Here is a 57,671-nt window from a genome sequence, read left to right as displayed (position 1 = left end):
TAATCCAAGGCAGAGAATGAATCATCAAAGATATAAATATCGGGCTGCTTGACAATAGCTCGGGCAATAGACAGACGTTGCTTCTGACCACCTGACAGGTTGCTACCACCCTCTGCTAAGTGGGTGTCAAACTGCTCTTCCTTGCTCTCGATAAAATCTTTGGCCTGGGCCACATCCGCCGCCTCATGCAACTCCGCCAAACTCGCGTCTAGCTTCCCGTATTTGAGGTTTTCAGCGATGGTTCCGGTAAATAGCAGAGCTTTCTGCGGAATAAAGCCAATCTTACTACGGAGTGCCTTTAGATTGTAACGTCTGACATCCACCCCGTCTACCAAGATTCGTCCTAGAGTTACATCATAGAAACGCGGAATCAAGTTGACCAAGGAAGACTTACCAGAACCTGTTGAACCAATAAAGGCAATCGTTTCACCAGGCTTAGCTTTGAAGGAAATATTGTGCAGCACAGGCGACTCTGTTTCACCAGGGTAGGCAAAGGTCACATTTTCAAATTCCAAATAGCCACGAGTGTCTGTTTCAGTTATGCCGTCTTCATTCTTAGAAATAGAGATAGGCATGTCCAAGACTTCCTGAATCCGTTGGCTCGATACCGACATCCGTGGATACATGTTAAACAAGTTGGCAAAGAGCAAGAATGAGAATAGGGCATGGAAACTGTATTCGATAAAGGCTACCAAATCCCCAATCTGCAAACTGCCATCTTTCAAAGGAGGCAGGGCAAACCAGACAATAGCCACAATCATGGCAATGATAATCTGGACAAAGAGTGGCTCTGTCAGACCAGTCAGGTTAAAGAGTTTTTTGGATGTTTCAGTATATTCTTCATTGACCTCTGCAAAACGAGTTTCTTGGAACTCTTCACGCGTAAAGGCACGAATGACCCGCAAGCCCATAAGATTTTCACGAACATATTGGTTGATAGTGTCCAATCGTTTCTGTTGCTTTTCAGAAAGAGGACGAGTTTTGGTTGCAACATAGAAAATAACAAAAACCAGAAAAGGCATGGCTACTGCTACTGTCCAGGCCAGACTTGGACTGGTTACCAAGGTCATGAAAACAGAAGCAACCATCATCAAAGGTGTGATAATTCCCAGTTTCAGTACCATCTCCGCAAACTGCATCAAAACAAAAGCATCATTGGTCATACGAGCAACTAGAGAAGAAACACCAATCTGCTCATATTCATGATGAGAATAGTCCTGAATTTTTTCGTACAGATCATTCCGAATATCCTTGACAATATTGGTTGTCAACTGTCCAGCCGCATAGGCTAAGGTTACTCGTCCAACAATACCAAGCAAGACAATCAAGCCCATCATTCCTGCCCAGTAGTAAAGCTGCCCAACATCGTTTTGTGTAATCCCTTGATCAATCATTCTTGCCAAAAATGTCGGCAGGCCTAGGTTTACCACTACAAATAAGAAGGCTCCCAACAAGTCCAAGGCAATCCACTTGGGATATTGTTTCAAATAGGTCCAAATCAATCGCATAAATCCACCTTTCTATTTGCCGCTTCACAGAGCGACAGAAAATATATCAACCCCTAACTCTAGATGTATAAATCTAGTAAGGCTGAGGGTTTTCCTACTCTCTCATACGTCGAAATAACAAGAGTAAGCTAAATGACGATAAAAAGGGGCCTGGCCCCTTTTTCTAAGTTAAAAGCCACCATACGGTGACTTTTATTATTCTTTCTCGTCGATCACTAAACGAACTTTTTTATCACTTGTTGGAACAGAGTAGACAATCGTTCTGATTGCAGAAATTGTGCGCCCTTTTTTCCCAATGATACGTCCAATATCAGATTTATCCAAATCCAAATGATATTCTAAAAATTCAGGTGTATCAACAATTTTAATTGTCAAGCTATCAGGCTGTGAAATCAAAGGTTTCACAATCGCAATAATGAGATTTTCAATCATGTCCATAAGTGTTCTCGCTTACTGTTCTTATTTAGAGAATTTTTGCTCGTGGAATTTCTTCAATACGCCAGCGTTTGAAAGAAGGCTACGAACTGTATCAGATGGTTGTGCACCTTTTGCCAACCACTCAAGTACACGCTCTTCTTTAAGAGTTACTGAGTTTTCAGCCAAAAGTGGGTTGTAAGTACCAACTGTTTCGATGAAACGACCATCGCGTGGAGCGCGTGAGTCTGCAACGTTAATACGGTAGAAAGGTTTCTTTTTAGAACCCATACGAGTCAAACGGATTTTTACTGCCATTTTAAAATGTTCTCTTTTCTTTAATTTTTTATTCGGTGAAATAGCAGAGCTATTTAGCACATGTTCTATTATAACACACTCTAAGCAGGTGTCAAGAAAAAAACTTGACAGATATTAAAAAAATCCATCCAACTTAAAATTGATTGGAAAATAGTATGATTTATTATGGTTAAATGGGATTATTTGCCCCTTTTCAAACAGAAAGAAAAACCGCCACTCCGAAGAATAGCGGTTTAATCATGTTTTTAAGCTACTTGAGTAGTTACTCGATTATTTAAGAGTAACAATTGCATTCTTTCATGTTTTCTTTGTATTATCAGTATTTCAGCTACCTATCTATTGATTGTGGTGGGGTGTGGTGGGGTGTGCAACAGTTTTATTTGATTGTGTTTTTGCAACTCCACTTTGTTCCAAAATTTCCTGAATTTGTCCACCAATTGTATTATCAACTTGATAATAATGTGAATAAGTATTTAAGGTGGTTGCTTTATCAATTCTTCCTGATCGGTGTGATAATGCTACAACATCTAAGTGTAAAACATTTATCATGAATGAATCATGTGAGTGCCTTAATCCTTTTCCTGTAATAATAGGAACGCCTGCTTTAAGTGCGTATCTTTTTAGCATTCTTGATAAGGTGCTTTTTACCATAGGTTCACCGAATCTAGAAAGGATAAAATTATCCTTTGAGTTCGAAACTTGAATTTTTCTCCATTCCATTAATATCCTTACCGTTTCGTCATCTAAAGATATATAACGTTTTCCTGCGTCAGTTTTTGTTTGTAATTTTCTAAAATACTGACCTTTCCCTATCGCTTCAAGTGTTGATTGGACATGAAGTGTTTTTTTCTTAGCATTGAAATCAGACCAAATCAATGAAAATCCTTCACTTACTCGAACTCCAGTCATATAGTATAACCAAACTGTTACGTATCTTAAGTGATCTTCATAATCAGTCAAGTCAAATTGCTGAATAACTTTTAAAAAATCTTCATAAGTCCAGAATTTAGTTTCCGGCCTTTTTCCTTTTGGATTATCTAACGCTTTACATGGAAAAGATTTTATATACTCTAAACGTTCTGCATATCCTAAAGATTGTTTAAATCTACACCATAGTTGTTTGGCATAGTTTGGTGAATAATTGGCAATGATTTTTACTCTAAATTGCTCACACATTCTTGGTGTGATATTTCTTAGTTTTGTATCACCAAATTCTTTAATAAACAATTCAAAATGTACCATGGCAGTACGATAAGTTAATCCTTGAACAGTTTGTCTGTAATATGGTAGGAAAACACTATTCATGAATGCCGAATATGAAATATCATAATCTGAGTATTCAAATTTATCATGAAACTCTGCACGCACTCTACATAATTCATTGTACGCTTCCTTTTCTGAATCAAAAGGTTTCCCCCATCTGTTTAAATAACTTTTATATCTTTGTCTTTTACCTGTTACGGGATTTGATTTAAATTCTGTCTGTATGTATATTCTGCCTTTCTTATCTTTATTTACACCTTTATAACGATTAGTCATGGTTAATCTCCTCGTATTCAACGAGGGAGAATCCTAATAATTCTTCAACAATAGATAGCGGCGCTAAGTCTAATCGCCTATTGTCGAATGGAGATTTACTTAATTTTACCGCATTTTTACTATTTTTGTCTGCTTCTTCGAATCTCTTTATTGCAATATTTTTGGCCTGCCGTATTATTTTTCTAGCTGTAGTTTTTGCAAAACCCAATCTCATTAATTCCTTGTGAGTTATTGTCTTCATAGAATACCTCTATCTATTAAAAATTTCCGAATGCATGTTACTCAGAACTAAGTTTCATGACATTGGTGGGTTGATTTGGAAATCAACATAGGAATCTCACCTGCTCCATTTTTCGACTAGAGCCTGAACGTACAGAAGTATCATTAACATTATTTGTGTCATGGCAAATTGGATTCCAACCCAATTGTAGAAACATATATTTTTCGCTCATATCATCGCGTATCTATTTCAACTGCTCGACAAATAAATAAAGTCCCACCTTGGTCTATTCAGTTTTCAATGAACAATAAAAGGATAAAATACCTCTTCAATAATAAGAGTTACATTTTATCCCTTTTGTTCCACTATTTCTCAATAAATTTTTTCAGATAACTTAAAACCTTATTTCGCAGTCTAAACACACTAGAGGCTGACAATTCTTGCTCTTTAGCAACTTGTCTTATCGAGTAATCCTCAAAATATATTGCTTTGATTATTGAAAACTCCAAATCTGACAAAGTCAATAATGCTTCATTCAACTTTTCTATTATCATTTTTGTAACGACTATTCTTTCGACGTCTACACGTTCATCTACTAGCAATTCATCGAAATTAAACTCAGCCTTATCAAATGATGAAAAGTTACGGACGCCATTTGCAATCATTTTTCGATTGACATAATTCTGATGGTTTACCACCTGCCAGTACGACTTGTAAATTTCCTCTGAGACAGGAATTTTTTCACCTTTAACGTATATATAATACTTCATATTATCCTCCTACTAGTTAGTTTTAGGCTTACTAGTTGGAGGGAGGAGATCTGATAAATGGCATAGCTGCTCTCGATATTTCTACTCACTTAGAGGGTCCTTCTAATACAAGAGTGAAAATATTTAAGGAGCGTTTCGGTCATAAATCAGGTAAATTTATGAAAAAAGAGAATAGTTGTTACACTACTCCCCGAATTTCATATATTTTTAAATATTATTTTTTGATCTTTTTTTACGACCAGTAAAAGATAGACCAACCAAACAGAATCCAAACAAAGAGTAAGATAAATTATTAACTGAATTTGTCTTAGGTAAAGATTTTGTTTGAGATACCGCAGAGGCAGTTTCAGGTAGTGAATGCTTTTTATCTTCTGAAACCTTAGTGACGATAGCTGAAGATTCTGCTTTCTTATTACTTTCTTTAGCCTCTGGAGCTTCAGTTACAACTACATTTGAACCAGTTTGGATTGGTTCTTTTGGTTTTTCTGACGGTAAATTATCAGGATTTTTCTCCCAAATTGCGTAAAGTTTTGTATCTAATTTAGGGAAGAACTCATCTAGTTTTATGCCTTCTGAATTTGTTGCCCAACCTTTTAAACTAAAGCCATCTCTAGCTAAAGTAGGGAAATCAACTTTTTCACCTAACTTGTATTCTCGTTCTTCAATTACTTTTCCATCATGGTCCTTAAAGGTAACTTTAACTGTTCTTCTAGAAAACTTATCAAAGTCATCCTTAGTATATAAGAAACCTGCACGCAAAGCATTTACATACGTGTAAAGTCTTTCACCTTCTTGCTTAGATCCCGAAGGAGGTGTTCCACCGCCAGCTGAATCAATTGTGATGTCATAACCTACTGCATCCGCATAAACTTTTAATACGGTTGTAGCTCGTGGTAAGTGTAAAATTGTACCAACAGCTAGGACATTTTTAGCTCCAAATTCTTTGAACGCTTTAACCATTCCTACTGCGTTACCTGGTGTATCCCGAGCAATATCATCTAAAATCAATCGATCCGCAGAAATTCCATTTTCGACTAGCCATTTTGCCATTACATCTGCTTCTGCATATTCGTAACGAACAGGACCCCCACTAAGCACAATTGGAATATCTGGATACCTTTCTGCCATTTCTTTTGTTTTTTCGAGACGAGTTATCAATGCCGGTGAAGGAGTACCATCAGGATTTGGGGATTGACCAAAAACTGCAATGACATCAGGAACCATATCTGTAAGTTGGTCTGAGCCATAATTTACTTTCTTAGCATTGTTTGAATCAGAAAATTTTAGTACATTATGAACAGCTTCTTCTGCTTCTGGTGAGATATATTTTAAAGCAGCTAGGCGGTTTTTTACTTGCTCCTTTTCACCTGTCACTTTAGCAGCAAGGATAGACAAAGATAAGGCATGAATATCGCTTGGATCTCTTCTTAAGATTCTATCTAGCTGTGAAAAAGCCTCCTTATAATTTTTATTTACTAAATAAACCTCTGCCTGTAAACGATAAGTGTTCAAATAGTCAGGATTTTCCTGAGCTTTCTGATCTAAAGATTTATACAGATCTTGCCATTCCCAACGTCTAAATCTAATAACATCTTCACTAAGAATTGAATCATTGGCATAAGAATCACCATAGTTGGAAATCAATTTTTCCAAAGGTTCACCTCTACCATCGGCTTTTGCACCTGGAGCAGGCAATTCTGAGTAGAAATCAAAACCAATTTCACTAGTATAGTCAACTCGTTCATTCGTAAGATTTTCATAAAAATCTTTTGAAATTGAAGCTTCCTCGGTATCTGATGCAGCTGAATATGCTCTAGTTTGCACTCCAGGTGCTGAATCATCAGTACTAATTAAAGTAGTTGTTTCGTTTTCAGCTACTCCTGTCTCTGTACTAATTTCTGAAGTAGTAATATCAATACTTTGTGAGCTATCAATAGTACTAGTAACAGAAACGCTAGTAGGCAAGTTTCCACTATTATTATCTAAAGCCTGTACATTTGGACCTGATGACAAAAGCCAGAATAAAGCCAGTGTAGAAATTGAAGTTAATTTCAATGCTTTAAACTTTCTTGCTCTGCAAGAATTATTATTTGTATTGAACATGAGTGTCCTCCAAAATTTTTATATCAATAAATCATGATAAGAAATATGACTATTAGAAAGCAAATCACTTCTTAAGACCATACTATTAAGGATATTTAACAGCATTTTTAAACGCTGAGGATTATTTTCAACGTTTATATGCACATCAATAATATATTCTTGAGATAGATTCCGATATACAATAATATTATTCTCCTCAGATGAAAGCTCCAGGTTAAATCTTATTTTTATACCATTATTTTCAATTTCAATGATTTCAAAATTATCCGTAGGCTCAATTTCAATAAAATTATTCCGAAATTCTATTGCTGGGAACTTCGTATCATACGAATACGAATCAAAAAATATCGTACTAAAAGAATCATCATAATCAAATTCTGACAAACCATCTTTTACATAGTAAATTGGATTTTGTGAAATATTTAAATTCTTACCAAAGTTGGAACAAAGGTAATAATCATAGTTTTTATCGTCACTGTAATTTAATTCATATAATGTTTTTGTTTCGATCCTTTCTATATAATTTGAAAAATAGTGTTGCAGATTGAATTTCAACTGCTGAGTTGACAATCGACCATCAATGGCTATAATGGCTAGTCTTAATTTTTTTCGATCAAGTACAATACGATTAAGTACACCTAAGAATGTCAGATATAGTATATCTAGCTCTCTTTTCGAAAACTCATAAGTATACTTCTCGTAAAATTTTGAAGATAATTTCTCTACGAAATACCTTAAAATTGGTTGCTCATCCTTCCTACTAAAATCCTTATAGCGTAAATCAATACTGTCTGATACTTTCAGCAGTATTTTTAAGCTAATCGGAAGCATTATTTTCAAAGTATCTTTAAAACAAGTGTAATCTTCAAAGAAATCAAATCTGAAGTAATCTGATAACTCTCTAAGGATAAAGTTTCTTGTTTCTTGAGCTAGTATAATAAGCTGACTATAATTTTCACTAGAACAATCTGAGAATCTATATAAATCCGTACTTATAACAGCAATGTAAGTTAAAAACTGAATTATTTCTTTTTCGAAAACAAATCCATACAGACGGCTATTTAATTTCTCAATAATTTCAACAACCAATTTATGTTCATCCGTAGATTCATAACAAAAATTTATTGGTTGTAGTTCTAGATCCTGATTTTTCTGATAATAATTATTTCGGAAATAAATTAAATAGATGATAAATCTTTCAATATTAAGGTCCGAAAAAACTATCCGAGATTTAGTAATTGAGCTTAAAATTGTTTTTCGGATAAGTTCCTTGTCAAAATCGGAACAAGCAAACAAATTTTCATAATCAGGTACCCCTGACTTATAAGTAGTGTATCTATCAAAATACCTATATATTCTGATTGTCAGCATCACTTTCTTAAATTGTGGGCCAACAATCTCGATACCATACTTCGGACGCATCTGGAGTGTTAGTCCATATTTCGAAACGAGATTTTTCACCTCCTGTAATTCTCTTGTCAAAGGACTAGTCGTGAGTAGTTCACTCTGAAAGTCTTCAATTTTGAGTGGTATTGTAGATGATACCAGCCTTCTAAGAATATATAAGACAAATGTATCTTTCTCATTTTCTAACTTGACAGAGGGAAATATCTGAAATAGCTCTTTGATTTGCTCTATATAACTAGGATTATTGATATGCAATTTGTAACCAAATGACCGTTTGGATTCAATACTTCCTAAATCCTGGATACATGATTTTAATTCATTGATATCTGACTTTATTGTTCGTGATGTCACATTTAGCGTTTCAGCTATATACGAACTCGTTACAAAATCTTCTGAACGAAAAAGGAAGATAAACAACGCCTTAAGTCTAGGTTTACTATCTAAGATTTTTAGTTTCTCCGATACTTCCTTACCCACGATATTATCCTCCTATACTTTACTCTAAATACATTTCCCTAAGTCTATCGATAATTTCCTTATCAAGATTTAACTCTGAGATAGCATATTGCTCAATTGAACCGTAATCATCAAAAATAGAATTGATAGATGCTTCAATAAAATCTGACTTCGTATCAATAAAAGAATAGAGATGATCTAACACTTTTTCATCGGTTGTTAGTTTTCTATACCCTTCCATTTTTACTCTATTTCGTTCCTCACGATTTTTTCCAGTAATTAGATAATCTTGAATTAAATCCTCCTTACTGACACCGAGAATTCCTAATAGTAACATAGCTCCGTAACCAGTACGATCTTTGCCTCCTCGACAATGCTGAACACTAGCTGGTGAATTTGGATTTGCAAGTACAGTTAGCATTTTAGAAAATGCTGCTTTAGATTCATTACCTTCTGCAAATGTTCTATATTGTGAATAGACAACTTCTGAGTGATCAACTAATTGACCTGATTTTTGTTGCTCAATTATTTTATTGATAAGGTTAATGTCCTCATCCTCTTTAGAAGACTGAAATTGAGCTGCGAGCTCTGCAACATGAGCAGATGGATCTAGTTGAAAGCTCGTGACACCTGTATGAATTATAGGATTGGGGTACTTTGACACCTCATTATCACTCCTATAATCAACAATTGTCTTTAAGTTCAACTGTCTTAGATATTCTAAACCATCTTCTGTTGCATTGTGAATATGATCAGAACGATATAACACCCCCCATTTTACTCTCTTACCGTTATTAGCTTTATAACCACCCATATCTCTAAAATTATTCATTCCAGACACTGGTAAAGTTCTTTCAGCAACTTTGTACTCGCCTGACTTGGATTTAATCAGGAAATACGGTCTTCTATCTAACTCTAGCAGAATTTCAAATTTGTTATCATCAGTTTTCTTTAGAAATTTAATTGGCTCACCGTCTGAGCTACTTAACAGAAATACTTCGACTTCTTCATTTTCAGAATCACTTTCTCTAATAAAAGTGTAGATATTCTTCTGAAACTGTTTCACTTCAAACTCTTTAGCCATAATCTAACCTAACACTTTCAAATATGTCAAGAGGATAGAAATAACCATAATTCCAAAGATTAATAGTGGTGCATGTTTGCCATTTGTTTTCTTCAAAATTTTATAGATAACAAAAGTTAACAGAATGCTAAACAACCCAGGCATAACTTTGTCAAACATTTCTTGGAAGAGGATAACGTTGTCACCAGCCTTAATTTCAGAGACAACATTTACTTTAACGACAGAAGCAATAAGTCCTCCGATAACCATAAGACCGACAACATTCGCAATATTTGATAGACGTTGCAGGATATTGCCACCTACTCCTTCAATCAATTCTACTCCTTTAGCGTAGCCTAAGTGGATACCATAATATTTAGACGCAATGTTTACAAAGTTATAGAGTAAGAACATTACAATCGGACCGAGGACACTACCATTTAATGCTAGGGCTGCACCAATACTTCCGCAAATTGGTAACCAAGTGAATTTCAATACACTATCACCAATGCCTGCGAGTGGTCCCATTAGGCCAGTTTTGATACCAGTTACAGTATCCTTCTGATCTTCAGTTGTCGTTTCTTCCACGGCAGCTGCAATTCCAAGAATCAAGGCATCTGAGTTAACATGACTGTTAAAGAATTCAAGATGGCGCTTCATAGCTTTCACACACAACTCTTTTGGCTTATCCTTGTACAAACGTTCAAGAACAGGTGTGAAACTTGACAAGAAACCAATAGCTTGCATAGATTGGAAGTTATTAGTTACGTTTAGTAATTGCATTCTCCAAAATACTTTGTTTAAATCTTGCTTTGTAATTTTGTTACTCATAGATCATAGTCCTCCTCATCATTATCAATTTGTCCGACAACTTCTTTAACTTGAGCTTTTTGAGTTGCCAAGTCGTAAATCAAAGCAATCGGTAAAGCGATTAGAGTGATTGGTAAAACTGAAAGCTGCAGATAAACTGCTAGAGCAAAACCAGCGATTAGGAATGTCCAAAGCTCAGCTTTTTTCAACATCATCAGCATCAAGAGACCAATACCCACAGCAGGAATAATCTTACCTGCTACTGAAAGACCTGACATAATTTCTTTTGGAAGTGCAGCAACAACTTGGTCTACTACACCAGCACCGAGATATACAGCAATGAAAGTTGGAACTGCACGAATAAGGAAGGCAATTACCATTGGAATATAGTTAATACGATAAACTTTACTAAAGTCACCAGTCTCTGCGACTTTTTCAGCGATTGGATTCAAATAAACAATACTTGAACGATATAGTACGAGTAATTGTTGAGCTAATAGAGAAGCTGGAACCGCAACTGCTACAGCAGTCGCAACACCACCTGATGCAAGACCTAATGCCGTCCCGATTGCAGTACCTGAAATGATGTCAGGTGCTGAATAAGCTCCAACGTTACCGATACCCATCCACATAACTTCTAGTGAAGCACCAATGAGTAATGATGTTTGTACATCTCCCATTATCAAGCCGATAACGGGAGCAATCAGCAAGGGACGTCTCAACATTTGAGTACCAATATCATCAATTGCACATAGACCAGCCCACGCTGCAATTAGTAATGCCTGAATCATAAAATGACCTCCTCTAATTTAATTTTTTCGTCGTTTGGAACCATCTGAATTGTTACTTCCACTGAGTTTTCCAATAATTTCTTGAATGCTTCCTTCTCGGAAGGTGTAACAGCAACCGACTTAGTTAGCTTCTCCCTACCTTCTTGGAACCTCATTCCACCCACATTAAGAGAAGGAATTGGAACACCAACTTCGTAAGCTCTTAATACATCTTCACTAGTCGTAAATAGTAGCATTGTTCGTCTAGTAATTTTGTTTGTTTTGATAATTTCACCAAATTTTTCAACAGGAAATGCTTTTACAGAAATTCCTTGTGGAGCTGCCATAGTCAAAATACTTTTTTGAGTTTTGTCGCCAGCAACTTTATCATTCAAAACAATAATTTGCTCAATCTTATGCATATTAACCCAGGTCGTAACTACTTGACCGTGAATTAAGCGATCATCTATCCTACTAAAGACTATAGTCATCTTCTTCTCCTTCTTCAATTAAATCTTGTTTAGTCCTGACACTAAATCCTTGGTCATAAGCTGTCTTTAATACAGCAGCTAATGATTCAATTTGCTGTCCACGATTCATCAGAACTTCTAAAAGCATGGGTAGATTCAATCCTGAGACAACTACTACTTTTTCCTGAGATAAAAGTTGTGATGCTAAATTTATTGGAGTTCCTCCGATAATATCCGTAAGAACAACCAGTCCTTTAGTTGTATCCAACGAGGAAATCTTTTGAAACATCTCTTCTTTTAGAACCTCGACATCGTCAACTGTATATACTCCTAATGTCTCAAAGTTGGTCTGCTTACCTACAATCAACTCTGCACTATCAATTGCAGCCTTCGCAAAATTACCATGAGACATTAGTAGTAGTGCAACACTGTCTGACATATTATCCTCCTGATTTATTTTAATTTAATAAAAACTTTGGTTTTATAAGTTAATTATAAAGGGAATTATATGCGGTTTCAATGAAAGGATTTTCACTTTATAAAGTGAAATTTTGTGAAAAAAAGAAGCAATTAGTCACAAGACTAACTGCCACTATTTCATTCAGAAAATCTTTCAATTAACTCTCGCCCTAATAAATTTTCAAAATCTAAATCAGTAACAAAATCATGCCAATTACTCCTACTTCCCTGACTGAAAGTCTCCTTAAAATTCTCAAACCATGGATACATTTGTCCGAGATTAGTGTCCTCAATAACTGTTTCTACAGGAAGTACACCTCCAAGGTAGGCTAATAGACGAGAAACATCTGGTGAATACAGCCATTTTAAAAAGTTCAAGCAGTGAGTAACCTCAACGGAGTATCGACTAATACCAATAGAGCCACCTCCGGTCATCGCTTGTTTACCTGGTACACTAGCAATATCAAATTGATAGGTAACATCATACTTCTCTGAACCAGAAAACAATGGTGATATATAGTTTGAAAAGACAATTTCCATTGCGGTATGACCTAGACGTAAATTTTTGACGTGGTCTTCCCACCATAAATCAAGTTTTCCATTCGTACATGTCACGCTCTTTTTATAATCATTAAATGCCTCATTTATAACGGACAAGTCCATGCTATTATTAAGTAACTTTTCTCTATATCTTGGCATAAAGTCACATGTTGCTACAATAGGGGTCTTGACTGCTAGTGTATGGCCAAAATCCGTCTCCGAATCTTTGTTAAAAGACTTACTAAAGAAAAACGACACGCGATCAAACTCTTCAAAAGTTTTTGGTACAGCCAATTTTTTTTTGAACTTCTCGTAATACTGACGCTGGAGTAGCGTATTATCAAAAAGGTCTTTTCGATAAACTAAGACTTGACTGGAGATATCAAATGGGAAAGTGTATTGCCTATCGGACTGATAGCTATACTCTAAGGCAATACCTGTCATCAACTTACTGTTAATTAACTGAGCCACCTCTTGGCTAGTCAATTCCTGAAAAATTGTTTCAGCAAAATTTGGTAACCAAGCCATATCTACACGAATCAAATCAACACGATTCAAAAAATCTTGATTTGATAAGTTGGCAAGCAATTTTTGATAGGTGAATTCTTCGATACGAATAGTAATTCCTGTCATGGCCTTGTATTTTTCAACCAGTACCTTAATAGCATTTGACATTGGTGATTCAACAATTGCAAGAGTTAAGGTTAAAGCAACTTGTTGACAAGTATCCTCATTATGACTCTCGATTTCTTTAAGCTCAATAGGAGAATAATCATTATTCTCTAAAATATTTAGTACCCGTTTTGCAACTAATTTATAATCTAATTTCAAATAGGAGGTATTCTGAAGACCTACGATATCACGACAACCTAATACCAAAATATGAGGCCTGTCCGTTTTCCCAAACCAATTAAACAAGTCGATTAATTCCTTAGCAACCTTACCATCAGAAACAACTATTGTGTCATTAGCCGTTAGATGAGACAATTTTGAGTACGTCATCACAATGTTATTATTGTCAGAATCTGTCAACAACCGTACTCTGAAATCTGATTTAAGTAAAACTCGATGCAGATTCTCAAATAGGGAAAAACCATCATATGGACTGATGAGTGTAACAATCCCATTTGAACGGACTTCTAAGAAATTTAACACCAGTGCATGGATACGGTCAATATCAAAGTTGATGCTAGCATTGTTCTTATTATCAACAAGAATGAGTTTAGTTCCTTGATTTTCTATGTCTGTCGTACGTGTTGGCTCGAGCCCAAGACAAACCACTGCAAGGGGTAAGAGAGAACTAATCTTTATAATCCGCTCATCTAAATCAACCTGATTTTTGAAATAAACTAAATCAATATCATAGTCATCACTATCAAAGGTCAATAGAAAATCAATGAGGTCAGTGTAATGAAAACGACCAAAATATGGAATAAAAACGCAGACTTTTTTTGACAATCCTTTTCTCAGAACCTGAGCTTGGGAATTTAGTTGGTAGCCAAGACGCTTTGCCGCCTCTTCTACCAACTTAATTTTTGAAGATCGAACATTTCCTCTTTTATTTAAGACATTTGATGCCGTACCATGTGAAACTCCAGCCTCACGAGCAATATCTTTTATAGTAACCATAACCTAGCCTCTTATTTTAAAAAAACATCCAAATACTCTAAAAATAATCTTATTTCTGTTACCTGGTAAGTATTTATGCCCTGATTTCGGGCAGCCACAAGGTTCTTTTCTAAGTCATCAAAGAAGTATGTATTGCTTGGTTCAAGGTCATAAGTTTTCAATAACGTCTGGTAAATCTGAGGTGCTGGCTTGGATTGCTTTACCTCATAAGATAATATTTTACCATCCAAAATTGATAGGAGTTCTGGTGCTCGTTCTTCCAAACAAGGATAAAATAATTGAGAAGTATTAGAAAGAATATATAACTTATGTCCATGTTGCTTTAATGAAGCCATTTTTTTAACTACATCATCATAGAATCTGGCATAACGATACCAGTACCACATGATTTGATGAACCTCTTCCTCAAATTTATATGATAAGGCCTCATTAACTTTAAGCTCAACTTCTTCAATTGTATGAAGGCCGGCATCCATTTCTTCCCATAAGCCTGAGCCAAAAATAGAATCATCTACTCGACAACGTGACTCATCATCAGGTAATAAAGTCTTCAAAAATATTTCCTTGTCCCACTCAATAATCACATTTCCAAAATCAAAAACTAAATTCATTCCACTCCTCTTTTCACTTCACAACAATATTATTTCACTTACTATTCTACCAAAATACATTGAATTTTCGTAGTCATTTTATAATAATAAGGTGCTGTCTAGACAACACCTTATTTCAATTCCTCTAAATATATCACACCTGGTATCCCAGATAAATCTTCCATCAACTTTAAATGATTAAACGATTCATTAAGTTTCAAGGACAGGTAGCAAGAAACTTGACTGGCTTCTTCTTGATATATCCCTTTTTTCTTATCGTTATGACTTAGTCCATTTTGCATATCCAGTATTTTAATATCAGAGGTACTTAAAAAGATAAGGAGACGATTAAAGCCTTCTAACGAGTTAAAAATAATATGGAAATCTGCAATTTTAGACCTACTATTTAAATAATCTTTTAAAGGAGTAAATAGGGTCATAATACCAATTAGAGCGACAGTTGAAATAAAAGCACCTGAGTAGAAACCAATTCCAGTAGCTAGACCAACTACAGCGGAAGCCCACAGTCCTGCTGCCGTGGTTAGTCCACGAATTTTCTGGTTATCTGTTACTAAGATAGTTCCAGCACCTAGAAATCCTAAGCCACTAATAACTTGTGCACCCATTCGTGTAGGATCACCATAGCCATTTTTAAGGACGATGTATTGGTTGGTCATCATAACCATAGCTGAAGCTAAACACACAAGAATGTAAGTACGAATTCCAGCCGCCTGATTTTTAACGCCTCGTTCAAATCCTATAATACCACCTAAAACAACTGATAAGGTTACCCTAAGTAAAATCGTAGGTAGTGTCAAATCTCCCAACTCACCCATTACCGTTTAGACCCCTTTTGAGTTCTGAAACGATGACTTAGATACAAGGCAGAAGCCGACATGACCATCAAGATTACTGAATAAACAAACATCATAGCGATAGCATTGACGGTAGCTGTCTCATCTGTTGCTGATTTAATGACAACACCAAGTGGTCTAAAGAGAGGATGGTAGAGGAAGACCGATAAATCATAGTCCGATAATAGTGAGTTAAAGTTTAGTACCATTACAGACAGCACGACTGGCATAATAAACGGAATGATTACCTTTACCATAGTGTAGAAACTAGATGCTCCCATACTGCGGGCGGCTTCTTCCATATCACTGTCAATACTAAAGAATACTGCTCGAATCATCCGATATGAAAACGGAAGTTTTTGGATAATGTAAGCAATGAGCATCATACCTAAGGTACCAATGAGAACCTGATTAAATACAATCAAACGAGGCTCGTTAAAGGTAAACATCAGACCGAGGGCAATTAGGGTACTCGGTAAAATCCATGGGATCAAAGCGCCGTACTCAAAGAATTTATCGAACTTATATGTGTTCTTATGAACAATTCTTGAAATAACAATTGCAATAACAGTAGCTACAAATGCAGCTAATGCTGCATAAAGCAAACTTACAAGATAAGGTTTAAAGAACTCAGCGTTTGAGAAAAGCTCTTTATAATTAGTTAAAGTGAAGCTAGATAAGCTCAAGTTACCAGTTTTAATTGTCAATGCATCTGTGAATGAATATAGGACAACCAGGGTAATAGGCAACATGTAAATCAAAAATAGCATGTAGGCAACAATATGGGCAATGACATTCCAAACTGGTGATGTGATAACTTGTTTTTTCAGACCAGCTTTTGTTTTTGAAACAGAAACATAGTTACCACCTTTTTCTACCTTGTTAAGCAAGGTTAACAGTAAGATTGTTGCCAAGCCCAACATGATGGCTAAGAAGGCTGCAAGATCCCTTGACCCATTGGACTTTGCAAAACTAATAATCATCGGGTTAATGGTTTGAAACTCCTTTCCACCCACAATGAGTGGGGCAGAAACTGCTGACAAACCAGTTAAGAAAGTCAAAATGGTTAAGGCGAACAATGTAGGTTTAAATGTCGGCAGTACCACTTTGAAGAATACAGTCATTGGTTTCGCACCCATGTTTCGAGAAGCTTCAATCGTGTGATAATCAACACTACGTACAGCATTCGTCAAAAACATGATATGGTTTGATGTACAAGCGAAAGTCATGATAAACAAAACCGCTCCGAAACCATGAAACCAATCTGCATTCATACTAGGAAAAACTGACAGCAATAACTTAGTAATCAGTCCATTACTACCATAAACAAATTTATAGCCAGTGGCGAGAACGATACCGCCGTATATCAACGAAGACATATACCCAAGTTTGAGAACTTTGGCTCCTTTAATATCCCAATACTCAGTCAAGAGTACGACAAGAGTACCAACTAGGTTAACAGTTACTACCATAGAAATGGCTAATTTAAAACTGTTTGCAATACTGTTAAGGGCACGTTCCGAACTCATTATCTTATCTAAAGCTCGTAAGGAGAACTCACCATCTTTGAAAAAGACATTTGTCAGAAGTCCGATATTTGGATAAATGATGAAGGCTACCAGCAACCACAGAACACCTATCCGTAGTAACCAGTCTTTCCATTTTATATCTTTGAGCATACTACTTTCCTCCGTATTGCATAATGTCTTTTGGATTGATAAATAGAGTCACGACATCATCAATAACATGGCTTGAATGCCCATCATTTTTTTCAATGATATTAACTTGTTGTCCATTATCCAATACAACAGTATATTTAATGAACACACCATTAAATTCCAAATCAATAATCTTCCCTTGTATAGACAAATCACTTTCTGATTGTCTTTCCAATTTAACCCGTTCTAAACGAACATGGCCACTTGTTGGTTCAAAAATTGGTAACCCATTAGCAAGTATAGCTAATGTATGTTCTGACAAATGGTTGATATCGCCAATGAAATCACATACAAATTCTGTCTTAGACTGATTGTAAATTTCATACGGAGTACCAACTTGCTCAATAAAGCCATTATTAAAGACAGCAATACGATCAGATAATGTTAAGGCTTCTTCCTGGTCGTGAGTGACATAGAGGGTTGTGATGCCTAACTCCTTCTGAAGTCGCTTCAACTCCAAACGCAAATCAACACGCAATTTGGCATCCAAGTTTGACAGAGGTTCGTCCAAACATAAAATCTTAGGTTCTAAGACCAAAGCCCTTGCTAATGCGACACGTTGTTGCTGTCCACCTGAGAGTTCTGAAATATTACGCTTAAGTTGCTCATCAGAAATTTTGATTTTCTTAGCAACCTCATGAACCTTGGCTTTTATGATCTCAGGAGAAATCTTCTTAACTTTCAGACCAAATGCAATATTATCATATACTGTCATTGTAGGGAACAAGGCATAACTTTGGAAAACAATACCAATCTCACGTTTTTCTGGTTCTAAATTCGTGATATCCTTACCATTAACATGAATGGTACCCTTAGAGGGGTTGATGAACCCCACTAAGGTTCGCAAGGTTGTTGATTTACCACAACCACTTGGTCCGAGAAATGTAAAGAACTCCCCTTCCTTGATTTCTAAATTCAAATTGTCAATCGCAATAAAATCTGCATATTTGATTTGTATATCGTTAAAGGTAATCATATACACCTCTCCTCACTTCTAATTGTTACTATTCTACGAATTCAAGCTCAGCTTTTTCAACCCAAGAGTTAATGTTCTCACCAATGAACTCCCAATCCAATTCTTGAGGTTTTACGCTGCTTGCGAATTCTTTAATTTCAGCTTTAGCACCTTCAAGGGCTGTTTTGTTAGCAGGAATTGAACCAAACTCATCACTCCAAGCTTTTTGTACATCGGCACTACCAAACCAATTGATAAACTCTTTAACTAGAGCTTCTTTCTTACTTGTTGATAGTATACCAATTTGTTCTGTAACATAAGGCACTCCTACTTTTGGACTCATAATTTGGAATTTATAGCCACGTTCAGCTTCGTTCTGAAGAACACCTGAACCCCACATCATGCTGTAGTTCAATGGGTTGCTATCATCAATTAAAGCAGAGATATAATCTTCACCTTGTGCGTAGGTGTGTGCATTTTGAATATATTTCTTAGCTACTTCCCAACCTTCATCAGAAATTCCTAGATCACCATTTTCATCAGCATAGCGACTTACAATACTTGCAAAAATATTTTTAGATGTACCAGTACTCAAAGCAGAAATTCCATATGTTCCTTTATAGCTATCTTTAGTTAAATCAGTCCAATCACTTGGCATATCTACTTTTGAATTACCTATAAGTACTAACGGCTGAACAACAAGGGGATGATAATAGCCGTCAGAATCTCCAAGACTTGAATCTACCTCTCCAATCCATTCAGGACTATATTTTACTAACAAGCCCTCATCTTTGATTCTATTAAACTCTAAATTGTTCAAACCAAACACCATATCTGCAATAGAGTTATTTTTTTCTGCGATTAACCGATCGGCTAGCTCACCTCCAGAAATATCAACATATGAAATATTAAAACCTTTCTCAGAGGCCTGTTCCTTAAGCCATTCACCACGTCCATCAGTTGTAGAATTTGAATAAATAACAATCTCTTGTGAATAATCAATTTCCTCGGTCGAACTACCTGTTGTTGATTCGTTAGATGTTGTAGTACCGCAAGCTGTTAACAATGTAGTAACACTAGCAAACATGCAAAGTTTTTTAAAGTTTTTCATAGAATATACTCCTGTTTTCTATTTTTTTAAATTTTTATTTTTCAAGCAATTATAAAGTAAGTTCGGCCAATCGGTCTGAATAATATCAAATCCTAATTCTACCAATTTAATCCATGATTCACCATCATCAAATAATGCTGCCTCATCATCAATTTGCGCTGATAATATGATAGTATCATTTAGTCGAAGAGCATTGACCCAGCATGATATACCTTTCTTTCTAAGTACTTGCATGGTATCAAAGCTAATTAATTCTGACTCTAAATCTTTAAAAATTAGCTCAACTGCGACCAAGTTAATACCTTCGAAATTTAAAACTAATTCCAACTCATCAATTGTTTTGATAATTGGCATAAACATTACATCCAATTCAGAATCTCTCAATTGTACCAGCAATTCTTTTTTTGCTGGTGCTTTAAGTAACACCTGATTCAATGACTTATAAGTTTTAAGTTTTTCAAGGAAAGTATCCCAGTAAAACCAACTACGGTCAATATTTATCAAACATTTACCTTCAAGATTTAAAAGAACTTCTTCAATTGTTTCCAATTTTTGATTTACTGGTTCTGCTAATGAATTGAAACAAGTTAAAGCTTTGATTTGTTCCGCAGGAATTTGACGAAGATCAATATCCATATCAAAAACAAGTTTTTCTTGACCATCATGGAATGCAAAAAATTCTCCATCAACTGAACGAACAACATCTACTTCAACCATATCACCTTTATGTTGAATAGCATTTAGGTACGCTTTTGTTGTATTTTGAATAATGTTGCCTCCATTGGTACCACGATGAACAGCAATCAATACCCCCCTTTCCTCTCTATATTGTTGCAAAAGATTCATTAGTAATCCTCCTTTAATTCTTCTTAATGATATTGTAAGCGTTTTTTTGGAACGTGTCAAGTTTTTTTGCAAAATTTTTAAAAAAGTTTTTTAAACAAATAAAACTGTAAGAAATCTAAATTATATGATATAATTAAATAAATATATCAGCTTACCGCTCTACAACTTTAAACTCTTGTAGCAAGCACAGTAAGTGGGTACCCACTTACGATAAAATTAACGAAGCAGATGCCTTTGGCTCTGCTTTTTTCGTTACATTTTACTTGTTAGGGAGAACCCTAAGACCCCGATATAGGAAGGAATAGACAATGGAAAAACGTACTAGACCAAACCAATTAAAAATTCGACTTTCGGATAAAGAACTTGCTCAAGTGCGACAAAAATATGGACAATCTCGGTCAAAATCAATGCGGCATTTCGTCCTCAAGTGTATCCTTGAAACATCGATTTATGAAGTCGATATGCAACCATTTAGAGAGTTACAACATCTCCTTTCAAAGACCTCCACTAATGTCAACCAAATTGCCAAGAAGGTCAATACTTACTCCCTTGTTTATAAAGAGGACATTACGACAATCCAAAACGAAATACATCGTTTGAGTAAGGAACTCAATAAACTACAAAACATACTCTACAACAGAACAAATCAGGGGGATATTTGATATGGCTGTTACTAAAATTCACCCCATTAAATCTACTATGCATTTTGCAATAGACTACATCCTTGAGAAGAAAAAAACAGATGATCAAACGCTCATTTCGACACACATGTGTTTCCCTACCACTGCTCATTTACAATTCTTACAAACTCGAAAAGAGAAAAAAGTAAATGGAACGGTACTAGCTAGACACCTGATTCAATCCTTCTTACCAGGTGAAGTTGACCAAGAAACTGCCCATAAAATTGGATTAGAACTCTGTAAAAATATCTTGAAAGATGAGTATGAATTTGTACTTACTACTCATATTGACAAAGGCCATATTCATAATCATATTATTTTTAATAATGTCAATTTTGAAACTGGGAAATGCTATCAAAGCAATAAACGGACCTATCAGCAAATACGGTCTACTAGTGATCGCTTATGCAAAAAATACAAATTGTCAATTATTGATGAACATTATCAAACTTATCGTACGAAATACAAAACCAGAGGAAAATCCCATTATGAGTGGGAACAAAGCCAAAATGGTAAAGGTTGGAAGTCATATTTACAATTTCTTATCGACCTAAATATTTCACGTTCGAACTCATGGGACGACTTTCTTGACCGTATGAAGAAATCAAAATGCGAAATCAAATTTGGAAAACACATTGCCTTCAAATGTAAAAATGCTACTAGATTTACACGCTCTAAAACGATTGGATCCGACTATACTGAGGAGAGATTGAAAGAAAGAATTGAGAATAATCCGCCTCAACAACTTATTGATACAACTAAATTTAATGACAAGAAAGGTTTAGAATTTTGGGCGAGAAAACACAACTTAAAATCCATGGCACAAGGTCTAGTTGAACTGAGAAACCTAGGTATTCAAACAAAAAATGATTTAGAACTTGCCATCGAATCTATTGCTGATAAACAAATCTTGATTCAAGATGAAGTTAAGCAAATTGATAAAGAAATGACGGAACTTGGTAAGATAATGGAAAATCTTCACGTCATACAGAAGAATAGACTCATTTATCATCATTATCAGAAGCAACCAAATAATCGCCAGTTCTTAAAAGAATATCAGAAAGAAATTACTGCCTACAAAATGGCCAAACAAGACCTTTCACTCAATAATAAATCAGCCAATCCAAAAGACATATTATCCCAGTTAGAACAATTGCAAGAAAAAAAGAATACCCTTATGACAGAGTATTCTCAAATAAAATTTCAATTCAACAAACTATATCAGCACAAGAAAAATATTGACTATTACTTTGAAACTGAACAAAATCGCAATATTTAAGATTATTCACCAGCTAGATAATCCATCCGCTTCTTCCATACAGGTATAGAAACAAAGAGAAATTGTACATAGTAAAATACATCATTAGCAAGGTCATTATTCAAAAACTGTAACCGATAGGTTGCTTCAATGTTTGAATTAAAGATTGATAACAGGGAAGTTATGAAATCAGTTGCCAAACAAATACCTATCCCTACACCAAAATATACTATGACGAAATTGATAATCTTACTTACCTTTGGCAAGTAAATGGTCAACAACAACAATAGAAAACCATATACAACGACTGAAGCCAATCCAAGCAAAACATCCCAAAAATAAATCATATTACCGCTTGAAATCTTGCTAGAGATTGCATCATGTAAAAGATAAATTGTATATATAAATACTGCAACGAAATCAATTGCAAAACAACTAAGCTTAACAGAAGTCTTTGCAAAGAAAAAGAAAAGACAAATTGCTGCTACAATAATTAGCCCATATAAACTTAACAAAATCATAACAGTATCACTCCTTTCGCACTTCTAGTTTACTGCATTTCTCATATTTTGTCCGCACATTATATGGAATTGTCGAATTATTTTTTTAACTTATACTTGTCAAAATGCAAAAAATATTTTATACTTTGTGTAAGTTTATAAACTGACAAATAAAGGAGTAAACATGTTCTCTCCAAAAAAATTAAAAGAAAAAAGAACAGAATTAGGATTCTCACAAGCTGAAATAGCACGAAAACTGAATATTAGTCGCATGTCTTTTAGTGCCTGGGAAAGCGGAAAAACCAAACCAAATCAGAAGAATCTTTCAATACTTGCTGATATTTTCGATGTAGAGGAATCTTTTTTTGAATCTGAATATACTATCGTTCAAAACTATCTTCTACTCACAGATGAAAATAAATTAGCTGCCGAGGATTATGTTGAACAACTTTTAGCTTCTCAATCCATTGCTGAGAATGTTGTGTCACTGTTCTCCTATCAGGTGATTTCCGAAGTTCAATTATCTGCCGGACCAGGTGAAAGTTTCTTTGATGAGTATGAAACAGAAACTGTTTATTCAGAAGATGAATATTCAGGGTTTGATATAGCGACTTGGATTTCAGGTGACTCAATGGAACCTGTTTACAAAGACGGAGAGGTTGCGTTGATTCGAGCTACTGGATTTGATTATGATGGGGCTGTCTATGCATTAAACTGGAATGGAGCTCTCTACATCAAGAAACTCTATCGTGAAGAAGACGGCTTTAGAATGGTTTCTATCAATCCAGATGTTGCCGAGAAATTTATCCCCTTTGAAGATGAAATCAGAATTGTTGGCAAGGTTGTAGGGCACTTCATGCCTGTGATTGGAGGGTAGGAGATGTCAAAGTTTGTTAAAGAAATGATTTACCTCAAGGAAGACCGCATTATCTTATCTCTTGAAAAAAAAGAATACGACATAACTGACCATCTGACAGAATTGGTCGATGAACTAGCAAAACTAAAAACAAGGTGAATAGTATGGGCTATATCGACTATTCAAAAGAACCACGTAGCGATATTGCTTTTGTTGATATGAAATCTTTCTACGCATCAATCGAATGTGTAGAGAGAGGACTTCACCCGCTTCATACTTCACTTTGTGTCATGAGTAGGGCTGACAACTCTTCTGGTCTAATTCTAGCCTCCTCTCCAATGTTCAAAAAAGTCTTTGGTAAAGCAAATGTTGGCAGAGCTTACGACCTCCCCTTTGATGTTCACACCAGAAAATTTAACTACTACCGTGCTAAAATCTCAGGATTGCCAACGGATGCAAAATTTGTTTCCTTCATAGAAAATTGGGCCAAGCGTACATTTATAGTGCCACCTAGAATGGACTTGTACATTCAAAAAAATCTTGAAATACAAAAGGTATTTCAAAATTATGCAGATCTGACAGATATTCTGCCCTATTCTATTGATGAAGGATTTATAGACTTAACTTCATCACTAAATTATTTTGTTGAAGACAAATCTCTAAGTCGCAAAGATAAGTTAGATGTGGTTTCAGCAAAAATTCAACACGATATTTGGGAAAAAACGGGTGTCTATTCAACTGTTGGAATGAGTAATGCCAATCCACTTCTAGCTAAGTTAGCACTTGATAATGAAGCTAAAACCACTGCTACCATGCGTGCCAATTGGTCCTATGAAGATGTTGAAACAAAGGTCTGGAATATTCCAAAAATGACTGACTTTTGGGGAATAGGTTCACGAACAGAAAAACGACTAAACAAATTGGGAATCTACAGCATCAAAGAATTGGCCAACTGTGACCCTACTATCTTGAAAAAAGAATTTGGTGTAATTGGCGTGCAACATTGGTTTCATGCTAATGGTATTGATGAAAGTAATGTCCATGAACCTTATCGCCCTAAAGCAGTCGGGATTGGGAATTCGCAAGTGCTCCATAAAGATTACACTCGTCAAAGTGATATAGAGCTTGTCCTGCGGGAAATGGCAGAGCAAGTTGCGATTCGGCTACGCAGAAGGCACAAAAAAGCAACCGTAGTTGCCATAAATGTAGGCTATTCAAACTTCGAAAACAAGAAATCAATCAATGTTCAAAGAAAAATTAACCCCAATAATCGTACACTTGTCTTTCAAGATGAAGTTGTTTCTCTCTTTCGTTCAAAATACGATGGAGGGGCAGTTAGAAGCATTGCTGTAAGGTACGATGGATTGGTGGATGAAAACTTTGCTGTGATTTCACTTTTTGATAATTTTGAAGAAAGTGAAAAAGAGGAAAAATTGGAGACAACCATTGATTCCATTCGTGATCGATTTGGATTTCTTGCTGTACAGAAAGCTAGTTCTTTATTAGAAAATTCAAGGGCAATTGCTCGCAGTAGATTAGTCGGCGGACATTCCGCTGGAGGATTGGAGGGATTAAAATGATTGATAGAAGTTATCTGCCATTTAAGGTTGCTAGAGAATATCAAGACCGAAAGATGGCCAAATGGATGGGATTTTTCTTATCAGAACATACATCGGGTTTAGAACAAGAACGCAATCGCATTGATTATTCAAGTGAGTTAAGTTTATCAGATAAGCTACTGCTACTCAATCAACTATATAGCCACCAATTAACTGGTATTCTGACAGTCCCTGGAAAAATTTATATTGGAAAAGTAAAAAATTTGAGCTTCCAATCTGTTTCGTTTGAAACTAAAGAAGGTTACATCAGTAGCCAAATCTCAGATATTCTTGCAATAGACTTGGAGGTAGAGTATGAATCAGCTTGAGTTTAATAAAAATCAATTACAAATGGATTATTTTAGTGATAGCTACAGAAAATTTGAAGAGGATTTCTATCGCTATTCTAAGTTAGCAATTCCACTGACATTCTTGACTGATGACCTAATGCATTCTATGGCTTCCTCAGGAATAAACTATTTTGTATTAAATAAAGAGAAAGCAAAAGACAATCGAGATCATTATTTTATCTTCAAAATTGAAACATACAAAGACAATAAATTGATTAGAAAATTCATCTATCAGAAAACGACTACAAGTTTGACATAAAAAATAGGAGCTCAACGCAAGATGCTCCTATTTTATTACAAAGAAGTACATTTAGGTCTGTACACTCTATTAATCGATTTAATATCCTTTTTGAATACTGTACGCTTTCGTGAATTTCCAATTCTTTGAAACTGTTGTACTCTGTATTTTTTTGATAAAGTAGATTGATTTTTTAAGAAATAAATTTGTCTAAAAAAGGCATAGGCTAGAATTGCTTTCTGGACCATTAAATAATTAACTTGCTCTTCCTTAATAAGTCCATGTAGGAACAGATTTCTATTTAAAGGAATTTCATTTCTACGATACATATCTTCGACTTCATCAAATCTCTTAAATAAATTTATTTCTCTATAATTATCCTTATGAAATTCACTTGTATAGGAGAACTCATTTACAAGATTATTTAGGAAATCGCTTTTTCCTTGCAAACTGTCGACTATAGTTCTAACACCGGCCTGAGACGTTTTAATCTTTGAGAGCTTCCTGGCATCTTGTAACTGCATTTCAGTGATTATAAACTCAATTCTTTCCAGACAAAATATTACCATTAATTTATAATATTTAAGTTTCTCCAACTGTAGTAATTGATTTATTTCGTAATACGTATCTATTGATAGGGGAATAAAGTCATAAACCGTTTTATTATAGCTGCTTTTCCAATAATTCAGATGCTCAAGTAAAACCATATCAGCTTCAGCTTGATTTTCAAATCTTGTTCGAATATAGACATCATTCAAAAGTAATGGTGGTATGTAAATATCATACTCTAAACAGTAAGCTAATTTTCTCTTTTCATTTTCTTCGAGTTGTTTGAGAAAGCCTTTAAAATCAATATTTCGAATTATATTAGAAAGAGTAGAATTTATTATCCGAATGTTTTTTTCTAATTGCTTAAAGGCAGGTTTCATTGCACTAAAAACTGTACTTATGTATTCAGAGTGTAGTTTAGCAAGTCGAAAAGAATGTTCAGACATTATTGAACCAGCTATTTTTGCCATCTCAGCTAACTGATTATTATCAATCATTTCACCAACTCCTCATACAACTCAAACAATCTTTCAACGGTTTCACTTTCGGTTAACCAGGTTTTCTTGCCGTCGACTTCTTTGGTCATGTCGTAGGCTGTCATGACAGCTCTATCATTGGCCTGGTGAGCTTTTCTCAGTTCAACTGGCATGGTCAACTCATCATAGAGGTCAGCAAGACTCGAATCTGGATAGAGGGCACGTGCGTCTAAAATCACCTGAGCCGTTTGAGCAATCTTCTCCTTCTGCTCCTCCGTCACCTCTGGCCAAGGGAAATTGTTGTAGACAATCTTAGCTGAATACCGATAGTCCGATTTCAATCGCCCTGCCACCGTCCGCATCCAAGCCATATGAACGTTGGATGTGAGAATCCCGAAGTGGTAGAGGGTGGCGTCAGGGATAACGAGAACAAGGTCACTTGCTAACTTTTCAGGAGTCATAAAACCAATAGGAATATAACGACGACGTTCTGACGAAACTTTTGGAACAATCAAGTATTCCGACTCAGGTTGGCGGATTTCTCCAAATAGATAGGGAGTATCAGCTAGTTTCCGAGTAGAAGCCCGATTAGATGATTCCCTACTTTCTCTCACAGCTTGAACAGCGTCTATGATTGGTTTTATAGTGCGCCATTCACTAGGGTTTGTCTTATCCAACCAGATCGCCCAACGAGCTTTTCTATTAATAAATTCCTTGGCACCATATATTGGTCTGAAAAATTTTTCTGCATGCGGATATTGCTGACAAATCACTTCTTTTTCTTCTTGCGTGTAATTACTTAGGTAACCATTGTCATTTGGCATTGAGCCAAATTGCATTACAGGAACATCTCCAATTGGTTTTGACCGATTTTCGATGAATATGTCCCCTGCATCGATAAGGTAGCCATTGATATGACTAACTTTGACCACCTGGTCAAGTGTTTCAAAAAGAACTTTATCAGCTTTTTCCTTCCCAAAACTAATAATAACACAGTGGACTGCTGCCTTATCCTTTGCTTCACTATTCCATTTGAAGGTCTTATAAGCAAAATTTATCGACACATCAAAATCTTGTAGTAGAATTTTCCAAAGTAAGCTAGCCTGTTCACCTTGAGTAATCGAATTTGTAGAAACCAGAGCAGTTTGAATATTTGTTCCACTCATTAGTTGAGCTGCTTTCAGATACCAACCAGATACAAAATCAAGATTGCCTGCCCCTTTGTAGTTTCCGAAAACAGACAATAAATCCTCTTTCTGCTCCTTACTCATCACTCTCGCACCCAAAAACGGTGGATTTCCGATAATGTAGTTGAGCTTGTCCTTATCCACTACTGTTTCCCAGTCAGTCGTTAGGGCATTGCCATGGTGGATATTGGTATAGGACTTGAGTGGCAGGAAGTCAAGTTCGGCATAGACGATTTCTTTGGTGGCTTCTAGCATCTGGCTTTCTGCTATCCAGAGAGCTGTTTTGGCTACGGAGACGGCGAAATCATTTATCTCGATACCGTAGAACTGATTGAGCTTGACCTTGACCAAGTCGAGCTCTTCAACGTCTAGCTTGACACTATCTCCCATATAGAGCTTAATGGCTTCATTTTCCAAACGTCGGAGGGAGATATAGGTTTCGGTCAAGAAGTTACCAGACCCACAGGCAGGGTCAAAAAAGGTCAGACTAGCCAGTTTATTCTGAAATTGTTTGGCTTTTTGCTCCACCGTTTTGGCTTGTTTAAATTGACGGATGTCGTTTAACTCATCTTTCAAGTCATTCAAAAAGAGGGGATCGATGACCTTATGGATATTTTCAATGGAGGTATAGTGCATACCGCCCGAATGGCGGGTCTCAGGGTTGAGGGTTGACTCAAAAACTGCACCGAAGATGGTCGGACTGATGTCTGACCAGTCAAACTGAGAACTAGCATGTTCCAAAATCAAGTCACGCAGTTCCTCGGTGAAATTCGGAATTTCAATCTGTTTCTCAGCAAACATGCCCCCATTGACATAGGGAAAGTCAGCCAGACTATCCTCCAAGTACGGGTCACGCTCATCAATTGGTGTGTCCAAAACGAGGAAAAGTTCCATTAAACCTCGACGAAAATGTGGTGCCGGAAACTGAGCCAGATAGTCATGAAAGGCTAGCTTGTGTCCAAAAAGACCTGAATCCTCTGCATATAAACAGAAAACCAAGCGAACTATCAGCTGGTTGATAGCGTGCAGACTTTCAGGGCTATTTGGATTTTTATACTGTTTGAGCAACCCCTCATACATCTCATGGACAATTTCACCAGCCTCCATGGAAATCTCCATTTCCCGTTCTAGATGCTCATTCGACTTATCAACTAAAAATTCTAAACGGTAAAACTCTTGCTCCAAATCCGCCAACTTGACAATCGTTGCCTCGGCATTGGGTTGCTCCATATCATAGACATAAAACTCCTTGAAGTTTGACGTCACAATCCAGCGAGGACGTTGGGAATAGGGCAAATTTGCTGAATAGCGTTTAGCTTGTTGGAATGGAGTTAACAAAGAACCATCTGACTGTTTGATGGCCTTGTTCAAATCCTTATCCGCACCTTTTTGCTCAATCATGACCTTGGTTTTGTCTATGTAGCCATCGATGAAACTCGTATGGTCCAATATGACCTTGTCTTCAAATGTGATGTATTCCGATGGATTCTCTATACCATACACAGAGCCTAATAAATCCAACCAAAATGACTGACTATCCTGACGCTCATTGCCACGGCCTTCCCATCGAAGAATAAATTCTTTAGCTGCTTTTTTCTGACTTCTTAAATCCATACATTTACTTCCTTTATGAACATTATAATAATTATAACATGGAAACCTAGGTTAAATAGAGTTTTTATGAAGAATTTATGAAACATTTGAAATAGATTTCCTAATAAAATCAGTATATCTCTGTTGACAAAATTTTTTCAAAATACTTGATTTAATGCTTCTTTTTAGATATACTAATACTGTAGATAACAAGAGTATTTACTAAGCGTTGAAGGTCTATGGTCGGTTGGTTTGACTGTGGCTGGAGCTTTACTAGGGTTGTGTGTGAACACCTCAAGCCAACATTGAAAACACTCATTACTAAGGGCAGGTTATCCTGTCCTTTTTTCTAAGGAAATACATGGAATCATTATTACTCTCATCCGCAAGAAATTATAAAAAACTCCTTTCGAAAACCTATCAAATTGTTTTAGGGCGAAAAGGACAGCAGACAACGCTCAATCTTACATTTGCTGAGGAACATTTTGTACACTTAGCAGGCATACATAAGTTAAGAGGCTTATCTTTACCCACCAGATCTAAGCACGAAATCTATAATTTGATTTTGAAAAAAACAATCTCCGAAGAATTGCTAACTAGGTCAAATGGTTTTACTGATATATGTGGAAGGTTGCGTATTCTCGAAATACTCAGAGAAAGTTTTTCTTCACCAACTCTATCAGTACGATTTACAAAACTATATCCAATCAAGGGAAGCAGGATTCGATGGGAGTATCTATTAGAATTTACGTTCGACAATAAAATCGGTTATCTATTTCTTGATAGACAGAGAGATTCCAAAGAGCCAAATCAGTATATCCCTGTTTCAACCTTTGAAAAATCAACTCGTGACTACACAACGAATCAAGTAAGGTATACAGTATTAGAGATAATTGAAATTGACCATCAAACTAAGCAAAGCACAACACTTTACTCCAGACCGAAAAAATAAGCTAGACCTCCAAAATCGGAAGTCTAGCTTATTTCATAATTCCATCCCTTTATCCTGTTTAGGTTTAGTTTGTTCTGATTTTGTTTGTTGGGAATACTCTTTCAATGCTCCTAACGTTGAAGGTTTCTCTTCTTTAGCAGCCTTCTCCTCCAGGGATTTCTTTCTCGTTTTTAAGATTTTTATATTCTTAACAACAAGGTTATTGAAGAGTTTGCCTTCATACTCATCATACTTCATCTGACCTGTTAACTTGACAAAATCCCCTTTCTTTAATTGCTCTGCAAAGTCAGCACGTCCGTTATAAGCTATTACCTTCGTAAATTGCGTATTCCCCTCTTCATCATTGCGTGCTATGGAAAAATTTGCAACTTTAAAATTCTCACCATCCGCACCTCGAAATACATTAACCTCGACATCTTTCGTAACATTGCCTACAAATTCAACATTAACTAAGGATATTTGGCTCTTATCAGTTTCTAATGTTTCAATAATAGCATCAATATTGGAATGCAACAAACCTGAAATTGAATCATCATCCATATAGGCCTGGTAGACTTGTTCCAACAGGTCTGGGTCTGAAATATCCTTTTCAATTGAAATAATGGCCTTGGTAAAGTCTGCATAGTTTTCTTTCAACATATTTTCTAAAGTTGATTTCATTTCTTCAAAATTCATATTACTTGCTCCTCTTCTATTTCTTCTTTCTTCTGACTTTTGTAGTCACGTTCTTCAACTTCAGCTTTAAAAGCTTGAATTTGTGCTAATGTGGAAGGTCGTTTTTCCTCTCCATCGACATCATAAGTTGATTCAAAGGCATCACTATCCTTAATATCATGGTCATAACGGTCTACAATTCCATCGTTATCCATGTCATGATCAAGCGACTCTCTCGTATAAGGTAAACCGAGCATTTGACAGGTTGTTTTCTCATCAATTGATAGTAAGTCGTCTTTGGTTGAATGTTCTAAAAATAATTTAAAATGCTGGGCTTGCTCCTCTGGTGTACTTCCATCAAACTGACCTGTACGAATATCTGAATCTGCGAAGGTTAATTTCCAAGAAAAATTGGACAAGTCTACACTATACTCAATATCATATCCACCAACGTTACTTTTGCTCTTGGCTAAGTAGACTAAATCTCCAGTTGAGAATATATCATTGAATTGTTCTACGTTACTATGAATTGATTCTTCGCAGAAGCCATACTCACGATCCAAAAAGTCAACAATCGCTGCTTTAACATCTTCAAGTAAGGGATTGGGATTATCCAGTTCTTCTACTTCGCCCATGTCCAAGATTCGATTGACCTCTGCTAAACGCAAGGTCTTTTCTTTTAACATATCTGCCTTTTCAAATGGTTTTGTCACCTCTTCTTTTGCTACCTGGAGCTTGTATTGGACATCTGACAGTCTATTTTCTAGCTTGGATAGTTCTTCATCAATTCGATCCAAAACGTTGTCTAAACGCTGAATATTGCCTTCTGGGCTTTCACCAAAATGACCATTGTAAGAAAGATTTCCCTCAATCACAAAATCCATTGCTTGAGCAATCTGATTGAAGAATGCTGAAACTTCAAATCCACGATAGTTGCCAATAGGCATACTGCCCTCAGCTGGAACCAATGGTAAAATTTTCATCAATTCTTCTGCTGCTTCTTTTTTGTCAGAATATGTCTTACCTAATATCTCCATTCCGTTAAATAGGCCATCACCTTGTACTTTAGGCTCACGTCTTTTAATATCTTCATTTACTTTTTCAATTTGCCCTTTTAATCGAGTAATCTCTGATGGATAATGTTTTGCAATTTTATCTTCCAACTGATAAAGGTTAGATTTATAATTGGATTCCAACATTCGTAACTTCGATACTTCAACATCTAAATCCATCTTTTCTTTAATAAGTGGATTACCAGTCGCAAGTGCTTTAATTTCTGCATAGTTCAAAGTATTCTCATCAACATCATCAGCCACTCGCACAGGTGTTTTTGAGGTCATAATTTGGGAGATAAACTTTTGCTTATTTTCAATGGTCTGCCAAAGGTACGCATCAAAGGTATTCTCTGTCACATAACGGTAGATATAGACGTCCTTGTTTTCATTCCCTTGACGCACGATACGACCAGACCGTTGCTCCAAATCAGCTGGCCTCCAAGGAACATCTAAATCATGTAAGGCTATTAGTTTACTTTGAACGTTTGTTCCTGCTCCCATTTTCGACGTAGAACCAAATAAAATGCGAACATCTCCACTTCTGACCTTGGCAAAGAGTTCCGCCTTTTGCTTTTCATTATTCGCATCATGTATAAATGCTATTTCATTTTCTGGGATACCTAGTTCAATTAACTTGCCTTTCATATCATCATAAAGATTGAATGTTCCATCCCCTTTAGGTGTAGACATATCACAAAAAACTAGCTGTGCTGACCGTTGGTCGCTCGATTTTTCCCAAATAGCAAAAATATTTTTTGTGCAGACATTGACCTTACTTTCCGGATCATCAGGTAGTAAGGTATTGATTAACCGTTGATCCAAGGCAATCTTTTTTCCATCATTTGTTATTCGTAACATATTATCTTCATGAGGCTCAACTTTTCTATTACGTACCTTATCAGCTCGTTCAGATAAAGTCTTTAAAATTTCTTTCTGATGGTTCGTTGGTCTGGTTAAAATTGTTTCGTAATGGGCTTGGGGTGTTGGTAAATTCAAAAGGTCTGCAGTTTTAATATCAGCCATTTCTTTAACAAAGGACATGAGTTCAGGCAAATTATAAAATTTTGAGAATCGTGTCTTACTACGATAGGAGTCACCCTCTGGAGATAGTTCGATGGCAGTAACTGTTTCACCGAATGTAGAAGCCCAGGAATCAAAGTGGTGTAAACCTTTTTTCTCCAGGTCATCATATTGGAGATAACGTTGCATTGTGTAGAGTTCACTCATCGAATTCGACACTGGTGTACCTGTCGCAAAAACAACACCCTTTCCACCTGTCAACTCGTCCAAATAACGACACTTCATAAACATATCTGAAGATTTCATAGCTTCAGTTTGGCCAATTCCTGCCACGTTTCGCATTTTGGTATAAAGATAAAGATTTTTGTAGTTATGAGCTTCATCAATATATAGTTTGTCAACTCCCAATTCTTCAAAGGTGACAACATCATCCTTACGGAAATCATCATTTAATTTTTTTAGTTTGGCTTCTAATTTCTTCTTAGTTCCCTCAAGTTGCTTGACAGTAAAGTTTTGGTCTCTTTGGTACTTATATTCTTCAATAAACTCAACTATATCTTGAATTTGACGTTTTAAGTGCTGCTCCTGATATTCCTTACTCATTGGAATCTTCTCAAATTGACTATGTCCAATAATAACTGCATCATATTCACCAGTCGCTATCCTACCAACAAAACGTTTTCGATTGGCAGGTTCAAAATCTTTTTTCGTGGCCACCATGATATTGGCAGCTGGATACAACTCCATAAACTCCCGTCCCATTTGTTCCGTCAAGTGGTTTGGAACAACAAACAAAGCTTTATTGCTCATGCCCAGACGCTTACTTTCCATAGCACTGGCAACCATCTCGAAGGTTTTACCTGCTCCAACAACATGAGCTAGAAGTGTATTGCCGCCGTATAGTGTCCTCGCAATAGCATTTTTTTGATGAGGACGTAAACTTATATCTGCTGTCATTCCTTCTAGGGATAAATATTGCCCATCATACTCACGATTTCGTACAGAATTAAATTTCTCATTATAGAGTTTTTCTAAACGATGTCTTCGCCTTTGGTCCTTAAAAATCCAATCCTTGAAGGCCTCTTTAAGAAGTTCCTGCTTCTCACCTGCTAACAAAGTTTCTTTCTTGTTTAGAACTTGTCTCTTATCACCACCATCAGTATAGACAGTATCGTACACTCTAGTATCACGCAAATTCAATGAATCTTCAATAAGTCGATAAGCATTTACCCTGCTTGTCCCATAAGTCAAATTTGCTAAGTCATTGCGACTATCCTGGGTCTTGCCATCTATCTTCCACTCTGATGTAAAAGGAGAAAAATGAACATTTATTGCTTGTTTGGCATAATAACCTGGCTGTAAAGTGTCAAAAATAAATTGATTGATATCTGATGTAGGAATCCAAGTTGCACCAAGTCGTACCGATATTTCACTTGCGGTCAATTCTTTAGGCATGACTCCCTGAAGTTTATCTCTCTGAAATTTCAGTTCAATTAAATTATCAAGAACATCCTTATCTGGATTTTCAATTGCTTGATACCTTTCAATGTAAAAATCCATGATTGCCATTTTCTCGCGAATATTTCCACTAAGGTATTGGTCTGCTGGAACATACGTTAATCCCATTTCTTCCATCCCTTTCTCTGAAAATGGAAGTAATGTTGTTTCGGGATATATGTAGGGAATATCGAGATATATCTCGCCTTTCAACTCTTTTACGAGAACTTCTCTCGGTTTGTCGGTCAACTTAGTCATATAATCAAAGTCAACTCTTCCCTTTTCTGAAATTGAAAGTATCAAAGCTTCATGACTAGATTCACAATGCTCGACAACTTTTGCTTTAGCAATCGTCCGTTTAAAGAAAATATCCCCTTTCCCTGCAAACTTACCTTTATCCAGTTTCTCAATTGATGATACTAATGGATAGTTACTATCCTCACGCAAATTCCTACGGTTTAGTGTAGAGTTAATATAGTCATGATTGACTTTGAAAGTATCATAAGCTTTATTTAACCTATGTTGACTTTCTTGAATTAACTCATCACTAGCATTTTCTTTTTGGAGTTGAATAACTTCTTTCAGACTTTCGACAACCGCTAGATAATTTTTTAGTCTATTGATTTCCTTGTCTGTCATGTGTTGCCGAATCATCACCGAATCTTCACGAAAATAGGGAATTCCATCTATCATGATATAAGAAAAATTCTTAACATGATCCAAAGCTGGAAGTATGTCTTGCCCATCATTGATTTGTTGATCTAGTTTAATATTTGGTATCTCACCTTGAATTTCTTCTACGGCAGTTGTCAATTGTACACTCAAATTTTCCTCATTAGGAATACAAGCTAAACTTGGACCAAATCTCCTAGATACTTCTGTCATTTTACCCAAGACCATCTCTGGATGATCTACAAAATACTTATTGTAAGTAAATCCATTCTCATCTCTTGCTAAATGTATCCAGTCAACATCTTGCTCTCGAATAACATCTCGCTTCTGCAAGAAAAGAATATCACTGGTAACTTCAGTTCCTGCCAAACCTTTAAAAGTTGAATTTGGTAGCCGAATGGCCCCCAATAAATCGCACCGATTGGCCAGATACTGACGGACTCGACTATCTTGTTTGTCCATGGTTCCAGAAGAGGTCACAAATGCAATCACTCCACCACTGCGAACCTTGTCGATAGACTTGGCAAAGAAATAATCATGTATCAAGAATTTTTCTCGGTCATAATCTCTATCCGAAACTTTAAAATCACCAAACGGAACATTTCCAACTGCCACATCAAAGAAATTATTTGAAAAGCTTGTATCTTCGTATCCTTGTATTTGAATAGTGGATTTTTGATATAGTTCTTGTGCAATCCTACCGCTGATTCTATCTAACTCTACGCCATAGATTTTAGAATGCCCCATTTCACTTGGTAGGCGACCGAGGAAGTTTCCAACCCCACAAGAAGGCTCCAAGATATTACCATTTTCAAATCCAAGATTCTTCAATCCCAGATAAATAGCGTCGATGACCAATGGTGGTGTATAAAAAGCAGTCAAGGTGGATTCCTTGGCTGCTTGAAATTCATCTGGACTAAGCAATTCTGTAAGTTCATTTCGTGCTTCTAACCATTGTCCAGTTTTCTCCTCGTTAAAAACATCAGCCAGACCACCCCATCCAACATATAAGGCAAGCGATTTCTGTTCTTCAAAAGTAGCACGTCTACCTTCCAAATCTAATTTTTTTATGATTCGAATCGCTTCTAAGTTATTGTCTAAGCGTTCGGAGGGAGAGAGTGAATGTGGTAAATTATCTAGAATGTAGTTATCTAATAAATCAGGTTTCCTAGTGGACTGTGAAGGAGTGATATGGTCTGCTGAATTGATACCTTCCGCAACAGATATTGTGTCATCAACACTACTATCATCAAAAGCTGAATCATCAAAGAGATCCAACTGCTCATGCTGACTGATTTTTTCTATCAGCAAACTAGTTTCTAGGTTTTGAACATACTCATCAATTTCAAACTTAAAACGGTCCTCTAACTCTACAACATAGCTAACCTGACCAACTGTATCAATTCGTGCTACAAGTTCATCTTCCAAAAATACATTAACTTGACCATTGTCCAGTTTATCAAATTCAAATAATGGTGATTCTTGAAAATTAGAGAATATCTGTTCATTGTATTGGTAAAGCTTGCTTTCGTCATCAGACAGATAGGTTTCATTTTCTAAAAGTCTATCAATTTCACCTGCAACTTTCCTCCAACTAAATGTTTCATTATAACCATCAGCCTTTCTTGTCAAGTGTAAGCCTCTGGAGTCATAATTGTAGGAAATAGGAAAATTAGGACCAGTAGCACCACCCCACCCATATTCTTTTTGTAAAAACTGAGCTTGAATTTTTATATCTTCCTGACTAGAAAAAAAGTGAGCAACTCTAAGTCGCCCACCTCGTGTACCAGTACCTTTTCGAAGTACATCATGCAATTCTTCAGTTGATATTTTATCTAAATGTAAATTAGATTCTCCCTGACTTGTTCCTTGACGGATTGACGAAGATTGTTCATCTGGCTGATCCAGCTCAACATATCCTTGGTCTTCAAGTCCTCGGTCAACTTCCATTCTTGAATCAGATGACTTTCTATTTGTTCCACCATGCTCTGTGATTCTTTCTCCACTGCTATCAAATGTGGAATCAGCTGTCCTGTCTGATATAATTCCAAAAGTAGTTCGGTCTTGTTCTCTTCCTTGCTCAGAAACTCCAATCTTTCCTTGGCGTAGAGAGCTTTCCCAATCTCGTCCCGAATCTGTTGATTGGTTCGAAGGGTCTGTAATGTTAGACGATAAATCACCTCTACTATCTCCTCTGTTGATTGACAGTGACTGAAGTCGTTGACTGTCAAGGTCGTGTTCATCTTCTCGATCAGTAATGCTTGATTCATCTCTTTGTCCTCCTCTTTCTTCTACAACCTCATTATACCGCTCAATCAGTTCTTTTGTCTGCTCTTTTAATGCAATTTTCTCATACTTTTTTTGATGAATAATCCTGAGAATTTTTTGCGACATTCTGGTCAAATAATCACCAAATATCAGAAACTGACGTGGGCTAAATTGACCGAGACCATTTTCTAGCAAGTCTTGGTTCAGTTTTAGTGCAATTCCAAGTCTATTTGATAATACAGCTTCAAAACTTTGTTCAATAAAGCGTAATAAGTTTGATTCGGTTTCCACATCTAAATTCATTCCGACAAGAACTTTTGAACCAATACCTTTCGTTGCAAGATTTGCAAGATAGCGAATTGCAGCAACCTCATTTTCTGGTCTAAGCGATAGTCTCTCATGAACAAGGTCTGCTAAAATGGATAGATCCCGACCTGCTTCATATTGCCACTCCACAATTGGCTTGTTATCTCTATTCGTCAAAACTGTCTGACTTATGTCAAATACATATCCAATTGACATTTTGGATTGTTTATTTAATAAAATTGGAATCCCTTTTTGACCTCGTCTAACAATATGGTCAACTGATTTCCAGGATTGAAAGTCTGAGCATAAACTGGCTGTCGGTCTCTGATGAATAATGCTCAATTGATTTTGAAAGTCAAAGCCAACAACAAAGCCCAAGCGTGCTAACAGTCTCTGATAAGCATCAACATCTGAGAGATAGTAACTGGATAAGTCTCCGACATAGTTGGCATAATCTTCAACTCGCATGACTTCTCCTTCCTATCCCTATAAAACATGTTCGGACTTAGGTTTGTTCGTTTGCTCATTTTCAGGGACTGGACAAGCAAAGTGCTGACCAAAATCCACTTTATTATCATCTTCATCTTTAGAGATAACTGTTACAGAAGTTCGAACCACATCCGATACACCAGTAGAGCGAATGGTATACGACTGGCCGTAAGCCATGAAGCAAAGATTTCCTTCGTCAGTCAAAAGAACATCAACTCCATTTTTTATGTCTTGCTCCGCAATAAAATCGAAAATATTATGAAGAAATGATTCATAGTCTAAAGGAACATTCATTTCCTTATGATAATCATCCTCGAATCGTAATTGAAATTCCGAATGGTAATCTGGTAGCGACAAAAGTTTTGATATAATATCGTCTATCTCCTCGTCATGTCGCAAAGATTCTTCGTAATCGCTCTCGTAAATTGATTTCTTGTGTAATAGTTTCATTTGATTAACTCCTTCTGATAAATTTGTTTTATGATTGCCTCTAGAACTGGTACTACTATGGAATTTCCGGCTTGTTGATAAAGGATACTGGATTTCTTGTTGTTTTTTTCTGGATATACAGTCCGTAATAAATCAAAGTCTAAATCAGTAAATCCCATCAAGCGGAAACATTCTCTTTCTGTTAGATAGCGATATTTCCCATTTGTAAGTTTAATAAACCCAGCATTTGGCACTCGTGTTTGCTTCGTAGAAATGGTATAGCAATAATCTTGAATGATATGAACTCGTTCAGTAAAAACTGACTGACAAGCTTTTTCAATATATTTTAGAATTGAAGGTTGAATGACTAGATACTTCTCGGCTACATCTTTCTCCAAAAATTCCTGAATCGACGGAGATTTCATGCGTTCCAATTTTGAAAAATCAAATGGGTTAACTTCGCCAAGAAAACTCACTACAAAGACACGTTTCCGTTTTTGAGGTATTCCAAAATCATAGCTGTCCAAAACCCAATAGCAAGATGAATAGCCTAAATATTCCAGTTCAGAAAGATAGGTCTCAAATGTTGGTTTCATTTTCTTATCTAGTACACCTACGACATTCTCCCAAATGACCCATTTAGGTTTTTTGACAGCATTTTTTAAAATCATAATTGTCTCAAACAATAGTGAACTTCTCGTATACGAACCTTTCCTTCCCCCTCTTTTTAGTCCAGAACGTGAAAAATCCTGACAAGGACTACCATGCATTAACAGGTCAATCTGAACATTTGGTAAGGAATACCCTTTAACGGATTGAGGAATAAAATTCTCGTTATAGAGGACGTTATAACTTTTTACACAATTCCTATCTATTTCAACAAAGTCTATCAATTCATGAGGGAACTTCTGATTTAGTAGTGCTTTCCGAAAAGCACCAATTCCTCCAAATAATTCAACAACTCTCATGGTTTTCAACTGCTTTTCCCTCCTTTTCTATAGCGGCTAATCGCTTGCCAATTTCATAAACAACAGGTACCGTTACTGCGTTACCTGCTTGCTTATACAATTGCGAATTGGAAGAAACACTACTGGCTCGATTAAATGCCCAGTCAGGAAAACCCTGTAAACGAAAACACTCTCTTGGAGTTAATTTACGAATTCGCAATTGATTCGTTACAACTCCAAGAGAGTTACCAGTTACTAAGGTTTGAGCAACCTGTTTTCCAACTCGTCCTCTACGAAAATTTGATGATGGATAAGCAAAATTAAGCGAGTCACCTTCAACAGCAATCTCGAATCCCTTATTTGTATTTGAACGTATGTAAAGTCCTCGTTTTCTCGGCATGCGTTTTTCCAAGACAACTCCGTGTCGGTCTTGTGCCGTTAACGTAAACATGGGTTCTGTTGGGTCTTTCATCCGCCGTCCCCTTTGCCTTTTAACCAATCTATCAGGTGTTAGGATAGGATAAGCAATTTTTAGCCCCTCATCTTTATTAGTAGTCAAAGTGGGCGAAATTCCGCTCGATGAATATACATTTCCATTTAACCCACTTCCTGAAGGATTTATATTTCCTATACATGTTGGACTTGATAAATTAGTCTGTTTACTTTTTCGTCCGATAGGAAAAATGAACTGTCGACTTCTTCCTCTAGAATGTCCAATAATATAGACTCTTTCCCTGTGTTGAGGGACACCAAAATATTTGCTGTCAAGTACTTGCCATTCAACATCATACCCCAGTTCATTAAGCGTGGTGAGTATAGTTCGGAACGTCCTCCCTTGGTCATGATTGAGTAAGCCCTTAACGTTTTCAAGCAGTAAAAACCGTGGTTGGATTTGTTGGGTCGCTCTAGCAATCTCGAAGAACAGAGTTCCTCTAGTATCTTCAAATCCCAATCTTCGTCCAGCGAGCGAAAATGCTTGACAAGGGAATCCACCACAGATGCAATCAATTTTTCCTCGGAGCTTTCGGAATGACTTATTGGATATTTCTCGTATATCATGAAATTCAACTTCTCCTCCCGTATCAAAAATAGCTTGGTAGGAATTTCGAGCAAAGCGGTCTATTTCACAAAAACCTACACAAATGTGACCAGCTTGTTCAAGTCCTAATCGAAAACCTCCTATCCCTGCAAATAAATCCAAAAAATACATTTTTCCTCCTTTCTGACAATAGAAAAAAGCGACTAGATTTCTCTAATCGCTCTAATGATTAAGTATCAAAAAGTTTTTTTAAGTCTGAAAATACTCAGGTTTTATTTTATCAATCAAGGTGCTTGCGATGGAGTTAACCCCAACATGCATCAAGATTGGATCTTCAAAATCTACCTGACTTGCATACTGTCTTGCAATTTGATGTGCAACACTAGCCTCAAGTCTGTATTTAGACGCTTCTAACAAAGCCTGTGCTAATTCATTACTATACAAATCAACAGGGCTAATCACAGTTTTTGCCATTGGTCTAACTCCTTTCCATCTTCAGATAAATATATCTTATTTACCTTCATTATATCACAAAAGTCTTGATTGTGAATGGATAACTGCTTAAATGAGAATGGCTTACGAAATTCTTCTAAAACATCTGCTTTTGAAACCATTCCAGCCTTATATTTTTGAAGTAAACCAGTCGGATTATCATCTGTCTGAACTCCATAGATAAAATCAAATTGATGAATAAGCTCCGTTGAGCGAAGCCGATTCTGAAACACGAACTCAGCAAAATCTATTACATCATTAGAAGCCTTATGACTATTGAAATAGTGACACTTGTATTTAGAAGTTGTAAAGATGGAAGGAAAATCTGTCAGTTCAAACTCTAAAATAATCCCTTCCTCATCCACATTCCCCAAAAATTTCGAACTAGCATTATTGGCATTTAGAAATTCTACCAAACGATTGATATATTTTTGAGCTTGTTGAAAATCCGAAGTGATATAAAATCCAGCACCAAAATCGAGTTCATGTCCTAAGTTGAAATCTACCTTTATCCCTTTCAACAAAGACGGAAGATGTCTTTTTAAAGTAGCATGATACCATTTACTATGTGATAAATTTTTAATTTGCTTACTTGTTAAATCCATTTCAATACCTCTATAGTCATTATACAAAAAAGGAAAACAATGTCAAACTTCCTCTTCTCCTTCACTTACGTAATCATCATCTTCTTCAAACTCTTCAAAGTTATGTTCTTTTTTGGGTTTAATGACCTTCATATAGTAACCTGCACACAAAACTCCTATAAGAAATAGACCTATGATAATATAGCTACCAACTGAAGAATTTTGTTTCGGTTCTTCTTTCTTGGCAGGTTTTTCTTCGACAACTTCTTCAGTCTTTTGTGGTTTGACTGCAACCGTATTAGTTGATTCAATTAGGTTAAGCAAATCCTGTTCTGAAACTTCTGTTAGTAATTGGACATTCTGTCCACCTTTATCATGATCAATAATCAGATGAAACACCTTACCTGATTTACTCGTGAATGTGACAAATTGTCGCTTAGTTGCAACAGATTCGGTAATTTCATAATCTTGATTATTAGCATCAACATTTTCTGTAACTTGCCCCTTAGCATTGCTTTGCTCTGAGGCTTGAGGATTAACCGAAACTGCTACTGGCTGACTATTTGTGTCTAGATTTGGAGAACTTGCATAAATAGTTTGGCAACCACCAAAAAGCATAACCAACCCAGCCAACCTCACAAAACTACTTAATCGTTTCATGCGACAACTCCTTTTCAAATAGAACTTTTTTAGTAAATTCTTCAAGTGATAGATTAGATTTTTCAAAGACAACGATGACCTCTTCATAAATTAAATCTTGTTCATCCTGCAAAACCTGAGCCAAATCTTGGTCAAGTTTTTGCTTTTTTTTCTAGTAACTTTTCTTTCTTTTTTTGCAACATTTGAATATCTTTACGCATATATTCCTCCTTATAATCCAAAATTGATGTAATAACATTGTGCCGCCATCTCACGAGGAAGATAGCCTGTTGAAATCACGAATTCCCCTTTAACATTCATTTCTGATATAACGATACTTCCATCAGGATTAACTCGCTCCACAAACGCAATATGACCGTAGGTAGGGTCCGCATAGGGTACGGTTGGTGGCATACATACTGCAGTACCAGCTCGCGCCTCCCGACTAACTGGATATCCGTATTTTGCAGCGTAGAAAGCCCACTCTCCTCCATTTCCCATTGGGGAATGTTGGATTGGCTTTCCAAGTTGTGAAAAGCGATTATATACATACCACGTGCACTGCCCAGGGTAACCACCGTTTAAGGTTGCAACATGGCTAGGATTTGGTGGTGGAAAATTACCACCTTTCAAATTTACATCGTAAACTGATGATACATTTCCTGGAAGACTGATTCCTGTACCTGAAGGAAAAGAAGCTTCTAAGTTCCCTTTCGATTCTCGTAGTATCTTATAATGTTCTAAATTATGTGGCTTACTCGCAAATATTTCATGAACTAGACCATCCATATCTTTTTTTGAAACCGTTGCGACTAATTTTCGATACAAATATGGAACTCGTTTTTCTACAATAGTTTTCTTCCCACTTGTGTCAAGCACTTCTTCCTTGACTGTTCGGTACCGAATTTCCTTCTCCTCTTGGTAGGAAACATGATACATCTGCTCAAATAATTGTCTCATCGCAGGTTCAACACTTGCTTGGTCTTTTATTTCACCGAAACGAGCTGTCAGATAGGCTAATAAGACATGCGGATCATGGCCAATTTGTTCCCTACCTTTTACAATGTATTCATCATATCCAGGTTTCGACTCCTTCAATCTCGTCAACTGATTGGATAATGTCAATTCATAAGTAGAGAAAATGTGATTTAAGGCAATTAGCATTTCCTCTGAAGATAAATAAGATGTAGTGGTAAGTTGGTAAGAAACTGATGATAGAGCACCGAACATAAATTGACTATTAGAGTAAACAACCGTCAACAGTGAAAATACAGCCAAAACCAAAACTAACATACTCTTCCATTTTGTGGTAATGTATTGAACGAATTGATTAAGTATTTTTATTGCTTCTTCTTTTATCCTGTCTCTGAATCTAGGAAGGTGTTTCTTACGTATTTGTTGCCTCATTCGATGTCGATACATCGCTTTGCGGTAGAATGATTGCCGTTTAAAAGTTTTATCTTCCTTCAACAAACGATACTTATGTCGAAACTCCAACTGTGATTGTCTAATCTTTGCCTTCTTTGTCAGTTTCTTCAAAGTCTTTTTTCGATTAGATTTTTGGGCAATCTTCATAGTTGCAGTTGCATGGATATTCATCGCTTTTGTTGTTGCATCCACTGCCACATTCTCCTCAGCCCCCGCTTGAAGATAACTAGCTGCTAGAAACTCACTATTGGCCATTACTGACATTACTTTTTTATATGGAGTTCTTTGGATTCGACCAAGTTTACTTTTTTCAATGTTTTTTAATGAACAGTTATTCTTCCTATCCTTGACGAATTCAATAGGTTCATTTACTAATGAATTTATCTTTTCGTGTACCTGTGCCTGTCCATTTGGAAATCTGAGTGGTTTATTTGGTTTTACCTTAATGTTATTTTTTGACGGAAGACGCCCCTTATATGTTTGATTCATAGTTGTTTTTGTCAAAGCATAAGTTGGTCTTCTATCAACAGGTAGTAGGCTAGTATTTGACGTGGGTTTGGATACTACAGAATCAATTTGACTATCTTTGTTATTAGTAGAATCTAGAATAGATCCATTATCAACAATTACTTTTGCTTCCTTTTTTACCTGTCTACTTGAAGATTGCTTTCTTGTTCGTGTTGAAAACTGATTCTCTCCAATCTTTACCTTTTCAATGACAGCATTTGATTGCAGAATATTACTTGAGAATAGGCTAAATTTTGATTGATGTAACTTTTTTGACCAGGCATTTATAGACAGTTCTGTTTGTCCAACCGTAATTGTATTATCATTAAGATTTGGCTGAAATTGCTCTGAACTTTGACAAGCTTCATCAATTAGAGTAACTGTTTTATCATTTTGAAGGCACTGACTATTTTTTAAAATCTTCCTTCTGTTATTCGGACTATTTGAATATTCAAAAACATTTTTTTGAGAGTTTTTATTACTCGGAATAATCCGACTTGAAAGAATTGAATCATCAATAACTTTTCCATTTCTTTCACTTTCAATTATTGAACCTGTCTCAACAAAACCAGTGGAATCTGCTTCATTTTGAGATAACTCTAAACCAGTTTCAAATGGTGATAAAGGTCTATCTGAGAAAATATTGCCACGCTCTTTAACTAACTCACCTTGACCGTGTATTCTTCTCTTCTTTTTTCTAAGTTGAGAAGTATTTTCTTGGCTTTGGTGATGAATAAGTTTTGTTTCTCCCTCATTTCTACGATGGGAAAACTTTGAGTCTGCATCAACGATTCTACTTTGATTAGTCTCAAATCTACGAAATGGACTTTCGGGATTTTTTCTAACATTTGACTGATTGCTCAGAGAAACGCTTTTTCCCTGAATATGACTAGTTTTTGACTCTATATCCCCATGCTTCTTTATATATAATTCAGTTGAATTAACAAAGTCTTCATGTATACTTACAAGTTCAGGAGGTCGGGCATCCATCTCAAGAGGGGGTGGTTGAATATCCTCCTCAAAACTTGTTTTGATTTCGGAATGTAAACTAGTCTGGACAGTAGTTGCGTTGTCGTTCTGTGTTTGTGAAAATTTTTGTTTTTCAAAAGAATTACGTTGATTTAATTGAACTTGTCTCCTCTGTGTCGGTGGCCTTGATTCAACTTGTAATCTTTCTGGTGGATGAGACTGTTGCGAACTTTCCTGATTAACCATTTTAGTTCGTAAACTATCAAGTTGTATAGTTGATTTGTTTGCGTCTTGATTGTTTGAATGTGTTTGCAGGGATTTATCATTTGATTTTTTGTGAATATGATTCTTTTTTTCTGACGTATCACCTTTAAGATGGTTACACTCTAGTTTACTTCCCTTATGAATAATTTGGTGCTGAAAGCGAACTTTCTCATCAACCGCTCTCCCAGAAAAATCTTGTACTTCTTTCCGTTGTCCTATATCAGGTTTAGATTTAGAATAGCGTTTCTTATTGGTCTCTCGGACCATTCGTTTTGACTTTCCCATTTCTCACCTAGCCTTTCTTGACCTCCTCTGGTTTGGTAGTCATCTTTTGATACAAGAGTGTATTCTTAGGAAATTGGTCTAGGAATGGGACAATGGTATTCCCAAAGAATAGTAGCCCCTCACCTGCATTAGAGTTTGTCACGTAATTGAGCTGATAAGGTGAAATTTTTAGCTTTCTAGCTAATATTTCTCTATCGCCAGAAGCCTGGTTTAACATCATGATAAAATCGGTGTTATCAAAAACATTTTCAATTTCTTTGCTTGCCAATAAATCCTTCACGTTCTGTGTTAATCCAGTTGGAATACCTCCCCACTTCCTAAACCTCTTCCAAATTTCAACAGAATACTGAGCTGTTTGTTCTTCCTTTAGTAGTAAGTGAAATTCATCTATATAATAGCGAGTTGACTTTTGGCTCTGCCTATTTTGTGAAACCTTGTTCCATACCTGGTCTTGAATAACTAACATACCAATCTTTTTCAATTGGGTACCTAACTCTTTAATATCGAAACATAAGAGGGACTTATTCAAGTCAACATTGGAACGATGATTGAAAACATTAAGGGAACCTGTCACATAAATTTCCATTTCAGTCGCTAATTTCCGGCCAACACTTTCCTCCTGTTTTAACAATAATTCATATAGGTCTTGTAAAATTGGCATATTCTCTGGTATCGGATTTTCAAAATAAGCTTCATAAATTTTTGGAAGACACCTATCGATAACTGACTTTTCTGCTGCAGTTAAACCAGAACCACCTACAACCAATTCAAGCATAGACATAATAAAATTCGCTTTATCCTTCAAAGGTGCATCCCCATCCCCATAGTTAAAGTTAATATCCAAGGGATTTAAGTAATCTTTTGATTTTGCGGATACATGAATAACCTCTCCACCAAATGCTTCAACTAAAGCACCATACTCTCCTTCCGGATCACAGATGAGAATATCATCATCAGTTACTAAGATAGCATTGGTGATTTCACGCTTTGCTGAGAATGATTTTCCAGACCCTGGCGTCCCCAAGATTAAACCATTGGGGTTCTTTAGTTTCTTTCTGTCTGCCATGATTAAGTTATGACTAATGGCATTTAGACCATAATAGATGGATGTACTAGAGGTCATGAATAATTCTTCAGTCGTAAACGGAATAAATACGGCCGTGCTTGAAGTTGTTAATTGCCGCTTTATTTTGATGCAATTCATTCCTAATGGTAGTGCTGATATTAAGCCCTGCTCCTGTTGGTAATCCAAACATTTCAGCATACAATTGTGGCGACTGCAGATGGTCGCCAACTGGGAGACTGCATTGTCCAGTTTAGCTTTTGACAATCCTTGGTTTAGAATGATAAACGAAACGAGAAACATCTTCTCGTCACGACTTTGTAAATCATTCAATAGGTGTTTCAAATCAGTACCGTAGGTCATCAAGTCTGAAGGAATAATATCTAAATCATAACCAGAACGATAAGCTTTCTTCTGCTCTTCCATCGTCATCCGTTGCACATCGGTGAACTTACGTTTGACTAACTTTATCGCATCAACTTGATCCAAGGCTTGAATATGCAATGATAGAACCATGTTCTCCTCTAGTGAAAGTAATTCAGTTAAGAATCTATCAGACAATTCTGATGCTAATATCTGCACATGACTAGTCTGACATAGGACATTATCCATTGAAAAATACTTCTTCTGAAAGTGAATTTTATCTGGTACGATTATAGAACGACAATCCCGATTTTCCAATTCATCAGGTAATGTAGATAAGTGCTCAGTCGGGTTCAAAATATGATGAAGTACAATCAAACGTTCAAAACCGTTTAATACAGTAGAACGAATTCCCATCCCTTTTAAATGAGATTGTAAGTCAATTTCTAGCCTTGATAATACAACCTTTGCTTGCCTATACGAATCCTCTTTTACACCAAAAACGATATACTTTGTCTGCCTTAATCCATTATTTCCTTTCTCCAATTGATTTTGAAGCATAGTCCTAAACTCACTTCGAATTTCCTCAAGTCCGTCATTTTTAATTGGGATTGTAATTGCATCAGCTAATTCTTCTAACCTTCCAAGTTGATTCGTAAAACAGAGTTGCAATCTGGTATTGTTATCAAAACTATTTAAAAATGAAGCAAACTGATTGAAGATGTAATCTCGTTGCTCTTCCAATGCTAGTTGGTAGTTGATGTCTTCAAAAGCAATCATTTTAGTAAAATAGCCATCAGTTAGTCGACAAATCCCATTCTCATACACTTTCTCAATAGGAATTGTATCTTCTACAGTAAAACATTTTTCACCTAATTCAAAAAATGATTTTATAGAAGCTACAAACGAATTTCCTTCCTGTTTTGCTGTTTCCTTTTGTATCTTTTTTAGTTGGGCCTGCTTCACTTCAAGAAATTCTTGTGCCTGTTTTCTTTTTCTTTCTGGTCTCATGTACCTCCTCCTTGAATTTGGCTTTATAAAGTGCTCTTTTATACCGCACACATGGCTGATAGTGTTGTTGTAAGAAAATATACTTTAGATAGATTTCACTCGTTAACCCATCTTTTTCATAAAAAGTTAAAAATAAAAATGGGAAAGCAAGAATAATAAAGACTAACATTGCCAAATCATTTCCAACACTTTCCCTAATTGATAAATAAACAGGCAGACTAACAAAGCCTGCCAATGAAAAACCAATTAACTGACGCTTGGTTAAATTAAATGCAATTTTAGTTTTTACCTTGGATAAATCCTTTGGAATTTGAACGTAGGCCATATACTCTCCTCTCTAGTGGGCATTCATAATCGACCTTGCAAGTGTACCAGTTTTCAACATCATGAATCCTAGCAGAACTGTATAACCTAAAATGGAAAAGACGGTCATATGAATATCCGTCATTTTTACACCTCTAAGTAATACCGCATAGATTCCAAAACAGATAACGAGGAACAAACCTTGCAGAGCCAAAGCGAACAGTCCACGTATGTAGTTATGTCCAAGTTGGCCCCACTCCCTATTGCCAAGTGTAGCAAATGGCAAGGCAGCAACCGAACTATAAGCATAAATTTCGAACATTCTTCCATAAGTGATGATAAGAATGATTAAGGAAATAATCTGTATCGTTAGCTTAACCGCTTGAAGTTCAAAAACAATACCAGCTAATTCACCAATATTCTTATCTTTTAAACTGTCAACCATTGCTGTAATCTGTTCGGATGATATAGATGTTTCGCCATGAATGACTCCTGTTGCTTGTCCAATCATGTGCTGTCCCATATCAAATGCTGCCATGGCAAATTCAAAAGCATGCGATACCAAGTATACTGCAACCCACATCTTAATGACATATTTGAAAAATTCAAACGTATCAACTTCTGCCATATTGTTCTTTTGCATCACTACTTGGATCAATTCTAAACATAATACAGCTGTAATTACCAAACCAGCTATTGGTAGTACGACACTATCATTGATGTGTTTGATAAAGGAAAACACTTCAGCATTGAACTGGCTTGGCGATTGACCGACCTGACCAGATACAAAGTCTAATTGATGATTCAAATCAGTAAACATACTTGTCAAAGTCCCTTTTATCATATCCAAAAGAATTTCTTGAATCATCTCTTCTAGTTTTCCGAATATATCAAACATAGCTCCTCCTATTGGATTAAATTAGCAAGCAGAGGAATTAGTTTTAAACCAATTAACACAATGCCACCACCTGCCATCAGTTGCTTGATACCCTGTGACTTAGCTCCTGGGTTATCGTTACCATAGCCTTCCATGAGGTTAATAACGCCCCAGGCACCTAAACCACCGCCAATTGCGATAACCAATGTTTTTAATACGTCCACTCCTTGTGTGAAAAAATCCATTACTCTTCCTCCATTTCATCTTGTTCAATTTTATTCATTGATTTAACAATAAAATTCTTGTATACCTTATCACCTTTGCGATTTTCTTTAAAGTAACCGAAAACATGGATAAGATCTCCCTTTTCAAATTCTTTTGCAATCTCTACCTTATCACCATAGGCAGAACAGTTAGTGTATTCCTTACCCTTTCCATATTTTTTAACAAGGGAGAAATTTACAACTGGGACAATTCCGTCCTCGGATTCAAAACTTGAAAACACAACATCTTTTACAAGATGAGCGTTAATATTTATCATTTCATGTTCCATAATTTTCCTCTTTCTATTTTTTCTTTACGTTTTGTGTATGTTGGTGGTGCCCTAATCCGCATAAGCAACCTCCTACAATTGAATAACCTTTGTATTCTCCGTCAGTTTGACTCCTCCTCTTTTCTTGAGATACTTTTCTATGTCAAACTTGTTTCTCTTATCAAAATCCTCTAATAATTTGTAATGCTTGTGCTTGGTAATATCATACTTATCTGAATAAAATGGCCGTGTACCACGAATCTCAAGAATACATTTTCCACCATCCATGACTTTTAACTCATCTCGTGACATTAGCTCCTTTCCTAGTTTCTGGTAATTCAGACCAAATGATTTCTGATTGGACCTAGTTTCACTTGTATTGTATAGATCGATTGTTTCTTTACCTAAATTCTCCGCTAATTCTTTCAGAGTAGTTCCTTCTTTGCCACCAAGAAATAACTCGGTATCACAGTTTCCGATAATTGTATCTGCATTATCTTTATAAATGGCTTTAAGTTGGGATTTTGCTTGAAGAATGATAGCAGCAGAAATTTCACGAGAACGAATGGTAGCAATCAACTTTTCAAACCGTGGAATTAAACCAATGTTGGCAAATTCATCTAATAGGCAACGTACATGTACTGGTAATCGACCCCCATAAACATCGTCCGCCTTGTCACAGAGTAAATTGAATAGTTGCGAGTACATAATGGAAACCACAAAGTTAAATGTGTCATCTGTATCTGAAATAATGACAAAGAGTGCCGTTTTTCGGTCACCAAGAGTATCCAATTCTAACTCATCATCACTCATCAATTCTCTCAACTCTTCAATGTCAAAAGGTGCTAGCCTTGCACCACAAGAAATCAAGATTGATTTTGCAGTTTTCCCAGCTGCTAACTTATACTTTTTGTACTGTTTAACAGCAAAATGATGAGGCTTTTTCCGTTCTAAAGCTAAGAATAGATAATCAATGGCATTCTTAAAATTCTCATCATCTTCACGCACCTCACTAGCATCCAACATTGCAAGTAAAGTATTAAAGTTTTGTTCTTCCTTAGGACTTTCATAGTAGATATAACCAATAAGTGCCGTGTAATAAAGTTTCTCAGCCTTGACCCAAAAATCTTCTCCAGCTTTTTCACCCTCACCCTTAGTATTTGCAATGATTGTCTGAACTAACTTGAGAATATCTTTCTCACTTTTCAAATATGCGAAAGGGTTGTATTTCATGGATTTATTGAAGTTGATAGTATTTAAGATTTTTATCTGATAACCATTGTTTTCTAACATCTTGCCACATTCTAGAACTATCGTTCCTTTTGGGTCAGTTACACAGTAACTAGAATGCATTTGCATAAGATTGGGTTTGACAAAAAATCTAGTCTTACCACTGCCTGAGCCACCTACCACCAGAATATTTTTATTTCTGGCAAACTTTGGGTTTGACGGTCGAGAATTCATAGTTAGCTTTTCGCTATTTGTCAACAAGATATTATTCTCAAAAATTGGGTCCTCATAAGGTTGAATATCTTTCCCATCTCCCCATCTTGCAGAACCATATTCAACTCCGTGTCTAAATTTTTTTGCATGACGCTTTTTGGAATATATCACTCCCCAAACGCTTATAGATAAACCTAAACCGAGAAGCAAATCATCAAAACTCGGAATGAATAACCAACTCATAGATTCAATTTCTAAAATTGCTTGAAATAGCCTATCTAATACATCACCCCCTTTAAAACTTCGGATATGGTGACCTAAACAGGTTCCAAGATAGAAAAAAAGAAGATAGGGAATTAAACTCTTAATAAGTGTTCGCCTATCTCCTATTGGAATACTATTTAGAATGTCAAGTTTAATTTGTTCGATTACTTCAATCCTATCACCTCCTATAATGACTGTTCCTGATGTTTTTGTTTGATTTTCGGTTTGATAATCTGTTCTCCAAGAGATTTTTGATACTGTTTGATTTTTTTCAAGGTTGATTGCTTGATTCTTGTTTTCTTTTCAGCTTTTTGAACTGCTTGTTTGAATGAGTGTTCTAAAATTGCTGTGTCTTTCGCTTGAAAAAATACTTCAAAGTTTTTGTTCTCTTTGTTTCTTAAAATGGAGAACCGAACACCATGTTTATTTAACTCCTTCTTTAACTCAAGTAATTCAGGCTGCTTCATAGGAATATTCTCTAGAGTTCCCTTGCCTACCAAATCTTTTAAAGGAACCTCTCCTTGTTCACTTTTTTGTGATAAATATTGTTTAACAGATAACTTTTTTGATTCAGCCTCCTTAGCCAATACTTTTAAAGCTGCTACTATCAATTTAGCTGATACCTTCGCCAGACGAAGATTTAATGTAACCAAACGATTTCCAACATCCTCATTTATCATCTGATTTCTTATCCTTCCACATTATCATTCCTATTGAGGTAACTAGGCACAGTAAACTGCTTACTATGACTAAAAGAGGATTTAGAACTGTCTCTCCAGTTTCTGGCAATTTTTCAGACACTATTTTCTTGTCAGAATTATCACTACCATTCGCCTGCGTTTGACTAATTTTCTCTTTTGATTTCACTGGATAGTCTGATACAGATCGATTGGGCTCTTGATATTTTGGTTTACCATTATCACCCTCTGTTACCTGTGGTAGGATTGGAGATTTTGAATTATCATCAGTCTCGTTTTTGTTCGGAGTTTGATTCTGTTTTTGCACCTTCTTTGTACCAACCAATATTATTTCTTTTACTGGTTCCAAAATGACTTCCTCTTCAATTTGGACGTCACCATTTTGAACACCTCTTAGGTAATTCGTAACGACAATCACTCTTTTCTGACCGTTTTTGCCTTCTTGAATAGTTTTCACAATACCTTCTTCAAGTGTGTCATCTATCTTTTTCTCCACTTCGAATTGAATATCAACCAATTTTTCAGAACTAGTGATAGATTCTATTGGTTTTGTTCCCACTTTAACCACTTCATCAACTGGTGCTCTTACAACACTTTCAGATATATTGATTGGGTCACCAACCTTCTCCCCCTTGTTTGTCTTGTAAGTTGTAACTAAATCTACAAGCCCTGGAACGCCATTTCTCACAATAATTCGCTCATCCTCATACAACGAATCATCTTCCTCAACAAGAACTCCAAATGGGGTTATTTCACTGTTTTTTTCAGTTGTCTCCCCTTCTGTTTTCTTAGTTCCAATTCTTACAACCTTATTTACTTTTATTTTTGTTTCAGTAGATTCTGAATTAAATGGTTCAGGATCTCTTACACCCTTAAACGTTTTATAGTGGTCATGGATAGTTACCTCACCGTTCTGACCCTCAGTAACAATTACAGCTTCACCTTCATACATATTTGGATCTGATTCTTCAATTACATCGAATGGTATAATCTCTGTTCTTGTTATTACTTGTTCATTTTCAATTTGTTTCGTCCCATACTGAATGATTTCGTCTACCGCTTCTTTATTTATGATAGTTTTCGTATCAAGCAATTTTTGTGTTCTAGTACCTTTTCTTGTTTCGAATGTTTCTTGAATTATTCTGATACCTTTACTACCTTTACTTACAATAACTTCTTCATCTTCATACATTTCTGAATTTTCTTGACGTATTACCTGGTAGTCAATTTCCTCTTTCCTTTCAACGGTCTCTCGGCCAACTACCTCATTCACAATGATTTGATAAGGGCTATTATCTTTGAGTATTATACTTGTTGGAGGTGTTGTGGAAAATACATATCCATTAGGTGGTGTCACTTCAAGTGTTACCTCATCACCTTTATTGCCGGTTATTGTATGTCCGTCACCAATTTTTTCTCCATCCTCTGTTACATACTCAATTTTCTTAGCAATTGTTTCAGGAATAACAGGAGTGTTTTCAACTTTTTCAACAACCTCAATATAGTTGTGATTAGAAGCATATAAATCAAATCCATGTAGGTTGCTTCCATCTCCAATCGACATAATCGCAAGTCGAGTTTTTAACGGATTGATTGTAGAGTTTTTCCATGAGTTGATTCTTCCACTCGTCTTGTATATTTTTCCGTCAATAATAAATTCAATATTCGAATTTACTTTTTGGTCGGTCACATTCAAATGCTGAACTTCCTCTTCAGTAAGTTCTTTCAAATGCTTAATAGATTTCCCTGTTTGTGGCTCTATTGAAAACTCACTGTTTAAAACTAAGAAATATTTTTTAGTAGCTGATTTCAACCCCTTTAGTCTACCATCAATGATGTTAGTTGATAACTCCTTGTCACCAACCTGCACTTTTAAATAGCCTGCATTTGATTTCTGATATGCTGAAGCCATTTCATAGTATTGTGGAGTCTGAAAAAATCCTGTGACTAATTGACCATTTGTATCTAGTACATTGTCTGCTTCTGTCAATTCAAAATACCCGTGATGAGAATTTCGAGTTGTTAGAAATGCATATGCAGTGTAAGAAAGGTTCCCGTATATATTATAAATATCTTGACCTAAATAACGGTTCAATTGATATTCAACCATTCCATAATCTAATAATGGAACTTCACGACCATCAATCTCTGCGATTAGCTTACCGAGTTTATCACGCTTAAAATCTGACAAAGTTTTAGGTTGTCCATTGACTAATAATTTGTATGGATAAGCTTCAGGAATACGAATAGCCTGATAATTCTCAGTAAGGCTCGAATGTGCCCCCTTAGCAATCTCCAAACTTGTATCTGTATAATCAACAACGAATTGATTCCCATTTAGAGTACCCCAATCTTTACTACTCCCATCTACATCATTTCGATGAGAAATTACTTCATTGGCATATACTGTAGATGAATTTACAGATGAAATTTGTGTAGAATTAAGACATATAAGTCCTATGGTAAGAGAAACCAGTCCAATAGTTAATTTACGTAGACAAAATTTACATTTTTTTGAAATCATAAGTTATTTCCTCCAAAATCTTGTTTCACTTGGTTTGAATAATAGGCACCAATAGTCTGAGGTGCATTAAAAGCTGTTGTTAAAATATAAGCTCGGATATTTCGAATGTTTGTATCAACCTTTGATAAACATTCGCAGATGTAGTCAATATGATACATTGTCAGCTGTCTAAATCTATCTTTTACAAAGTCAATCGGCAATCGCATCTGATTGATTGAAATTGTTCCATCATGCTGATAAAACACATCAGCTATCACTGGTAAAACCTCATCCCATTCACATAATTTTTCTCGACAACCTGACTGTACTAATAATTCATACTGTACTTGTTTCTTTAATTTCTCAAGTTCATCCCCCTCTTCAATAGATTGATTGATATAAAATGCAGTATCATCTGTTGTATTATTTGTTGAATTATTTGGTAATGGTTGGTTCAAATTGATACTATGCATTGGGTCATTCTGACCTGATGCAGTAGAACTTTTTGAACGAGTGCATTGGGTCAAAATGAACTTTTCCATTGGGTCATTTTGACCCAATGCATTAGTTAATGTAGAATTTATTCCTTCATCCAATGCTTTCTCTGCAATTTGATTTCTTTTTATTTTTACCATTTCCTGTAATTCAAAAATTCTTTCTAAGTCCAATGAATACCACTTGGTTTTATCCCTTGGATCTTTATTGTAATTGGCAGTTAAAAGAAAACCTGCTTTTTCGAGTTTTGAAAAAGTCCTTTTAACTGTTTCATAACTAAGATATGAAAAATCGGACTCATGCCAAGCCCGAATCGAATTATATGTCCAATATCTACCATCGTGGAAATTTTTCCCATTTTGTTTATTTACTTCTAGCCAGAAATTTATTTGTTGGAGTACAATTGCTTCATTCAAACCTATTTCTCTGGCCAAGACAGGATTTGCGACAATTGGTCGCTCATCAAACAAGAGAGCATTCATAGACACCTCCTTTAAATATTCTTTAAAAAGAAAAGCAACCAGAGGAATTCTGATTGCTCGATAATCTAAATTATGACAAAACCCCACCACGCGAAATCGTGGTGGGGTTTGTGGTGGGGAATCAAGTGATTCCACACCATTTAAAATCTCCATAGAGGCTTTAAAAAGCCTAACTATTAGGATTCTCACCTCAAATATACTCTAATTTATTATTTAAGAGTAACTGAAGCGCCTGCTTCTTCCAATTTAGCTTTGATTTCTTCAGCTTGAGCTGTTGGAACACCTTCTTTAACAAGTGCTGGTGCACCGTCAACAAGTTCTTTAGCTTCTTTAAGACCAAGACCTGTGATTTCACGTACAACTTTGATAACGCCAACTTTTTTGTCGCCAGCAGATGTCAATTCAACGTCAAATGAGTCTTTAGCTTCTTCAGCAGCAGCACCAGCTGCAGCAACAGCTACAGGAGCAGCTGCAGTTACACCAAATTCTTCTTCGATAGCTTTAACAAGGTCGTTAAGCTCAAGGATAGTAGCTTCTTTAATTTCAGCAATAATGTTTTCAATGTTCAATGCCATTGTGATATTCCTCCAATTTAGGTTTTTTAAATAGTTTGTAGCACTAAGCAGCTACGCTCTGACGCATTAAGCAGCGTCTTCTTTTTCTGCAACAGCTTTGACAGCGTATGCAACGTTGCGAACTGGCGCTTGAAGTACAGAAAGCAACATAGAAAGCATGCCTTCGCGGTTTGGCAATGTAGCAAGTGCTTCGATTTCTTCCTTAGAAGAAACTTTACCTTCTACAGCTCCACCTTTGATTTCAAGAGCATCAGCAGTTTTCGCGAAATCGTAAATTGTTTTAGCTGGAGCAACTGCATCGTTTGAGAATGCAACCGCAGATGGACCTACAAACAATTCTGCAAGACCTTCAAGACCAGCTTGCTCAGCAGCACGACGCAAGATTGAGTTTTTGATAACTTTGTACTCAACTTCAGCACCACGCAAGTTACGACGGAGAACTGTATCTTGTTCTACTGTCAAACCACGAGCGTCTACAACAACGATAGATGTTGCAGCTTTCATTTGCTCAGCAACGGCATTTACTAATTCCGCTTTTTTAGCGATAATAGCTTCACTCATTTTTTTACCTCCGTTTTTATTTTTGGCTAGGCACAAAAAAATCGCACCTAAACCTAGACACGAAAGTACAAATACGTTTATCTCAATAATCGTTTTGTGCCTCGGTAGGATGTTTATGAGTCCAGCTCCCCTACTGTCTTAGGTCAGTTTTTTCAAACCTTATTTATCTT

The 57,671-nt window shown here is 36.1% G+C and carries 51 protein-coding genes, 1 pseudogene and 1 other annotated feature (1 of these 53 running past the window's edge); of the genes and pseudogenes, 8 read left to right on the top strand and 44 right to left on the bottom strand.

Annotation, left to right across the window (positions count from 1 at the left end):
• The 20 genes from PW252_RS05630 to PW252_RS05535 form a co-directional block, all read right to left on the bottom strand.
• Nucleotides 1-1,508, bottom strand: partial view of an ABC transporter ATP-binding protein gene (locus tag PW252_RS05630; RefSeq protein WP_248050292.1) — the 5' portion only. It extends 229 nt beyond the left edge of the window; 1,508 of the gene's 1,737 nt are visible here — the first part of the coding sequence; it begins with the start codon at nucleotides 1,506-1,508; its stop codon lies off the left edge, out of view.
• A 195-nt stretch (nucleotides 1,509-1,703) separates the two neighbouring features.
• The gene (locus PW252_RS05625; protein WP_002940680.1) at nucleotides 1,704-1,946 is read right to left on the bottom strand and encodes a KH domain-containing protein; all 243 of its coding nucleotides are present in this window, start codon (nucleotides 1,944-1,946) and stop codon (nucleotides 1,704-1,706) included.
• A 21-nt stretch (nucleotides 1,947-1,967) separates the two neighbouring features.
• Nucleotides 1,968-2,240: a 30S ribosomal protein S16 gene (rpsP, locus tag PW252_RS05620; RefSeq protein WP_002940682.1), complete on the bottom strand. Its 273-nt coding sequence runs from the start codon at nucleotides 2,238-2,240 to the stop codon at nucleotides 1,968-1,970.
• 336 nt (nucleotides 2,241-2,576) lie between these two features.
• Nucleotides 2,577-3,779 carry a tyrosine-type recombinase/integrase gene (locus PW252_RS05615; protein ID WP_248050294.1) on the bottom strand — a complete coding sequence of 401 codons (1,203 nt, stop codon included), beginning with the start codon at nucleotides 3,777-3,779 and terminating at the stop codon, nucleotides 2,577-2,579.
• Nucleotides 3,772-4,020, bottom strand: coding sequence for a DUF3173 family protein (locus PW252_RS05610; protein ID WP_027973757.1), 249 nt, complete (start codon nucleotides 4,018-4,020; stop codon nucleotides 3,772-3,774). Before PW252_RS05610 ends, PW252_RS05615 begins: the two co-directional genes overlap by 8 nt.
• Nucleotides 4,021-4,364: 344 nt before the next feature.
• A complete protein-coding gene (locus tag PW252_RS05605; RefSeq protein ID WP_044772201.1) occupies nucleotides 4,365-4,769 on the bottom strand; it encodes a sigma-70 RNA polymerase sigma factor region 4 domain-containing protein in 405 nt (134 codons plus the stop codon).
• A 207-nt stretch (nucleotides 4,770-4,976) separates the two neighbouring features.
• Nucleotides 4,977-6,872: an ElyC/SanA/YdcF family protein gene (locus PW252_RS05600; protein ID WP_105209223.1), complete on the bottom strand. Its 1,896-nt coding sequence runs from the start codon at nucleotides 6,870-6,872 to the stop codon at nucleotides 4,977-4,979.
• 18 nt (nucleotides 6,873-6,890) lie between these two features.
• A complete protein-coding gene (locus tag PW252_RS05595; RefSeq protein WP_044772204.1) occupies nucleotides 6,891-8,756 on the bottom strand; it encodes an HTH domain-containing protein in 1,866 nt (621 codons plus the stop codon).
• 19 nt (nucleotides 8,757-8,775) lie between these two features.
• Nucleotides 8,776-9,819 carry a tyrosine-protein phosphatase gene (locus PW252_RS05590; protein ID WP_014636969.1) on the bottom strand — a complete coding sequence of 348 codons (1,044 nt, stop codon included), beginning with the start codon at nucleotides 9,817-9,819 and terminating at the stop codon, nucleotides 8,776-8,778.
• A 3-nt stretch (nucleotides 9,820-9,822) separates the two neighbouring features.
• On the bottom strand, nucleotides 9,823-10,581 hold the full coding sequence (locus PW252_RS05585; RefSeq protein ID WP_248050296.1) for a PTS system mannose/fructose/sorbose family transporter subunit IID: 759 nt from the start codon (nucleotides 10,579-10,581) through the stop codon (nucleotides 9,823-9,825).
• A 44-nt stretch (nucleotides 10,582-10,625) separates the two neighbouring features.
• On the bottom strand, nucleotides 10,626-11,399 hold the full coding sequence (locus PW252_RS05580) for a PTS mannose/fructose/sorbose/N-acetylgalactosamine transporter subunit IIC (RefSeq protein WP_044772208.1): 774 nt from the start codon (nucleotides 11,397-11,399) through the stop codon (nucleotides 10,626-10,628).
• Nucleotides 11,396-11,869, bottom strand: coding sequence for a PTS system mannose/fructose/N-acetylgalactosamine-transporter subunit IIB (locus PW252_RS05575; RefSeq protein WP_044772210.1), 474 nt, complete (start codon nucleotides 11,867-11,869; stop codon nucleotides 11,396-11,398). Before PW252_RS05575 ends, PW252_RS05580 begins: the two co-directional genes overlap by 4 nt.
• Complete coding sequence (locus tag PW252_RS05570; RefSeq protein ID WP_044772212.1) at nucleotides 11,853-12,287, bottom strand: PTS sugar transporter subunit IIA; 435 nt, start codon at nucleotides 12,285-12,287, stop codon at nucleotides 11,853-11,855. Before PW252_RS05570 ends, PW252_RS05575 begins: the two co-directional genes overlap by 17 nt.
• 158 nt (nucleotides 12,288-12,445) lie before the next feature.
• Nucleotides 12,446-14,476, bottom strand: coding sequence for an extracellular solute-binding protein (locus PW252_RS05565; RefSeq protein ID WP_248050298.1), 2,031 nt, complete (start codon nucleotides 14,474-14,476; stop codon nucleotides 12,446-12,448).
• Nucleotides 14,477-14,487: 11 nt separating this feature from the next.
• Nucleotides 14,488-15,087: an HAD family hydrolase gene (locus PW252_RS05560; RefSeq protein ID WP_044772215.1), complete on the bottom strand. Its 600-nt coding sequence runs from the start codon at nucleotides 15,085-15,087 to the stop codon at nucleotides 14,488-14,490.
• Nucleotides 15,088-15,197: 110 nt separating this feature from the next.
• Nucleotides 15,198-15,902: an MgtC/SapB family protein gene (locus tag PW252_RS05555; protein ID WP_044772217.1), complete on the bottom strand. Its 705-nt coding sequence runs from the start codon at nucleotides 15,900-15,902 to the stop codon at nucleotides 15,198-15,200.
• Entirely contained in the window at nucleotides 15,902-17,599 is a 1,698-nt protein-coding gene (locus tag PW252_RS05550) for an ABC transporter permease (protein ID WP_248050300.1), read from the bottom strand. Before PW252_RS05550 ends, PW252_RS05555 begins: the two co-directional genes overlap by 1 nt.
• 1 nt (nucleotide 17,600) lies before the next feature.
• On the bottom strand, nucleotides 17,601-18,614 hold the full coding sequence (locus tag PW252_RS05545) for an ABC transporter ATP-binding protein (protein ID WP_248050301.1): 1,014 nt from the start codon (nucleotides 18,612-18,614) through the stop codon (nucleotides 17,601-17,603).
• A 28-nt stretch (nucleotides 18,615-18,642) separates the two neighbouring features.
• A complete protein-coding gene (locus PW252_RS05540; RefSeq protein WP_248050303.1) occupies nucleotides 18,643-19,704 on the bottom strand; it encodes an extracellular solute-binding protein in 1,062 nt (353 codons plus the stop codon).
• 18 nt (nucleotides 19,705-19,722) lie between these two features.
• On the bottom strand, nucleotides 19,723-20,550 hold the full coding sequence (locus tag PW252_RS05535) for a glycerophosphodiester phosphodiesterase family protein (RefSeq protein ID WP_248050306.1): 828 nt from the start codon (nucleotides 20,548-20,550) through the stop codon (nucleotides 19,723-19,725).
• A gap of 308 nt (nucleotides 20,551-20,858) precedes the next feature.
• On the opposite strand from PW252_RS05535, the gene PW252_RS05530 reads away from it, so the two are divergent.
• Nucleotides 20,859-21,212, top strand: a complete 354-nt coding sequence (locus tag PW252_RS05530; RefSeq protein ID WP_014636982.1) for a plasmid mobilization protein — start codon at nucleotides 20,859-20,861, stop codon at nucleotides 21,210-21,212.
• A 1-nt stretch (nucleotide 21,213) separates the two neighbouring features.
• A complete protein-coding gene (locus tag PW252_RS05525) occupies nucleotides 21,214-22,509 on the top strand; it encodes a relaxase/mobilization nuclease domain-containing protein (protein ID WP_248050307.1) in 1,296 nt (431 codons plus the stop codon).
• A 2-nt stretch (nucleotides 22,510-22,511) separates the two neighbouring features.
• On the opposite strand, the gene PW252_RS05520 is transcribed toward PW252_RS05525, so the two are convergent.
• Complete coding sequence (locus PW252_RS05520) at nucleotides 22,512-23,009, bottom strand: hypothetical protein (protein WP_248050310.1); 498 nt, start codon at nucleotides 23,007-23,009, stop codon at nucleotides 22,512-22,514.
• 163 nt (nucleotides 23,010-23,172) lie between these two features.
• Between PW252_RS05520 and PW252_RS05515 the strand changes: the two genes are divergently transcribed.
• From PW252_RS05515 to PW252_RS05495, 5 genes are read left to right on the top strand one after another with little or no spacing between them, the layout of a single operon-like run.
• Entirely contained in the window at nucleotides 23,173-23,865 is a 693-nt protein-coding gene (locus PW252_RS05515; RefSeq protein WP_248050312.1) for an XRE family transcriptional regulator, read from the top strand.
• Between the two features lie 3 nt (nucleotides 23,866-23,868).
• Complete coding sequence (locus PW252_RS05510) at nucleotides 23,869-24,003, top strand: hypothetical protein (protein WP_316716856.1); 135 nt, start codon at nucleotides 23,869-23,871, stop codon at nucleotides 24,001-24,003.
• A gap of 5 nt (nucleotides 24,004-24,008) precedes the next feature.
• Entirely contained in the window at nucleotides 24,009-25,424 is a 1,416-nt protein-coding gene (locus PW252_RS05505; RefSeq protein ID WP_248050313.1) for a Y-family DNA polymerase, read from the top strand.
• A complete protein-coding gene (locus PW252_RS05500; RefSeq protein WP_172025718.1) occupies nucleotides 25,421-25,771 on the top strand; it encodes a hypothetical protein in 351 nt (116 codons plus the stop codon). The genes PW252_RS05505 and PW252_RS05500 overlap by 4 nt, the downstream gene beginning before the upstream one ends.
• Nucleotides 25,758-26,051, top strand: a complete 294-nt coding sequence (locus PW252_RS05495) for a DUF5960 family protein (RefSeq protein ID WP_172025719.1) — start codon at nucleotides 25,758-25,760, stop codon at nucleotides 26,049-26,051. The genes PW252_RS05500 and PW252_RS05495 overlap by 14 nt, the downstream gene beginning before the upstream one ends.
• Nucleotides 26,052-26,086: 35 nt before the next feature.
• Here PW252_RS05495 and PW252_RS05490 read toward each other — a convergent pair whose 3' ends face one another.
• Together PW252_RS05490 and PW252_RS05485 are read right to left on the bottom strand one after the other, a co-directional pair.
• On the bottom strand, nucleotides 26,087-27,076 hold the full coding sequence (locus PW252_RS05490; protein WP_248050314.1) for a hypothetical protein: 990 nt from the start codon (nucleotides 27,074-27,076) through the stop codon (nucleotides 26,087-26,089).
• Nucleotides 27,073-29,856, bottom strand: coding sequence for a DNA methyltransferase (locus tag PW252_RS05485; protein WP_248050315.1), 2,784 nt, complete (start codon nucleotides 29,854-29,856; stop codon nucleotides 27,073-27,075). The genes PW252_RS05490 and PW252_RS05485 overlap by 4 nt, the downstream gene beginning before the upstream one ends.
• Before the next feature lie 340 nt (nucleotides 29,857-30,196).
• Between PW252_RS05485 and PW252_RS05480 the strand changes: the two genes are divergently transcribed.
• Nucleotides 30,197-30,787 (top strand): PBECR4 domain-containing protein, encoded by a 591-nt coding sequence (locus PW252_RS05480; RefSeq protein WP_248050316.1) that lies wholly within the window; start codon nucleotides 30,197-30,199, stop codon nucleotides 30,785-30,787.
• A gap of 33 nt (nucleotides 30,788-30,820) precedes the next feature.
• On the opposite strand, the gene PW252_RS05475 is transcribed toward PW252_RS05480, so the two are convergent.
• The 21 genes and pseudogenes from PW252_RS05475 to rplJ form a co-directional block, all read right to left on the bottom strand.
• Nucleotides 30,821-31,462 carry a single-stranded DNA-binding protein gene (locus PW252_RS05475; protein WP_201342854.1) on the bottom strand — a complete coding sequence of 214 codons (642 nt, stop codon included), beginning with the start codon at nucleotides 31,460-31,462 and terminating at the stop codon, nucleotides 30,821-30,823.
• Nucleotides 31,459-36,834 (bottom strand): annotated as a pseudogene (locus PW252_RS11315) (DEAD/DEAH box helicase family protein); the annotation flags it as partial. The gene PW252_RS05475 and the pseudogene PW252_RS11315, both read right to left, overlap by 4 nt.
• A gap of 686 nt (nucleotides 36,835-37,520) precedes the next feature.
• Nucleotides 37,521-37,928 carry a TnpV protein gene (locus PW252_RS11310; protein WP_398582956.1) on the bottom strand — a complete coding sequence of 136 codons (408 nt, stop codon included), beginning with the start codon at nucleotides 37,926-37,928 and terminating at the stop codon, nucleotides 37,521-37,523.
• Nucleotides 37,929-38,745: 817 nt separating this feature from the next.
• A complete protein-coding gene (locus tag PW252_RS05465; RefSeq protein WP_248050319.1) occupies nucleotides 38,746-39,198 on the bottom strand; it encodes a hypothetical protein in 453 nt (150 codons plus the stop codon).
• A complete protein-coding gene (locus PW252_RS05460; protein WP_248050320.1) occupies nucleotides 39,195-40,154 on the bottom strand; it encodes a DNA cytosine methyltransferase in 960 nt (319 codons plus the stop codon). Before PW252_RS05460 ends, PW252_RS05465 begins: the two co-directional genes overlap by 4 nt.
• Nucleotides 40,132-41,334 carry a DNA (cytosine-5-)-methyltransferase gene (dcm, locus tag PW252_RS05455; RefSeq protein WP_248050323.1) on the bottom strand — a complete coding sequence of 401 codons (1,203 nt, stop codon included), beginning with the start codon at nucleotides 41,332-41,334 and terminating at the stop codon, nucleotides 40,132-40,134. Before dcm ends, PW252_RS05460 begins: the two co-directional genes overlap by 23 nt.
• A gap of 78 nt (nucleotides 41,335-41,412) precedes the next feature.
• Nucleotides 41,413-41,637 (bottom strand): hypothetical protein, encoded by a 225-nt coding sequence (locus tag PW252_RS05450; protein ID WP_014636996.1) that lies wholly within the window; start codon nucleotides 41,635-41,637, stop codon nucleotides 41,413-41,415.
• The gene (locus tag PW252_RS05445; protein WP_024394595.1) at nucleotides 41,622-42,260 is read right to left on the bottom strand and encodes a DUF3990 domain-containing protein; all 639 of its coding nucleotides are present in this window, start codon (nucleotides 42,258-42,260) and stop codon (nucleotides 41,622-41,624) included. Before PW252_RS05445 ends, PW252_RS05450 begins: the two co-directional genes overlap by 16 nt.
• Nucleotides 42,261-42,302: 42 nt before the next feature.
• A complete protein-coding gene (locus PW252_RS05440) occupies nucleotides 42,303-42,899 on the bottom strand; it encodes a CD1107 family mobile element protein (protein WP_172078114.1) in 597 nt (198 codons plus the stop codon).
• Nucleotides 42,900-43,109: 210 nt separating this feature from the next.
• Nucleotides 43,110-46,331, bottom strand: a complete 3,222-nt coding sequence (locus PW252_RS05435; protein ID WP_248050329.1) for a CHAP domain-containing protein — start codon at nucleotides 46,329-46,331, stop codon at nucleotides 43,110-43,112.
• Between the two features lie 7 nt (nucleotides 46,332-46,338).
• Nucleotides 46,339-48,768: a VirB4-like conjugal transfer ATPase, CD1110 family gene (locus PW252_RS05430; RefSeq protein ID WP_248050332.1), complete on the bottom strand. Its 2,430-nt coding sequence runs from the start codon at nucleotides 48,766-48,768 to the stop codon at nucleotides 46,339-46,341.
• On the bottom strand, nucleotides 48,725-49,093 hold the full coding sequence (locus PW252_RS05425; RefSeq protein WP_023370251.1) for a PrgI family protein: 369 nt from the start codon (nucleotides 49,091-49,093) through the stop codon (nucleotides 48,725-48,727). The genes PW252_RS05430 and PW252_RS05425 overlap by 44 nt, the downstream gene beginning before the upstream one ends.
• Nucleotides 49,094-49,105: 12 nt before the next feature.
• Entirely contained in the window at nucleotides 49,106-49,969 is an 864-nt protein-coding gene (locus PW252_RS05420) for a VirB6/TrbL-like conjugal transfer protein, CD1112 family (RefSeq protein WP_248050335.1), read from the bottom strand.
• A gap of 8 nt (nucleotides 49,970-49,977) precedes the next feature.
• Nucleotides 49,978-50,193 carry a Maff2 family mobile element protein gene (locus PW252_RS05415; protein ID WP_014637003.1) on the bottom strand — a complete coding sequence of 72 codons (216 nt, stop codon included), beginning with the start codon at nucleotides 50,191-50,193 and terminating at the stop codon, nucleotides 49,978-49,980.
• Entirely contained in the window at nucleotides 50,193-50,501 is a 309-nt protein-coding gene (locus PW252_RS05410) for a single-stranded DNA-binding protein (RefSeq protein ID WP_014637004.1), read from the bottom strand. The genes PW252_RS05415 and PW252_RS05410 overlap by 1 nt, the downstream gene beginning before the upstream one ends.
• Before the next feature lie 72 nt (nucleotides 50,502-50,573).
• Nucleotides 50,574-52,343, bottom strand: a complete 1,770-nt coding sequence (locus PW252_RS05405; protein WP_398582955.1) for a VirD4-like conjugal transfer protein, CD1115 family — start codon at nucleotides 52,341-52,343, stop codon at nucleotides 50,574-50,576.
• A 29-nt stretch (nucleotides 52,344-52,372) separates the two neighbouring features.
• Nucleotides 52,373-52,867 (bottom strand): PcfB family protein, encoded by a 495-nt coding sequence (locus PW252_RS05400; RefSeq protein WP_024380860.1) that lies wholly within the window; start codon nucleotides 52,865-52,867, stop codon nucleotides 52,373-52,375.
• Entirely contained in the window at nucleotides 52,857-55,409 is a 2,553-nt protein-coding gene (locus PW252_RS05395) for a G5 domain-containing protein (RefSeq protein ID WP_248050340.1), read from the bottom strand. The genes PW252_RS05400 and PW252_RS05395 overlap by 11 nt, the downstream gene beginning before the upstream one ends.
• Nucleotides 55,406-56,365: a DUF6017 domain-containing protein gene (locus PW252_RS05390; protein ID WP_316716855.1), complete on the bottom strand. Its 960-nt coding sequence runs from the start codon at nucleotides 56,363-56,365 to the stop codon at nucleotides 55,406-55,408. Before PW252_RS05390 ends, PW252_RS05395 begins: the two co-directional genes overlap by 4 nt.
• A gap of 209 nt (nucleotides 56,366-56,574) precedes the next feature.
• Nucleotides 56,575-56,940 carry a 50S ribosomal protein L7/L12 gene (gene rplL / locus PW252_RS05385; protein ID WP_105117900.1) on the bottom strand — a complete coding sequence of 122 codons (366 nt, stop codon included), beginning with the start codon at nucleotides 56,938-56,940 and terminating at the stop codon, nucleotides 56,575-56,577.
• Nucleotides 56,941-57,006: 66 nt separating this feature from the next.
• Nucleotides 57,007-57,501 (bottom strand): 50S ribosomal protein L10, encoded by a 495-nt coding sequence (rplJ, locus tag PW252_RS05380; RefSeq protein WP_002936486.1) that lies wholly within the window; start codon nucleotides 57,499-57,501, stop codon nucleotides 57,007-57,009.
• Between the two features lie 26 nt (nucleotides 57,502-57,527).
• Nucleotides 57,528-57,662 (bottom strand) — a sequence feature (ribosomal protein L10 leader region).
• Nucleotides 57,663-57,671: the final 9 nt, after the last annotated feature.

Origin of the sequence: Streptococcus sp. 29887 (assembly GCF_032595075.1) — a bacterium.
GTDB classification, from domain to species: Bacteria; Bacillota; Bacilli; order Lactobacillales; family Streptococcaceae; genus Streptococcus; species Streptococcus iners.
This window is presented reverse-complemented; position numbering and strand designations above follow the sequence as displayed.

Coding starts and splice junctions, on each gene's coding strand:
- PW252_RS05525 (WP_248050307.1), top strand. CDS start 21,214: ATGGCTGTTACTAAAATTCACCCCATTAAATCTACTATGCATTTTGCA.
- rplL (WP_105117900.1), bottom strand. CDS start 56,940: ATGGCATTGAACATTGAAAACATTATTGCTGAAATTAAAGAAGCTACT.
- PW252_RS05480 (WP_248050316.1), top strand. CDS start 30,197: ATGGAATCATTATTACTCTCATCCGCAAGAAATTATAAAAAACTCCTT.
- PW252_RS05410 (WP_014637004.1), bottom strand. CDS start 50,501: ATGGAACATGAAATGATAAATATTAACGCTCATCTTGTAAAAGATGTT.
- PW252_RS05395 (WP_248050340.1), bottom strand. CDS start 55,409: ATGATTTCAAAAAAATGTAAATTTTGTCTACGTAAATTAACTATTGGA.
- PW252_RS05505 (WP_248050313.1), top strand. CDS start 24,009: ATGGGCTATATCGACTATTCAAAAGAACCACGTAGCGATATTGCTTTT.
- PW252_RS05520 (WP_248050310.1), bottom strand. CDS start 23,009: ATGATTTTGTTAAGTTTATATGGGCTAATTATTGTAGCAGCAATTTGT.
- PW252_RS05435 (WP_248050329.1), bottom strand. CDS start 46,331: ATGGGAAAGTCAAAACGAATGGTCCGAGAGACCAATAAGAAACGCTAT.
- rpsP (WP_002940682.1), bottom strand. CDS start 2,240: ATGGCAGTAAAAATCCGTTTGACTCGTATGGGTTCTAAAAAGAAACCT.
- PW252_RS05625 (WP_002940680.1), bottom strand. CDS start 1,946: ATGGACATGATTGAAAATCTCATTATTGCGATTGTGAAACCTTTGATT.
- PW252_RS05575 (WP_044772210.1), bottom strand. CDS start 11,869: ATGACTATAGTCTTTAGTAGGATAGATGATCGCTTAATTCACGGTCAA.
- PW252_RS05430 (WP_248050332.1), bottom strand. CDS start 48,768: ATGAGACCAGAAAGAAAAAGAAAACAGGCACAAGAATTTCTTGAAGTG.
- PW252_RS05555 (WP_044772217.1), bottom strand. CDS start 15,902: ATGGGTGAGTTGGGAGATTTGACACTACCTACGATTTTACTTAGGGTA.
- PW252_RS05485 (WP_248050315.1), bottom strand. CDS start 29,856: ATGGATTTAAGAAGTCAGAAAAAAGCAGCTAAAGAATTTATTCTTCGA.
- PW252_RS05585 (WP_248050296.1), bottom strand. CDS start 10,581: ATGCAATTACTAAACGTAACTAATAACTTCCAATCTATGCAAGCTATT.
- PW252_RS05510 (WP_316716856.1), top strand. CDS start 23,869: ATGTCAAAGTTTGTTAAAGAAATGATTTACCTCAAGGAAGACCGCATT.
- PW252_RS05465 (WP_248050319.1), bottom strand. CDS start 39,198: ATGAAACTATTACACAAGAAATCAATTTACGAGAGCGATTACGAAGAA.
- PW252_RS05515 (WP_248050312.1), top strand. CDS start 23,173: ATGTTCTCTCCAAAAAAATTAAAAGAAAAAAGAACAGAATTAGGATTC.
- PW252_RS05495 (WP_172025719.1), top strand. CDS start 25,758: ATGAATCAGCTTGAGTTTAATAAAAATCAATTACAAATGGATTATTTT.
- PW252_RS05445 (WP_024394595.1), bottom strand. CDS start 42,260: ATGGATTTAACAAGTAAGCAAATTAAAAATTTATCACATAGTAAATGG.
- PW252_RS05390 (WP_316716855.1), bottom strand. CDS start 56,365: ATGAATGCTCTCTTGTTTGATGAGCGACCAATTGTCGCAAATCCTGTC.
- PW252_RS05400 (WP_024380860.1), bottom strand. CDS start 52,867: ATGATAAATGAGGATGTTGGAAATCGTTTGGTTACATTAAATCTTCGT.
- PW252_RS05615 (WP_248050294.1), bottom strand. CDS start 3,779: ATGACTAATCGTTATAAAGGTGTAAATAAAGATAAGAAAGGCAGAATA.
- rplJ (WP_002936486.1), bottom strand. CDS start 57,501: ATGAGTGAAGCTATTATCGCTAAAAAAGCGGAATTAGTAAATGCCGTT.
- PW252_RS05550 (WP_248050300.1), bottom strand. CDS start 17,599: ATGCTCAAAGATATAAAATGGAAAGACTGGTTACTACGGATAGGTGTT.
- PW252_RS05420 (WP_248050335.1), bottom strand. CDS start 49,969: ATGTTTGATATATTCGGAAAACTAGAAGAGATGATTCAAGAAATTCTT.
- PW252_RS05580 (WP_044772208.1), bottom strand. CDS start 11,399: ATGATTCAGGCATTACTAATTGCAGCGTGGGCTGGTCTATGTGCAATT.
- PW252_RS05490 (WP_248050314.1), bottom strand. CDS start 27,076: ATGATTGATAATAATCAGTTAGCTGAGATGGCAAAAATAGCTGGTTCA.
- PW252_RS05415 (WP_014637003.1), bottom strand. CDS start 50,193: ATGGATTTTTTCACACAAGGAGTGGACGTATTAAAAACATTGGTTATC.
- PW252_RS05440 (WP_172078114.1), bottom strand. CDS start 42,899: ATGAAACGATTAAGTAGTTTTGTGAGGTTGGCTGGGTTGGTTATGCTT.
- PW252_RS05565 (WP_248050298.1), bottom strand. CDS start 14,476: ATGGTTACTATAAAAGATATTGCTCGTGAGGCTGGAGTTTCACATGGT.
- PW252_RS05570 (WP_044772212.1), bottom strand. CDS start 12,287: ATGTCAGACAGTGTTGCACTACTACTAATGTCTCATGGTAATTTTGCG.
- PW252_RS05590 (WP_014636969.1), bottom strand. CDS start 9,819: ATGGCTAAAGAGTTTGAAGTGAAACAGTTTCAGAAGAATATCTACACT.
- PW252_RS05560 (WP_044772215.1), bottom strand. CDS start 15,087: ATGAATTTAGTTTTTGATTTTGGAAATGTGATTATTGAGTGGGACAAG.
- PW252_RS05540 (WP_248050303.1), bottom strand. CDS start 19,704: ATGAAAAACTTTAAAAAACTTTGCATGTTTGCTAGTGTTACTACATTG.
- PW252_RS11310 (WP_398582956.1), bottom strand. CDS start 37,928: ATGAACACGACCTTGACAGTCAACGACTTCAGTCACTGTCAATCAACA.
- PW252_RS05535 (WP_248050306.1), bottom strand. CDS start 20,550: ATGAATCTTTTGCAACAATATAGAGAGGAAAGGGGGGTATTGATTGCT.
- PW252_RS05610 (WP_027973757.1), bottom strand. CDS start 4,020: ATGAAGACAATAACTCACAAGGAATTAATGAGATTGGGTTTTGCAAAA.
- PW252_RS05605 (WP_044772201.1), bottom strand. CDS start 4,769: ATGAAGTATTATATATACGTTAAAGGTGAAAAAATTCCTGTCTCAGAG.
- dcm (WP_248050323.1), bottom strand. CDS start 41,334: ATGTATTTTTTGGATTTATTTGCAGGGATAGGAGGTTTTCGATTAGGA.
- PW252_RS05475 (WP_201342854.1), bottom strand. CDS start 31,462: ATGAATTTTGAAGAAATGAAATCAACTTTAGAAAATATGTTGAAAGAA.
- PW252_RS05600 (WP_105209223.1), bottom strand. CDS start 6,872: ATGTTCAATACAAATAATAATTCTTGCAGAGCAAGAAAGTTTAAAGCA.
- PW252_RS05425 (WP_023370251.1), bottom strand. CDS start 49,093: ATGGCCTACGTTCAAATTCCAAAGGATTTATCCAAGGTAAAAACTAAA.
- PW252_RS05530 (WP_014636982.1), top strand. CDS start 20,859: ATGGAAAAACGTACTAGACCAAACCAATTAAAAATTCGACTTTCGGAT.
- PW252_RS05545 (WP_248050301.1), bottom strand. CDS start 18,614: ATGATTACCTTTAACGATATACAAATCAAATATGCAGATTTTATTGCG.
- PW252_RS05450 (WP_014636996.1), bottom strand. CDS start 41,637: ATGGCAAAAACTGTGATTAGCCCTGTTGATTTGTATAGTAATGAATTA.
- PW252_RS05500 (WP_172025718.1), top strand. CDS start 25,421: ATGATTGATAGAAGTTATCTGCCATTTAAGGTTGCTAGAGAATATCAA.